Annotated in this window: 55 protein-coding genes; 25 read left to right on the forward strand and 30 right to left on the reverse strand. The window is 45.5% G+C overall.

Going from position 1 to position 57,671, the window contains the following annotated elements; genetic code table 11:
• On the forward strand, positions 1 to 369 hold a 369-nt coding region (locus VNN20_05580), incomplete at its 5' end, for a DUF6775 family putative metallopeptidase (GenBank protein HWP91648.1).
• 408 nt (positions 370 to 777) lie between these two features.
• On the opposite strand, the gene VNN20_05585 is transcribed toward VNN20_05580, so the two are convergent.
• Complete coding sequence (locus VNN20_05585) at positions 778 to 1,587, reverse strand: sulfide-dependent adenosine diphosphate thiazole synthase (GenBank protein HWP91649.1); 810 nt, start codon at positions 1,585 to 1,587, stop codon at positions 778 to 780.
• Between the two features lie 450 nt (positions 1,588 to 2,037).
• Here VNN20_05585 and VNN20_05590 point away from each other — a divergent pair, with 450 nt between their 5' ends.
• Positions 2,038 to 2,871 (forward strand): DUF4412 domain-containing protein, encoded by an 834-nt coding sequence (locus VNN20_05590; GenBank protein ID HWP91650.1) that lies wholly within the window; start codon positions 2,038 to 2,040, stop codon positions 2,869 to 2,871.
• A 53-nt stretch (positions 2,872 to 2,924) separates the two neighbouring features.
• Here the strand turns inward: VNN20_05590 and rplI are convergent, their stop codons facing one another.
• From rplI to VNN20_05630, 8 genes are all read right to left on the reverse strand, one after another.
• Positions 2,925 to 3,374, reverse strand: coding sequence for a 50S ribosomal protein L9 (rplI, locus tag VNN20_05595; GenBank protein ID HWP91651.1), 450 nt, complete (start codon positions 3,372 to 3,374; stop codon positions 2,925 to 2,927).
• A 69-nt stretch (positions 3,375 to 3,443) separates the two neighbouring features.
• Entirely contained in the window at positions 3,444 to 3,680 is a 237-nt protein-coding gene (gene rpsR, locus VNN20_05600) for a 30S ribosomal protein S18 (protein ID HWP91652.1), read from the reverse strand.
• A 16-nt stretch (positions 3,681 to 3,696) separates the two neighbouring features.
• Positions 3,697 to 4,041 carry a 30S ribosomal protein S6 gene (rpsF, locus tag VNN20_05605; GenBank protein HWP91653.1) on the reverse strand — a complete coding sequence of 115 codons (345 nt, stop codon included), beginning with the start codon at positions 4,039 to 4,041 and terminating at the stop codon, positions 3,697 to 3,699.
• Positions 4,042 to 4,094: 53 nt separating this feature from the next.
• Positions 4,095 to 5,183 carry a redox-regulated ATPase YchF gene (gene ychF / locus VNN20_05610; protein HWP91654.1) on the reverse strand — a complete coding sequence of 363 codons (1,089 nt, stop codon included), beginning with the start codon at positions 5,181 to 5,183 and terminating at the stop codon, positions 4,095 to 4,097.
• Between the two features lie 180 nt (positions 5,184 to 5,363).
• Positions 5,364 to 7,415, reverse strand: coding sequence for a sodium-translocating pyrophosphatase (locus VNN20_05615; GenBank protein ID HWP91655.1), 2,052 nt, complete (start codon positions 7,413 to 7,415; stop codon positions 5,364 to 5,366).
• Between the two features lie 25 nt (positions 7,416 to 7,440).
• The gene (gene pth, locus VNN20_05620; protein HWP91656.1) at positions 7,441 to 8,043 is read right to left on the reverse strand and encodes an aminoacyl-tRNA hydrolase; all 603 of its coding nucleotides are present in this window, start codon (positions 8,041 to 8,043) and stop codon (positions 7,441 to 7,443) included.
• Positions 8,044 to 8,049: 6 nt separating this feature from the next.
• Positions 8,050 to 8,703: a 50S ribosomal protein L25/general stress protein Ctc gene (locus tag VNN20_05625; protein HWP91657.1), complete on the reverse strand. Its 654-nt coding sequence runs from the start codon at positions 8,701 to 8,703 to the stop codon at positions 8,050 to 8,052.
• 37 nt (positions 8,704 to 8,740) lie between these two features.
• Positions 8,741 to 9,682: a ribose-phosphate pyrophosphokinase gene (locus tag VNN20_05630; protein ID HWP91658.1), complete on the reverse strand. Its 942-nt coding sequence runs from the start codon at positions 9,680 to 9,682 to the stop codon at positions 8,741 to 8,743.
• A gap of 214 nt (positions 9,683 to 9,896) precedes the next feature.
• Here VNN20_05630 and VNN20_05635 point away from each other — a divergent pair, with 214 nt between their 5' ends.
• The 4 genes from VNN20_05635 (at position 9,897) to VNN20_05650 (ending at position 13,794) form a co-directional block, all read left to right on the forward strand.
• The gene (locus VNN20_05635; GenBank protein ID HWP91659.1) at positions 9,897 to 10,328 is read left to right on the forward strand and encodes a TIGR03668 family PPOX class F420-dependent oxidoreductase; all 432 of its coding nucleotides are present in this window, start codon (positions 9,897 to 9,899) and stop codon (positions 10,326 to 10,328) included.
• A 165-nt stretch (positions 10,329 to 10,493) separates the two neighbouring features.
• Positions 10,494 to 11,807, forward strand: coding sequence for an NAD(P)/FAD-dependent oxidoreductase (locus VNN20_05640; GenBank protein HWP91660.1), 1,314 nt, complete (start codon positions 10,494 to 10,496; stop codon positions 11,805 to 11,807).
• 287 nt (positions 11,808 to 12,094) lie between these two features.
• On the forward strand, positions 12,095 to 13,276 hold the full coding sequence (locus VNN20_05645; protein ID HWP91661.1) for an FIST N-terminal domain-containing protein: 1,182 nt from the start codon (positions 12,095 to 12,097) through the stop codon (positions 13,274 to 13,276).
• A 20-nt stretch (positions 13,277 to 13,296) separates the two neighbouring features.
• Positions 13,297 to 13,794, forward strand: coding sequence for a hypothetical protein (locus tag VNN20_05650; GenBank protein ID HWP91662.1), 498 nt, complete (start codon positions 13,297 to 13,299; stop codon positions 13,792 to 13,794).
• 480 nt (positions 13,795 to 14,274) lie between these two features.
• Here VNN20_05650 and VNN20_05655 read toward each other — a convergent pair whose 3' ends face one another.
• Positions 14,275 to 14,901 carry a hypothetical protein gene (locus VNN20_05655; GenBank protein HWP91663.1) on the reverse strand — a complete coding sequence of 209 codons (627 nt, stop codon included), beginning with the start codon at positions 14,899 to 14,901 and terminating at the stop codon, positions 14,275 to 14,277.
• Between the two features lie 279 nt (positions 14,902 to 15,180).
• Here VNN20_05655 and VNN20_05660 point away from each other — a divergent pair, with 279 nt between their 5' ends.
• From VNN20_05660 to hisC, 5 genes are all read left to right on the forward strand, one after another.
• Positions 15,181 to 16,158, forward strand: coding sequence for a TerC family protein (locus VNN20_05660; GenBank protein HWP91664.1), 978 nt, complete (start codon positions 15,181 to 15,183; stop codon positions 16,156 to 16,158).
• 81 nt (positions 16,159 to 16,239) lie between these two features.
• Positions 16,240 to 17,535: a histidinol dehydrogenase gene (hisD, locus tag VNN20_05665; GenBank protein ID HWP91665.1), complete on the forward strand. Its 1,296-nt coding sequence runs from the start codon at positions 16,240 to 16,242 to the stop codon at positions 17,533 to 17,535.
• Between the two features lie 83 nt (positions 17,536 to 17,618).
• The gene (locus VNN20_05670; GenBank protein ID HWP91666.1) at positions 17,619 to 17,900 is read left to right on the forward strand and encodes a hypothetical protein; all 282 of its coding nucleotides are present in this window, start codon (positions 17,619 to 17,621) and stop codon (positions 17,898 to 17,900) included.
• Positions 17,879 to 18,268, forward strand: coding sequence for a type II toxin-antitoxin system VapC family toxin (locus tag VNN20_05675; GenBank protein HWP91667.1), 390 nt, complete (start codon positions 17,879 to 17,881; stop codon positions 18,266 to 18,268). The genes VNN20_05670 and VNN20_05675 overlap by 22 nt, the downstream gene beginning before the upstream one ends.
• A 51-nt stretch (positions 18,269 to 18,319) precedes the next feature.
• A complete protein-coding gene (gene hisC, locus VNN20_05680; GenBank protein HWP91668.1) occupies positions 18,320 to 19,696 on the forward strand; it encodes a histidinol-phosphate transaminase in 1,377 nt (458 codons plus the stop codon).
• Positions 19,697 to 19,827: 131 nt separating this feature from the next.
• Here the strand turns inward: hisC and lnt are convergent, their stop codons facing one another.
• The 3 genes from lnt to VNN20_05695 form a co-directional block, all read right to left on the reverse strand.
• The gene (gene lnt, locus VNN20_05685; protein ID HWP91669.1) at positions 19,828 to 21,417 is read right to left on the reverse strand and encodes an apolipoprotein N-acyltransferase; all 1,590 of its coding nucleotides are present in this window, start codon (positions 21,415 to 21,417) and stop codon (positions 19,828 to 19,830) included.
• Between the two features lie 700 nt (positions 21,418 to 22,117).
• Positions 22,118 to 22,912 carry a prolipoprotein diacylglyceryl transferase gene (gene lgt / locus VNN20_05690; GenBank protein ID HWP91670.1) on the reverse strand — a complete coding sequence of 265 codons (795 nt, stop codon included), beginning with the start codon at positions 22,910 to 22,912 and terminating at the stop codon, positions 22,118 to 22,120.
• Positions 22,912 to 23,064, reverse strand: a complete 153-nt coding sequence (locus VNN20_05695) for a hypothetical protein (protein ID HWP91671.1) — start codon at positions 23,062 to 23,064, stop codon at positions 22,912 to 22,914. The genes lgt and VNN20_05695 overlap by 1 nt, the downstream gene beginning before the upstream one ends.
• A gap of 223 nt (positions 23,065 to 23,287) precedes the next feature.
• On the opposite strand from VNN20_05695, the gene VNN20_05700 reads away from it, so the two are divergent.
• From VNN20_05700 to def, 8 genes are all read left to right on the forward strand, one after another.
• Positions 23,288 to 23,884 carry an HNH endonuclease gene (locus VNN20_05700; protein HWP91672.1) on the forward strand — a complete coding sequence of 199 codons (597 nt, stop codon included), beginning with the start codon at positions 23,288 to 23,290 and terminating at the stop codon, positions 23,882 to 23,884.
• A 91-nt stretch (positions 23,885 to 23,975) separates the two neighbouring features.
• A complete protein-coding gene (locus tag VNN20_05705) occupies positions 23,976 to 25,244 on the forward strand; it encodes a hypothetical protein (protein ID HWP91673.1) in 1,269 nt (422 codons plus the stop codon).
• A gap of 398 nt (positions 25,245 to 25,642) precedes the next feature.
• Positions 25,643 to 26,152, forward strand: a complete 510-nt coding sequence (locus VNN20_05710; protein HWP91674.1) for a Mov34/MPN/PAD-1 family protein — start codon at positions 25,643 to 25,645, stop codon at positions 26,150 to 26,152.
• Between the two features lie 286 nt (positions 26,153 to 26,438).
• Entirely contained in the window at positions 26,439 to 26,984 is a 546-nt protein-coding gene (thpR, locus tag VNN20_05715) for an RNA 2',3'-cyclic phosphodiesterase (protein ID HWP91675.1), read from the forward strand.
• A gap of 97 nt (positions 26,985 to 27,081) precedes the next feature.
• Positions 27,082 to 27,558 (forward strand): acyl-CoA thioesterase, encoded by a 477-nt coding sequence (locus VNN20_05720; protein HWP91676.1) that lies wholly within the window; start codon positions 27,082 to 27,084, stop codon positions 27,556 to 27,558.
• 86 nt (positions 27,559 to 27,644) lie between these two features.
• Positions 27,645 to 28,700: an alanine dehydrogenase gene (gene ald / locus VNN20_05725; protein HWP91677.1), complete on the forward strand. Its 1,056-nt coding sequence runs from the start codon at positions 27,645 to 27,647 to the stop codon at positions 28,698 to 28,700.
• A 220-nt stretch (positions 28,701 to 28,920) separates the two neighbouring features.
• Positions 28,921 to 29,469: an ACT domain-containing protein gene (locus tag VNN20_05730; GenBank protein HWP91678.1), complete on the forward strand. Its 549-nt coding sequence runs from the start codon at positions 28,921 to 28,923 to the stop codon at positions 29,467 to 29,469.
• Between the two features lie 37 nt (positions 29,470 to 29,506).
• Positions 29,507 to 30,022 carry a peptide deformylase gene (def, locus tag VNN20_05735; protein ID HWP91679.1) on the forward strand — a complete coding sequence of 172 codons (516 nt, stop codon included), beginning with the start codon at positions 29,507 to 29,509 and terminating at the stop codon, positions 30,020 to 30,022.
• Positions 30,023 to 30,153: 131 nt separating this feature from the next.
• Here def and VNN20_05740 read toward each other — a convergent pair whose 3' ends face one another.
• The 3 genes from VNN20_05740 to VNN20_05750 form a co-directional block, all read right to left on the reverse strand.
• Positions 30,154 to 33,582, reverse strand: a complete 3,429-nt coding sequence (locus tag VNN20_05740) for a DEAD/DEAH box helicase family protein (protein HWP91680.1) — start codon at positions 33,580 to 33,582, stop codon at positions 30,154 to 30,156.
• 299 nt (positions 33,583 to 33,881) lie between these two features.
• On the reverse strand, positions 33,882 to 35,855 hold the full coding sequence (locus VNN20_05745; GenBank protein ID HWP91681.1) for a site-specific DNA-methyltransferase: 1,974 nt from the start codon (positions 35,853 to 35,855) through the stop codon (positions 33,882 to 33,884).
• 61 nt (positions 35,856 to 35,916) lie between these two features.
• Complete coding sequence (locus tag VNN20_05750) at positions 35,917 to 37,614, reverse strand: AAA family ATPase (protein ID HWP91682.1); 1,698 nt, start codon at positions 37,612 to 37,614, stop codon at positions 35,917 to 35,919.
• 472 nt (positions 37,615 to 38,086) lie between these two features.
• Between VNN20_05750 and VNN20_05755 the strand changes: the two genes are divergently transcribed.
• Entirely contained in the window at positions 38,087 to 38,326 is a 240-nt protein-coding gene (locus VNN20_05755; GenBank protein HWP91683.1) for a DUF2188 domain-containing protein, read from the forward strand.
• 394 nt (positions 38,327 to 38,720) lie between these two features.
• Here the strand turns inward: VNN20_05755 and VNN20_05760 are convergent, their stop codons facing one another.
• Positions 38,721 to 39,416: a hypothetical protein gene (locus VNN20_05760; GenBank protein HWP91684.1), complete on the reverse strand. Its 696-nt coding sequence runs from the start codon at positions 39,414 to 39,416 to the stop codon at positions 38,721 to 38,723.
• Positions 39,376 to 39,663, reverse strand: a complete 288-nt coding sequence (locus VNN20_05765; protein HWP91685.1) for a DUF2188 domain-containing protein — start codon at positions 39,661 to 39,663, stop codon at positions 39,376 to 39,378. The genes VNN20_05760 and VNN20_05765 overlap by 41 nt, the downstream gene beginning before the upstream one ends.
• 421 nt (positions 39,664 to 40,084) lie before the next feature.
• On the opposite strand from VNN20_05765, the gene VNN20_05770 reads away from it, so the two are divergent.
• Complete coding sequence (locus VNN20_05770; GenBank protein HWP91686.1) at positions 40,085 to 40,888, forward strand: outer membrane protein assembly factor BamD; 804 nt, start codon at positions 40,085 to 40,087, stop codon at positions 40,886 to 40,888.
• 1 nt (position 40,889) lies between these two features.
• Entirely contained in the window at positions 40,890 to 41,366 is a 477-nt protein-coding gene (locus VNN20_05775) for a hypothetical protein (protein HWP91687.1), read from the forward strand.
• On the opposite strand, the gene dksA is transcribed toward VNN20_05775, so the two are convergent.
• Complete coding sequence (dksA, locus tag VNN20_05780) at positions 41,361 to 41,723, reverse strand: RNA polymerase-binding protein DksA (GenBank protein HWP91688.1); 363 nt, start codon at positions 41,721 to 41,723, stop codon at positions 41,361 to 41,363. The genes VNN20_05775 and dksA overlap by 6 nt on opposite strands.
• 206 nt (positions 41,724 to 41,929) lie before the next feature.
• Between dksA and prmA the strand changes: the two genes are divergently transcribed.
• Both prmA and mtnA read left to right on the forward strand, forming a co-directional pair.
• A complete protein-coding gene (gene prmA / locus VNN20_05785) occupies positions 41,930 to 42,799 on the forward strand; it encodes a 50S ribosomal protein L11 methyltransferase (protein ID HWP91689.1) in 870 nt (289 codons plus the stop codon).
• A gap of 43 nt (positions 42,800 to 42,842) precedes the next feature.
• Positions 42,843 to 43,880: an S-methyl-5-thioribose-1-phosphate isomerase gene (gene mtnA / locus VNN20_05790; protein ID HWP91690.1), complete on the forward strand. Its 1,038-nt coding sequence runs from the start codon at positions 42,843 to 42,845 to the stop codon at positions 43,878 to 43,880.
• Here the strand turns inward: mtnA and VNN20_05795 are convergent.
• The 10 genes from VNN20_05795 to VNN20_05840 form a co-directional block, all read right to left on the reverse strand.
• Entirely contained in the window at positions 43,877 to 44,446 is a 570-nt protein-coding gene (locus VNN20_05795; protein ID HWP91691.1) for a TraR/DksA family transcriptional regulator, read from the reverse strand. The genes mtnA and VNN20_05795 overlap by 4 nt on opposite strands.
• A gap of 211 nt (positions 44,447 to 44,657) precedes the next feature.
• Positions 44,658 to 45,410, reverse strand: a complete 753-nt coding sequence (locus VNN20_05800; GenBank protein ID HWP91692.1) for an aspartyl/asparaginyl beta-hydroxylase domain-containing protein — start codon at positions 45,408 to 45,410, stop codon at positions 44,658 to 44,660.
• Between the two features lie 66 nt (positions 45,411 to 45,476).
• Positions 45,477 to 46,799 (reverse strand): CDP-alcohol phosphatidyltransferase family protein, encoded by a 1,323-nt coding sequence (locus VNN20_05805; protein HWP91693.1) that lies wholly within the window; start codon positions 46,797 to 46,799, stop codon positions 45,477 to 45,479.
• A gap of 1 nt (position 46,800) precedes the next feature.
• Positions 46,801 to 47,580, reverse strand: coding sequence for a phosphocholine cytidylyltransferase family protein (locus VNN20_05810; GenBank protein ID HWP91694.1), 780 nt, complete (start codon positions 47,578 to 47,580; stop codon positions 46,801 to 46,803).
• A gap of 349 nt (positions 47,581 to 47,929) precedes the next feature.
• Positions 47,930 to 48,319: an aspartate 1-decarboxylase gene (gene panD, locus VNN20_05815; protein ID HWP91695.1), complete on the reverse strand. Its 390-nt coding sequence runs from the start codon at positions 48,317 to 48,319 to the stop codon at positions 47,930 to 47,932.
• Positions 48,320 to 48,338: 19 nt separating this feature from the next.
• Positions 48,339 to 49,178, reverse strand: coding sequence for a pantoate--beta-alanine ligase (panC, locus tag VNN20_05820; protein HWP91696.1), 840 nt, complete (start codon positions 49,176 to 49,178; stop codon positions 48,339 to 48,341).
• Between the two features lie 10 nt (positions 49,179 to 49,188).
• Entirely contained in the window at positions 49,189 to 49,989 is an 801-nt protein-coding gene (gene panB / locus VNN20_05825; protein ID HWP91697.1) for a 3-methyl-2-oxobutanoate hydroxymethyltransferase, read from the reverse strand.
• Positions 49,990 to 50,577: 588 nt separating this feature from the next.
• Positions 50,578 to 51,018 carry a molybdenum cofactor biosynthesis protein MoaE gene (locus VNN20_05830; GenBank protein HWP91698.1) on the reverse strand — a complete coding sequence of 147 codons (441 nt, stop codon included), beginning with the start codon at positions 51,016 to 51,018 and terminating at the stop codon, positions 50,578 to 50,580.
• 6 nt (positions 51,019 to 51,024) lie between these two features.
• Positions 51,025 to 51,648 carry a septal ring lytic transglycosylase RlpA family protein gene (locus VNN20_05835; GenBank protein ID HWP91699.1) on the reverse strand — a complete coding sequence of 208 codons (624 nt, stop codon included), beginning with the start codon at positions 51,646 to 51,648 and terminating at the stop codon, positions 51,025 to 51,027.
• Between the two features lie 91 nt (positions 51,649 to 51,739).
• On the reverse strand, positions 51,740 to 52,258 hold the full coding sequence (locus tag VNN20_05840; GenBank protein HWP91700.1) for a septal ring lytic transglycosylase RlpA family protein: 519 nt from the start codon (positions 52,256 to 52,258) through the stop codon (positions 51,740 to 51,742).
• Here VNN20_05840 and VNN20_05845 point away from each other — a divergent pair.
• A complete protein-coding gene (locus VNN20_05845) occupies positions 52,227 to 53,414 on the forward strand; it encodes an aminotransferase class I/II-fold pyridoxal phosphate-dependent enzyme (protein HWP91701.1) in 1,188 nt (395 codons plus the stop codon). The genes VNN20_05840 and VNN20_05845 overlap by 32 nt on opposite strands.
• Before the next feature lie 71 nt (positions 53,415 to 53,485).
• Here VNN20_05845 and VNN20_05850 read toward each other — a convergent pair whose 3' ends face one another.
• Entirely contained in the window at positions 53,486 to 57,580 is a 4,095-nt protein-coding gene (locus VNN20_05850; protein ID HWP91702.1) for a translocation/assembly module TamB domain-containing protein, read from the reverse strand.
• Positions 57,581 to 57,671: the final 91 nt, after the last annotated feature.

The following is a 57,671-nucleotide window of genomic DNA, read 5'->3' on the forward strand; positions in this document are numbered from 1 at the left end:
AGGTATCACGCCAGAGTAATACTTACCGGACTTCCATCTTTAATCTCAACTTCAGGAATAGTAGAAGCCCCGGCCAGGCCAAAGGACTATTACTGGCTGAAGGCCGGTTTCATACGAGCGGGGAAGGATGTAAGGGAGCTCGACCAGATTTATAAAGGAAGATTTATTGAGTACGACGACGAAAGAATCACGCCTGTTTTAAAATCTTATACCCTTCAGGCTATTTTCTACGAGCTTACCGGGAGTCCTTTCTGCGATAACCCGTCGTGTTGCCTTTTTAATTCCCACTGGCAGGAGGAGGTCTTAAAGACCCAGCTTGATGGAAAACTGTGTGCGGAGCATAGGAACCTTCTTTTGCGATCAGGATGAACTAGACAATACTATTTTCTTCATACAAACCGAGTCGGAGACCTTCGTGTTGAGTCTCGTATTTGTTTTTAAGATATAAGTATCTAGGATTAAGTCGTGAACGAACTAACTGGATTAAGGTCAGGAAACGGGTTTGTGATTCTCGCCCCCCGGTTAAACCGGAGGATCAATCTGGAATCCGCCCTTTCTGTCATCCCCGAATTCTTTTATCGGGGGTCCATAATTAAAGACTGGATTCCCGCTTACTCGGGAATGACAACCGGGGTGAACCCTCGCTTAAGCTTATCTGCCCACGTTTTCAGCGTGGGAGGTGAACTAACAGGGATTGCCATTTGCCCATACAGGAATAATGTAGGGAACGCATATCCTTCCTAAGGACAGGTATGCGTTTCTTATCAATTTGTTGTTTTAAGCCCGGGCTTGCTCCTGAAGTATGCTTACTGCCACCTCCGCCGCTTTCTTCCCGGAGAGAAGCATTCCGCCGAAGGTCGGCCCCATTCTGGGCAGTCCGTATGTGCTGTTTACGGCCATTCCGCAGGCAATCAAGCCGGGATGAACCTCACCGGTATATTCAACAAGCGCGTCCTCGGATTTTTCCACCCACATGGAACCATGCCCCGGTAATTTCTTGAAAAGGCCTTGCTTTGCCAGTCTAGATACCAGGTAGGCATCATGGCCGGTAGCGTCTATAACCAGTTTTGCCTCAAGCGCTATTGGGTCGAGGCAGGTAATCTCCTTTGGCATGTTGGAAATCGGGGTCCAGTTTACGACCACGCCGGCTACCCGGCCGTTTTCCCGGTAAACCAGGTCGTCAAACATGGTCATGTTGGCGACCTTCATCCCTGCTTCGCATGCCGTAGCGATTAACTTCGAGCAGGCATAGGGGCCGTCAGCCACGTAAAGGCCGTCGGAGACCTCTTTGTAGGGCACCTCTATCTCATCCAAAACCTTCTGTCCAGGGTCCCTTACCGTGATTTTATTCATCAGATATCCGCCTATCCAGAAACCGCCGCCGAGGTAATTCATTCTCTCTACCAGGAGGACTTTATATCTCTTTTTGGCGATGTCCTTAGCTGCAACCAAGCCGCTGGGGCCTCCGCCTACAATTATCACGTCGCTGGTTACGTAATCTGAGAACTCCTTTGAAAATTCATCTACAATGGCTCTGGTAATCTCTTTTTCCCCGACCGGAGCAAAAAGCCCTTGTTTCTCAGCCATATCTTAAACTACCTCCCTTTAAATTTATAATCCCCCGTAATTTGTCATGGGGTTGCACCGTACTGTCAATTGCTTCCTGCTGTCATTTCGACTCCTTCGCTATGCTCAGAGTCTGTCCCGAGCGAAGCGTAGGAATAAACTCCGGGAGAAATCTTATCATAGGGTCATTTCAAGATTCCTCGCCATTACTCAACCTCTAACCAGGATAAGGTTTAGTATGGCACCTTCTATCCGATTGTCCCGTCTATTTGTTTCTTGCAATGACAGTAGAAACGGTATAACTACAAGAGCGTTAACTCGCTCTATTGTGTTAATCTATCATAAATGGGGTGTCCGTCAATAGTTATGGTCATACCAAACAACCCACCTCAGTTCTAAGGACCCTAGTCAGTTTCCGATTTATAGGTTAACTTTATCGGACTTCAAAAAACAAGGTGCCAGGAGGTTGAGATGAAGGAGTATTGGAAAGTATTTTTAGTTTTTCTTTTAGTTATTACGTTAGGCCGGTTAGGGGAGGCGCACGCCGGGTTTATCATGGAGCAGGTGGCCTACAAAAAGGGTGATTCGGCCAGGAAAAAGGGCAAGATTTTTATTAATGACAATAAAATCAAGTTCGTCGAGGAGCAGAACGGACAAGCTGTGGCCATATTCGACTTGAACACCGGGGAGATGATTCAGATAGATAATCAAGGAAAAAGATACATAGTCACCACTCCCAAGGAATATTTTAATTTCATTCAAGAGATGACCAATCGGATGAAGAGCGAATTGGAGAAGCAGCTTTCCCAGCTTCCACCTGAGGATAGGGCCAGGGCCGAGGAGATGATGAAAGCCCAGGGGATGACTCTTCCCGGAGAAACAAACACGCCCAAGAAGATAACCTTGAAGAAAACGGATGCGACGGAGACGATAGCGGGCTATAAATCTAAGAAGTACGAAATTTACGAAGACGGCAAGCTTAGCGAAGAGATCTGGATAAGCAATGACATTAAGTTCGAAGAAGAGCTGGATATGAAGAAGATGGCCAGTTATATGAGTGAGATAAAAAAGATAAGCGAACGGGCTGGCCTACAATATTCCGGCTTGGATGAACGAGAAAGGATATTCAAAGAAATATATGAATCCGGTTTCCCCACCAGGTCGGTGGATTATTCCTCTGACAACACCCTCTATATAGAGGAGATAGTCAAGATCAACGAAGCGGAGCTGTCGGATAGCGAGTTCCAGCCCCCGGCCGGTTATAAAAAGATCACCCTTCAGGAGATGATACAAACGGGTAGATGAATAATGTAGGGGTTCAAATTTTTGAGCCCCTACCAGAAAGCAAATTTACGAATTTAATCTTCTTCTCTCACTACCTCAACCTTGATACTCGCGCCCACATTTGAATGAAGTTTTATACGGACATCATAGGTCCCGAGTGTTTTAATCGGTGCGTCGAGCTCTATGTCCTTCCTGGAGATTTCGAATCCTAGTTTAGCCAGGGCATCGGATATGTTCTGAGAAGTCACCGAGCCGAATAATCTATCTTCCTCTCCTACCTTAGCCGGGATTGTACAGGTGACACCCTGGAGCTTGGAAGCCAGGCTTTCCGCCTCAGCTTTGGCTTTCTCCTCTTTTTTCTTCAGAACCTGTCTCTGCTGTTCCCAGAGTTTTAGGTTTCCCGGTGTTGCTTCGACCGCTAGTTTTCTAGGAAGAAGGTAGTTTCTGGCCAGTCCCTTTTTAACCTCCTTTACTTCTCCCTTTTTACCAAAGGGCTCGACGTCGTCTATAAGGATTACTTTCATTGTTGCCTCCTGAACGTAGTAGGGGCGACTCGCCGGGTCACCCCTACAATTGTTGTTAATAACGGGAAATCAATGAAGAACCGTGAACGGAAGTAGAGCCATAACCCGGGCTCGCTTTATGGCCGACGCTAGCTCTCTTTGATGATATGCACAGAGTCCGGTGGTTCTTCTGGGTAATATCTTCTTTCTCTCGGTTATAAATTGGGAAAGCAGGTCGGTGTTCTTATAATCTATCTCCGCTGTCTCCGTGCAGAATTTGCATACCTTCTTTCGGGTGAAAAATTTTTTTTCTTTGGTAGTTTCCATGGTTTTGTAGGCCTCCTTAAACGGACTGTGTTTCCGAAACTGGTTTGTCTTTTAAAGCCGCTTCCTCTTTTATCCTCAGAGTGACGAACCTGAGCACATCGGTGTTAAGGAACTTGAAGTTCTTTTCAAGCTCGGCCACCACGCCCGGAAGCGCCTTGTAAACCAAGATGTAGTAGATGCCCTTGGAGTAATTATTGACCCTGTAAGCAAGGTTTCTTTCGGCCCATTTATCCGACTTGAAAACCTCTCCTTCATGGTTAGAGATTACATCATTTATCCTTGCCTGCACCTTAGCCAGTTCATCATCGGTAAGGTCAGGCCGGGTAAGATAGAGCGTTTCGTAATAATTTAGCTTTGACATTACTTGCCTCCGTTTTGGACTTCCGACCCGGAGCAAAGGCGCCGTGTAACGGATTAATTTTTGAACCTAAAATATACCATATCTTTATCCTGAATTTGATATTCTTTGCCCTCTATTCTTAAAAGCCCTAGTTCTCTTACTTTGGCGTCCGAGCCGCATCTTATAAAATCCTGGTAAGATACCACCTCCGCTTTGATAAACCCCTTTTCAAAATCGCTATGGATTTTACCGGCAGCCTGGGGGGCTTTGGTCCCGCGTTTTACGCTCCAGGCCCTGAGTTCCACCCCGTTTGTGGTGTAGAAAGTGACCAGGTCAAGCAGCTTGTAGGCCGCTTTAACCAGCCTTTTGAGCCCGGATTCGTCTAAACCCATCTCCCTCAGGAACTCTCGGGCCTCTTCCTCAGGAAGCTCGGCTATCTCAGCCTCTAATTTGCCGTAGATTGCAACCGGCTCTGTATTGTCTTCTTCTGCTATCTTCCTCAGGGCTTCTATGTGTGCTTCATTCCCGTCCTTTTCCTGAAGATTAGCCACATAAAGAACGGGCTTGGCTGTGAGCAGGTTAAGCTCGTTCAGCATCCTTTCCTCCGCCTCGTTTTGTGCCGGGAAGAGCCTCGCCGCTTTTCCCCTGGCGATTTGTTCCTTCATCCGTTCGAGAAAACCGTATTCCGCCTGCGCCTCCTTGCTTCCTGATTTAGCTACCTTTTCTACCTTCTCTATCCTTCTCTCCAGGGTTTCCAGGTCAGCCAGCAAAAGCTCGAGATTTATTACTTCCACATCACGTCTTGGGTCTATATTCTCGAAAACATGGGCTATGCCCGATTCAAAACACCTTACCACATGTACGATAGCATCTACTTCTCTGATCTGCCCTAGGAACCTATTTCCAAGCCCTTCTCCCTGACTCGCTCCTTTGACCAGCCCGGCGATATCGATGAACTTAAGGGTGCTGGGTACCAACTTCTCCGGCTTTATAATCTCGGAAAGACGGAGAAGCACCTCATCCGGAATATTTACTATGCCCACGTTTGGCTCTATGGTGGTAAATGGGTAATTTGCTACAAGAGCCTTGGCCGAGGTTAAGGCGTTAAATATGGTTGATTTCCCGGCGTTGGGGAGACCTACAATGCCACAGCTAAGACCCATTTCTATCCGACCTTGTGGCTAACCAGTTGGCCACGAATTTACACGGTAATAATGATGCACGATGCATGATTTATGGCACATGGAAGTTATACCCATCTTCTATCGTGTATCCTGCATCTTGTTTATTTTCACTGGCATCAATTTGCGTTGGCTTGGGGCCGGATAATTACGCCCTACTTGCTAGATCAAAAGAGGCGCGACTACCAGTGACACGATGGACATGAGCTTTATGAGAATATTCATCGCCGGTCCCGAAGTATCCTTAAACGGGTCTCCGACGGTGTCTCCGACTACCGCCGCCTTATGAGGGTCCGATCCTTTCCCCCCCAGATTCCCTTCTTCGATGTATTTCTTGGCATTATCCCACGCCCCGCCTGAATTTGCCATCATCAGCGCCAACATGACGCCGGTCACGACCGCTCCGGCCAGGAATCCACCCAAGGCTTCCCTCCCCAAGATAAAGCCGATTATGAGAGGGCTGATTATCGCGATAACCCCCGGGATTATCATTTCCCTGAGCGCCGCGTCTGTGCTAATTGCCACGCAGGATGCGTAGTCCGGTTTGGCATCCCCGGAGCCTTCGAGAAGACCGGTTATCTCTTTGAACTGCCTTCTTACCTCTGCCACCATCTTCTGCGCTGTCCTTCCCACTGCTCCCATGGTCAGCGCTCCGAGGAGGAAAGGAACCGTGCCGCCGAGCAGCATTCCGGCTACGACCTTGCTGTTCGTAAGGTCTATAACGTTCAGTCCGACTGCCTTTGTGTAAGCGGCGAATAGAGCCAGTGCGGCAAGGGCGGCAGAACCGATGGCAAAGCCCTTTCCGATGGCGGCTGTGGTGTTTCCAAGGGAGTCCAGTTTATCCGTGATTTTCCTGACATCATGCCCGAGCCCGGACATCTCTGAAATCCCTCCGGCGTTATCGGCCACCGGCCCGTATGCATCCACGGACATGGTAATTCCTATCGTTGCCAACATGCTCACCGAGGCGATGCCTATTCCGTAAAGACCGGCAAAGGCATAGGAGAGCCCGATAGCAATGGCTATGGTAATTACCGGAAGCGTTGTGCTAATCATTCCCACGGATAATCCTTCGATTATGTTGGTAGCCACACCGGTCTTGGATGCTTCGGCTATCTTCTTTATGGGAGAACCGGACGTGTAATACTCCGTGAAAAGGCCGATGGCGATCCCGGCGACCAGCCCGAGCACTGCTGCGCCATAGATTCCCAGAGCCTGTCCGAATGGAATTCCATCGACCAATGCCGCTATAAGTATGATTATGAGAGAGGCGGCAAGATAGATTCCGCCGGTATAAAAGGTGGCCCGCCTCAGGACGAGTTGAGGGTCCAGGTCCTTGAACCACTCGACGCTCTTTCCACCGATAGCCGAGGCGGCGGTTCCAATAACAATAAGGACTATGGGCAGAGACATGAGGGCTATTTGGTGGCTCTCCATCCCGGCGGCAATCACGATTGTGGCTATAACGCCGGCAACGTAGGATTCAAACAGGTCCGCCCCCATTCCGGCTACGTCGCCCACGTTGTCACCGACGTTATCGGCTATCGTGGCCGGGTTTCTGGGGTCGTCCTCCGGGATTCCAGCCTCTACCTTTCCGACAAGGTCTGCTCCTACATCCGCGCCCTTGGTATAGATTCCTCCTCCTACCCTGGCAAAAAGCGCAACCGAGCTAGCGCCCATTCCGAACCCTCCGATTATGCCGGCAAAGTTCTGGACAAAGGTCATGAGAGCAGTAGATTCGGTGGGGTTGTCCGGGAGTCCTATCCCAATGGCATAAGCTACAGCCAGGCCCAGAAGGCCGAGGCCGGCGACGGATAAACCCATGACGCTTCCGCCTTTGAATGCGACGGTGAGCGCTCTTCCCTGGCCCTCTGTTGCCGCGGCCTGAGAGGTTCTTACATTGGCTTTTGTAGCCGCTTTCATACCGAAAAAGCCCGCGGCCATGGAACAAACTGCCCCCCCTAGGTAGGCTACTCCAGCCCAAATACCTATGAAGATAGAAAGTAGAATAAACAAAACAAGCACGAAAATTGCTATTATTCTGTACTCCCTCCTCAGGAACACCATGGCTCCCTCGTGTATAGCTGAGGAAATCTCCCTCATCTTATCGGTGCCGTCCGGCAGCGACCTAATCTCCCTGTATGTGAGGTAGGCATATCCCAGTACTACCAAAGCGACAATGGGCCCAAGAAGGGCAGCAATTACCTCGTTCATGATTTATCTATCCTCCTTTTGATTTTTATTCGGAACTTGCCCGGTCGAGTAAATGCGGACTATCATTTTTTTTATTAAACTTATTCATGGCACTCTCCACTCCCCTGGTGATTATCTCCAAGACGGCGTCGGCCGCTCTATTGACCATAACTTCTAATATGCTGGTTTCCTCTTTCGTAAAGTGCGATAGAACATGGCTTACCGTTTTGGATTTCTCTTCGGGCTTGCCAATTCCCACTCTCACCCTCACAAAGTTATCATCTCCGAGATGAGCTATTATGGATTCAATTCCTTTATGCCCGGCGCTACCCCCGCCCAACCTGATCTTTAAATTCCCGAGCGGCAGATCCATCTCATCGTAGACCACTATAATGTCCTGTGCCGCTAATTTAAAAAACTCTGCTGCCTGGGAGACCGACTGACCGCTCCTGTTCATGTATGTCTGGGGCTTGAGAAGTAGGAGTTTTTTCTCTCCATGCACTACTTCACCGTAAAGGGCGGTAAAGCCCTTCTTGTTGAGGGTTGCCCCAATCCTGGCAGCAACCTCGTCAACCACCATAAAGCCAAGATTGTGTTTTGAGCGGGAATACGCTTTTCCGGGGTTGCCTAAGCCTACGACTAAAATCATCCTTATTTATTCCTCTTCCCCCTCCTTGGCCTCTGCTTCGGCTCCAGCCTGGGCGGCAGCCTCTTCGGTCGGGGCTGGTGCCACTACCTCTTCCACAGTAGGTGAGAGGATTGTCACTATGGTTTCATCCGGCTCGTGCAGCACGGTGACATTTTCGGATATGGTTAAATCGCCGATATGTATAGAGTCACCGATTCCCAGGTTTGATACGTCAACCTCTATATAGTTGGGGATGTCCGCCGGCAGACACTCAATTTCTATCTCCCTGAGTATTTCCTCAAGTATTCCTCCTGACTTAACCCCTTCTGCCTTGCCCATGATCCTCACCGGCACCTTCACCGTCAATTTTTCCTTCATGAGGACCTCTTGAAAATCGAAGTGGAGGGGACGGCTGGTAAGGTAGTCGAACTGGATATCGCGAAGAAGGGCTAGCTTGGTAATTTCTTCACCGTCGTCCTTTATATGAAGCTCAAGCAGGGTGTTCTCCCCGGCCTCTGTGGAGAGGGCTTTTTTAAACTCTGTCAGGTTAACTACTATGGGGATGGGTTCCGTTTCTCTTCCGTAAACTATGGCCGGAACGGCTCCTTCCTTTCTCACCTTTCTCGCCGCGCTCTTTCCCACTCCCTCCCTTTTTTTAACGACCAAGGTACTCTGTGCCATGTCTAAACTCCTGGATGTTTATAGTTTTTTGGTTGAACTAGCTAAATAAAGTGCTTATGGATTCTCCTACGGCTATTCTTCTTATCGCTTCGCCGAGCAGGTCGGCAATGCTCAGGATCTTTATTTTCTTGCTGTTCTTGGTATCTTCCCCGTGAGGAATCGTATCGGTTATAACCACTTCCTCGAGAAGCGACTCTTCAATCCTTTGGACTGCGTTGCTGGAGAGTACTCCATGGGTGCAACAGAGGGCAACGCGTCTTGCCCCCTCTTTTGCCAGGGCTTTAGCGGCCTGCGCCGCTGTGCCGGCGGTGTCGACCAGGTCATCTACTATAATCGCAGTCTTACCCCGGACATCACCGATAACGTAGGTTATCTCGGCGACGTTTGGGGCAGGGCGTCTTTTATCGGTCATGGCCAGCCCGGCGTCGAGTCGCTTTGCATATGCCCTAGCCCTTTCCATCCCCCCGGCGTCGGGTGAGACTATGACTATATCATCTTCGATGAACTTCTTTCTTAAATAGTTTATGAAGATCGGCGTGGCGTAAATATGGTCGACTGGGACGTCGAAGAAACCCTGTATCTGGCCGGCATGGAGGTCCACGGTAACCACCCTGCTTATACCCGATTTAACTATGATGTCTGCGACCAGTTTTGCCGATATCGGGGCCCTTGGCTGGACCTTGCGGTCCTGCCGGGCATAGCCGTAGTATGGAATGACCGCGGTGACGGCTCTGGCCGAAGCCCTCTTCAGGGCATCGGTAATAATCAATAGTTCCATGATATTTTCATTCACCGGGGGACAAGTGGATTGAATCACGAAGACATGGGCCCCGCGGACGCTTTCCGATATCTCGGCGAATATCTCGCCGTCGCTAAACCTCCTGATCTCGGATTTGCCCGGAGGAACTCCAAGGAATCTGCACACCGCTTCGGACAGGGGAACGTTTGAAGTTCCACTAAAAATTTTAATGGCTTCCATTTGGTTTCACTGAGAAGAAAAACGTTATCAGCCTTTATGTTAAAAACAAGTTATTATAAAATAAAGGGGCAATAATTCAAGTTTACCAATTGCCTTCCCCGGGTTATGAGGTTGAACGTAGGGAACTCATACATGCGTTCCTAAAACCTTTGCTAATCTGAAGGATGCTATTGTTGTCCAGGCTGGGTACGAATGGACAGGAAATCTTTTCACCATGATTATGCTTACGGACGGAGAAAATCAATTTATACTCTCTCATAGGGTGGCCCGGTTGGCCACCGTGGATAGATTTGGGAAGCCGCTGGTTGTTCCTATTTGCTATGCCTACGACGGCATGAACATTTATACTCCGATCGACAAAAAACCCAAACGGGTATCGGTTAGAGGGTTAAAGAGGATTAAAAATATCATGGAAAACCCGTATGTTTCCCTGGTTATCGACGAATATCATGAGGACTGGGATAAGCTCTCCTATATTATCATTCACGGTAAGGCGGAGCTAATTGAAAGCGGCCAGGAGTATCAGGAATCCCTTAGGCTTTTAACCCAAAAATATGTCCAATATGAGCGGATGAATCTCACCGGCCTGAACCTTCCGGTTATTAAAATCATTCCGGAGAGAATCATATCCTGGAGAGTTGTGTGATCTGCTACCGGATGGGTCAAATGATTATTATAAGGTAGAGACGACCCGCCGGGTCGTCTCTACAGCAGGCGTGGTTTTCAGGTCTCATCCCGGTATCCATATGTTATACTTTTTTTTTAAGAGGCTATTATCCTCTTTCAAGCTATTTTTCTATCAAACTGAAAAATGACGAAAATCGTGGTCTTAGGATCGGGTTTTGGGGGTATGGAAGCGGTACTCAACCTAGAGGAACATTTCCACAAGAATAGCGGTGTGGAGATTTTTCTCATAAGTAATCAGAACTACACACTATTTACCCCTCTCCTCCCTCAGATCGTCTCATCTTACATAGAGCCCAGGCATATCATCCAGACGACTAGAGACATCCGCAGGGATAGAAAATTCAGGTTCATACGCGATTCAGTGGTTGGGATTGACCTTCATGAAAAGCGGGTAAGTCTTTTAGAGAGTGAGGTACCTTATGATTATCTGGTAATGGCTCTAGGGAGCATCACCAATTATTTCAATATCCCTGGGGCGGAGAAAAATACATTTGCCCTTAAAACCCTGGAGGATTCCGCTGAATTAAGAGACCATATCATAGACATTCTTGAGCACGCCGACCACGAAGACGACCCGGATTTAAAGAGAGAAATGCTCACCTTCGTAATAGTGGGAGGGGGCTACACCGGGGTTGAGCTTACGGCAGAGTTAAGGGATTTCATACACAGGCAGGCAGTGGGACAGTACCGAGGGATCGATTTCAAGGACGTAAAGATAGTGCTCCTGGAAGCTGCGGATGAAATCATGGAGGGCGTTGACCAGTACTTAGCCAAGAGGTCTAAGAGAAAATTGGTCAGGGATGGAATCGAGGTAAGGACCAAGTCTAAGGTTACCAGGTGCTTTGAAGGGGGCGTTGAAATCAACAGTCAAGAGGTAATAAGGTCTCGGGTTGTAATTTGGACAGCAGGGGTTAAAGCAAATCCGGTCTTAGATTCGCTTCCGGTTAAAAAAGGAAAGTTCGGAAGGGTATTGGTCAATAATTATCTACAGATTCCCGGCTTCCCCGAGGTTTATGCGGTTGGGGATAACGCTATGGTAGAGGGGTCGAGTCCTAGAAAATCCTCACAGCCGGTAGCTCCTGTAGCCATCGAGCAAGCCCGGGTCGCGGCCCGGAACATCATAAATTCCATCGAGAATAAACCTTTAGAGGAATACTCTTTTACCCCGTCCGGAATGTTGGTCTCCCTGGGTATGAATGATGCGTTGATTAGCATAAAGGGAATTAGAATAGGTGGCTTCATCGCCTGGCTTTTCTGGAACGCCATACATCTCCTCAAGTTGGTAGGCCTTAAGAAACAAATCCAGGTCGCACTGGATTGGACCTTTGCCTGCATCTTCCCGCGGGATTCCGCCATAATAAGGTTTCCAAAGAGATGCAAAATATGCACAGATAAAGTGGAGTCTAAAATCAAAAAGTCGATGGGACAGGGTTTATGAATTTAGGTTTATAGACGGTCTTACACAGCTTGAAGAGTGAGTTAATCAATGCGGTCAGAATAAACCGTTCCTTATGAGCCTCTCGGTCTTACTCCGGGCGGGCTTATCGAGGAATATTTTATCAATTCTCACTCTTCGATAAATTCAGAGTCTGTCCTTGTGCAACGAAGGAATGTGCAGATATTAATCCGCTGGGCTTTCCAAGGGATTAAAAGGAAGTGAGCTGATTTTAATTTGAGTAAAGAAAATAATGTCTTTATTATGTTTAATGAAGAGGAAATAAGCCGGTGATAAAAGCAGGGGCAGGATGCTCGACTAACCAGGACAGCGTTCAAGCAGCAATAGAGGCTGCTTCTCAAGCAATGGAGCTGGGAGGGTTGAATAAGGCCGATTGGGCTCTGGTGTTCTCAACCTTTCCTCATCGCGCCAGGTACCGGGAGATTTTGACAAAGGTATCCGAGGTCGCCCAAACGGTAAGCATAGCTGGGTGCAGTGCCGTAGGTGTTCTCTCTAATTCTTCGGAGATAGAAGGAGACCCGGGGGTGGTGGTCCTGGCCGTGTCCTCGGATACGATGCAGGGTACTCCATTACTAGTGCGCCATTCCGGAGACGGTGGTCTTAAAACCGGAATAGAAATCGGAGAGCAATTGCTTTCTATCCAGGGCGGGAACAGACTTCTTACCCTTTTTCCCGACCCTTTTAACATACACCCGGAGCTTCTTCTTAGAGGGGTCGAGTCTAGATTGGGAGAGATACCGGTGGTAGGTGCTGCTGCTTCTGAGCATCCGGCTATGGGTGAGACCTATGAATTCTGCGGGGACCTAGTTTCACCGGGGGCGGTTTCCGGGCTTTTTCTCCGGGGGAACTTCGGGCATAGGATCGGAATCACCCAGGGCTGTCAACCGGTGGGATTGCCATGCACTATTACCAAGGCGGAGACAAACATTATTTTTGAGCTCGACGGTCGCCCTGCCTTCGAAGTCTTGAAAGAGTCTATTCCGGCAAGCATACGTGAGAATCCAAGAGAGATCATGCGTCTTGTTTTTGCCGCATTCCCTCTAGACCCGGAAGAAAAAGAGATAAAAGGCGGGGATTATCTGGTGAGAAACCTGCTCGGGTTTAATCCGGATACCGGGATTATCGGGGTTGCCGAGAATGTAAGGGAGGGACAGGTTATGAGCTTCACTCTCCGCCATCCTACCATGGCTCGCGAGGACTTGAAGCAGATGCTCGAGCGTTTGCTGTCTTCGAGCCAGCCCGATAAGCGATTTAAGTTTGGTTTCTACTTCAACTGCTGTGCTAGGGGCTCGTCCCTCTACGGCTATCAGGGGATCGACACCGCTTACATCACACAGGCATTAGGGGAGGTGCCGATAGTAGGCTTTTTCGGGAATTCCGAGTTGGCCCCGCTCAGGCAAACGAATTATCTGTTTACCTATACCGGCGTGCTGGTATTAATTTCGGAATAGAACTGGACAGGAGTTAGGAGATGAAAAAATCGAAACTGATAATTCTTTTACTTCTACCGATGACTATCTCCTGTGCCAACGTAGGCAGGGTGTCGACGGTAATTGACCCCAAGGAGGTGGAGAAAGAGGATTTAAAAAGCCTACCCAGCGAGACCACACCGGTGTACAAACTTAAAGTAACCGCGGTCAAGGGTCTCTCTGACAAAAGAGGAAAAATAATGGCCGAGGTGGACGAGCAGTTCAAAGAATTCAGCGGATGTATGGGCATTAAGGACAGAGGAGAAAAGGCCAGACGGTATCTGATATCCGTGGTAAACGGAACCTTTGAATGCAAGTACCACGGAGGAAGGTGTAACGGCGAGTACGATTCGAGGAATGAGCTTATAATAGTCAATTACAAAGCTTTTAACCGGGAAGGAATATTGCCTCTTCTCAAGCACGAGTGGGCGCATGCTTATGGATTTCTTGAATCGGATGATTCGAATTTAAACGAGGTAAAAAAGTGTACTAGGTATTGATGGAAAGAGTTTGGCTGGAAATACTGCTGGCTCGACCGATTTTAAGTTTTTTACTCCGAGAGGATGTGTAGAAGTATATGAATTGGCTCTATTCCCGAAAGTAGTTTCTCATCGGGTCCAAGCTTGATGTTGAGGTTTATTTGTTGCCTCACTGCCGTCCAAAAAATCAGAAATCAAATAATCCATCTCTTCGACTATCTGGACAGGGTTCGGAATAACAACATCAGCATCAGGCTCAGGATGAGCGTATTTTTCATCCGCTAAAAATGTTTTAAGAAATAAGAAAACCGTTCATTCTGAGCGGGGTCCCCTGGTTAAACCGGGGGAATAATGAACCCCTATTGTTTATGGAGTTTATTGCTTCACATTGGGTTATCCGGCACATTGGATACACTTAGTATAAACTTAACTAAAGGACTCAAAACAGGTGATGACACTTTCTTTCGGCTGCCAAGAAATGTCTTATTTGGGACAAGTTTGTTATTGCTTGTACTGACTGGGCACGCTGTAATTGCCGTCAAGAAACATCTCCTTGGCCGGCTCAGAAACTTTTCCTCTATGCCGCTCCAGGATTTCTTTTCTTACCCTGCTTTCATTAAGGGGTTCATGAATATACTGCACTTTTGCCGTGTAATTTTTAGGGTTAGTGCTCAATATCACTTTAAGGTCGGGAACGTGCCAGGTCCAGGCCTTTAAGCCCAGCACATCCTCTTTCTCCCCGGGCTCTCCGTATGTATCGGTGAGAAACTTGGAGAGTTCCGTCTCTAATTCCTGATATTCAGATGAGTCGGCGGGCTTAAATAGAAGCGAGGAAGCCATGAGTTTATCGTCGAAGAATTCTAGGCTTGTTTGAAAACTGTCACTATTTAACGGCAGTTCTACGATTGCACCGTCTATGACGATTGTTCTTATTTTTTTTGAGTCGGTTGTTTTATCCAGGATTTTTTTGCCACGCGATTCTATAATCTTAATTGCGTCTTTCCTGGAGATCCCAAACTCGAACCCTAAAGGAGCGGAGTTATCTTTACCATTTAATTCCTCTCCGTGAGCGGGGGCAATAAGAAGAATTAGAATTAAGAATGATGATAGAATACCCAGTATGTTCATTTCTAGACCCTCCGAAGGGGAATAAAAGGTTTTGATTAACAAGTTAGCAAATTATTGAAGGAAATCAAGTGATGATAAATCCTGCTAAAATAATCGGAATTATTACTATCGGAGAAAATCAAGGTAGAATACCTTACTTTGAAAATATAAATCGAATGAGCGAAGAGAGTGGTGGCAGTTAGCGGGTAAAGTTAATGGTCAAATTTGAGTGAGACCCTCAATACAAAGATTATTTCAGGATTATGAAAGGTGTTTTTCTTTTAAGAAGAGGAGCTCGTTATGTCGAATGAAGTCTTATTTTGGGTTGGTTTTAATGCATTCATAGCACTCATACTCATTTTAGATCTGGGTGTATTCCATCGAAAGGCCCATGTTATCAAGATCAAAGAGGCGCTTCTCTGGTGTGCCGTTTTGATCAGCCTGGCCCTTCTTTTCAACCTGGGAGTCTATTTCTGGAAGGGGCCTAAGGTGGCCCTGGAATTCCTCACCGGATATCTGATAGAACAGTCGCTGAGCGTCGATAACCTGTTCGTTTTTTTGCTGATCTTTTCCTACTTTAACGTGCCCTCCACCTACCAGCATAGGGTGCTCTTTTGGGGCATTCTGGGAGCGGTCGTCATGCGCATCATATTTATTCTTGCCGGTATAACCCTGATCGAGAGGTTTCACTGGATTATATACATATTTGGCGGCTTTCTCGTCCTGAGCGGGGTTAAGCTGGCTTTTCAAAAAGACAAGGAGATTCACCCAGAGAAAAACCCGGTACTCCGGGTTTTCCGCAGGTTCGTGCCGGTCACCCGGGATTACCATAACGGGCATTTTTTCGTGTACATAAACAAGAAATACTTAGCCACCCCTCTATTCGTCGTCCTCCTGGTGGTAGAGACAACGGACGTTATGTTTGCACTGGATTCAATACCGGCGGTACTAGCCATAACCACCGACCCGTTCATAGTATACACCTCCAATGTATTTGCCATACTGGGATTAAGGGCAATTTATTTTGCGTTAGCTGGGGTTATGAGGCTATTTCACTATCTTCATTACGGACTTTCTTTTATCCTGGTATTTGTTGGGGTTAAGATGCTCATATCCGGCTTTTATAAAATGCCGGTGGAATTGGCTCTCGGGGTGATTGCCGGGGTGCTGTCCTTTTCCGTCATTGCCTCTGTGGTTAAACCGCGCGAAGTGGAAGAAAGCGGTGTTGGAGAAAACCGGGCAGAGCACGAATCGAAGGGACAACAGGCGGCAAAGTAGCAATAGCTCAATATCGATGAACAAGTACATCTAATGTTATTTTTGATTCTTCTCCCCTCCTGTGTATAATCCTTCTCCATATTGAGAATAATCCGATTAAAAAAAAATAACCTGGCCCAGAAATTAAAAGGGCTGAGAGGAGAGTCAAAGCTCTTTGATCCCGGTGTTGAGTCAGCGGTAAAAAAAATAGTCGAAGCTGTCAGGAAGGACGGCGATAGAGCCCTATTTAAATTCACTAAAAAGTTTGACAAGGTCGAGCTATCCACCAAAACGGTCAAGGTTTCCACTAGGGAAGTTGAAGAGGCGAAAGCAAAGGTCTCCCCGGAGATAAAATCCTCTCTTACTGTTGCCGCTAGCAGAATACATTTCTACCAGCAGATGAAACTCCCGCAGGAAAAAACGTTTACCGATTCCCTGGGGAACGAACTGGGATGGCTGCTAAGGCCTCTGGAAAGGGTAGGTGTTTATATTCCTGGGGGTAAGGCTGCTTATCCTTCCACCGTTCTCATGACGGCCATTCCGGCAAAGGTAGCCGGCGTAGAAGAGGTAGTATTGGTTTCCCCTTGTCCCCGTGGGGAGGTTAATCCGGTGGTTCTGGTCGCTGCGTCCATGGCTGGGGTGGATGTGATTTATAAGGTCGGCGGAGCACAGGCGATTTCCGCCCTGGCTTACGGAACAGAATCCATTCCGAAGGTGGACAAGATAGTGGGCCCGGGAAACATCTATGTCACCATTGCCAAGAAATTGGTCTTTGGAGAGGTGGACATCGACATGATTGCCGGACCCAGCGAGGTCTTGATAGTCTCCGATGGAAGCACTCCGCCCGGGTGGATAGCGGCCGATCTTCTGGCTCAGGCAGAGCACGATGAGATGGCTGTTCCCATCCTGGTCACCGATTCGTCCGAATTTGCAGACGAGGTGAAGAAAGAGATATCAAAGAGATTAAAGACCTTGGAAAGAAGGGAGATCGCCAAAGAAGCGGTGAGGAATCAAGGGAAGATTTTCGTGGTTGATAGCATGGAGGATGCCGTTTCTGCTGTTAACGCTATAGCTCCCGAACACCTGGAGTTATGTGTAGAGAATCCTAAGTCTATTCTTCCCGGGATAAAACATGCCGGGGCGATTTTCCTGGGAGGGATGTCCACAGAGGCTTTCGGCGACTATGTTGCCGGCCCTAGTCACGTGCTTCCGACCGGCGGGGCGGCCCGGTTCTCCTCGCCCTTGAGCGTTTATGATTTTCTCAGGATGCCCAGCGTCATTTCGGTCTCAGAGAGCGGATTCAAGGAACTAGAGCAATCTGTCACCAGGCTTGCATATAGCGAGGGGCTTGAGGCTCATGCCTTATCGGTTAAAGCAAGGTTTGAGAATCGCTCATGAATCGATTTAACCTTATAATTCTCTTTGGTTTATCGTGACATAGCTAACTTGACATATATATGTCAGTATGTCATATTTGCAATATGGAGAAAACCACTATATATCTCAGCGAAGAGATAAAAGAACACCTACTGGATTTGGCTGCTAAGATGAGCAAAAGGGAGAGAAAACGAGTTACCATGACCGATATAATAAGGGAAGCTCTCAAAGAATACTTGAGAAAAAGAGGGGTAAAGATAGATAGCAAGAAGGAAATCACTAGGAGAATGCTTTCCACCAGGGGAGCGCTGGACAGCGAAGATTTTGAAAAAAGGGTTCGTGAGGTGAAGGAATCATTCTCGGGATGGAAAATCCGGTCTGCATAGATACCGACATAATAATAGACCACCTGAGGGGACGATTACCCGGGGCTCAGCTCTTCGCCGATATCGTTACGCGACAGGTCCCATACACCACCTGCATTTCCCAGTTTGAGCTTTTCTGCGGTGCAAACACACCTAAGGAAAGAGAAATAATAACCGAATGTCTCCTGGGGTTTAAAGTTCTTCCTTTTGACCAGTCAAGTAGCGATGAGGCGGCAAGAATTTATGTAGAGCTGAAAAGGAAGGGGCAATTGATCGGAGTAAGGGATATCTTGATTGCCGGGATAGCTAAGGTGAATAATCTAAGAATCGCTACCGGGAACCGGAAAGACTTTGGCAGGATAAAGGGACTCTCAATGTGGAGCGAATGATTTTCCTAGGGGCTGGGTTTATAAAATTAAATACATCAAGGATAAATAACTGTGGAATTAAGATGTTCATTCTGCAATATTCTATCTGAAGAAACGGAAGCAATTGTCCAGAAAGAAGAATCTTCAATCTGTGCGGATTGTCTTAACCTGGTCAAGGAGATAGTGGATGAATTCAGCATGGGCCAGGTATTTGAGGGGAGAGGAAGGTGCTCTTTTTGTAAAAAGGAGCACGGCGGAGAAAGGATGGTTTTCCAGGGAGAGAAAGCGCGGATTTGTAATCAGTGCATAGTGGAGATCGAGCAGGAAATGAAGAATGTAAAAAGGGATATTGCCAAGATCCCGGCGAAAACAAAAAATCAGGGTCCAGTTTCCGCGAAATCTAGGGTTAGGGAGGGTGTAAGGGAGCTTTCGCCGTATTCAGTGCCTCTTTTTCATTGCCGGGTCAAGCTTGACGGAAACGAGAGCCCTTTCCGGCTGCCTGACGTGGTATTGAAGAGGGTCCTAAGAGAGATAGGTGAAATACCGGTCAACAGATATCCGGACCCGGATGCCACCGTCCTCCGGGAAAGGATTTCCAGCATGGCTGGTTTTCCCTCCGATGGTATTCTCGTGGGGAATGGCTCGGATGAGCTTATAGAAATGCTCATGAGGACTTTTTCCGGCCACACCGGGAGGGTGCTCTATCCGGTCCCCACCTTTTCCATGTTCAGGATAATCGGTATTTCTCTTGGTCTAGATCAAATTCCGGTCGACCTGGACAGCCGGTTTGACATAGATATCAAGGCAACGCTCCGGGAGATAAGGAGGAAAAATCCGGATTTGATTTTTCTGGCCACGCCTAATAATCCCACCGGAAACTCATTTTCCGATGACCGGATTCTGGAGATTCTAAAGAACTCCGCGGGCATAGTGGTCGTGGACGAGGCTTATAGCGATTTCTCCGGGAAAACCTTTCTTCCGTTTATAAGGGAATACGAGAACCTCATGATCCTGAGGACGATGTCCAAAGTCGGTTTTGCCGGAATAAGGGTGGGAATACTGTTCGGTAGGAGCGACCTGGTAGGCGAGGTCAATAAAGTGCGTCTTCCCTATAACGTGAACTCTCTCAGCCAAAGAATAGCAGAGGTGGTATTGGAGAACTCTGCTTTTGTGAAGGAGAATGTCCAGTTGATAATAAGGGAAAGAGAGAGGGTGTATAGAGGACTAAAAGTCATACCTGGAATAGAGGCTTTCCCCAGCGATGCTAATTTCATTCTATTCCGGGTGAAGGATGCGGATAAGGTTTTTGGCGAATTGATAAAAAGGGGAGTGCTCATTAGGAATTTCAATTCTCCGGGGAGGCTGGAGAATTGCCTTCGGGTTACCATCGGAACGCCCGAAGAGAATGACGAGTTTCTAGAGGCATTAGCTAAAGTCGTTTCTTCTTAATTCTAACCACAAAGACACTAAGGCACGAATGGAGTTGTTAACGGGTTTGCAACTTAATGTGTTCACTCGTTTATTTTTCAACCCGCTAACCCGTAAACACACTAACATAGTAATAGGTTTGCGCGAACCCGTTAACCTGTAAACATTTTTTCTTTGTGTCTTCGTGTCTTGGTGGCAGAAAATTTTGTTATCACAGCAAAACCTACCCAAAAAACCAAGCATCCCCAGGAAAAGATATCCCCGGTTCTTGTGTAGAGCGTTTTTTCTCCATCCATAATTCCAACCTCCTCTTCGAGTGTGGCCTGCTCGAATATCCCCGTATCTGCGACGATTCTCCCCACCGGGTCGATTACCGCGCTTATACCGGTGTTCGTCGACCGGATAAGGTATCGCCTTGTTTCCACGGCTCGGGGTATGGAAAGAAGAAGATGCTGGTATGGAGCGGTTGACCGGCCGAACCAGGCATCGTTGGTAAGGTTTACGATTAGATTGGCTCCCTGGTTGACGAACCTTCTGCTGAAAGAGGGGATGATGTCCTCGTAGCAGATTAGCGGGGCAATTTTTACGTCCTTTTCTTTAATCTCGAATAGATTGAGTTCACTTCCGGGAATGAAATCCCCGGTGGCCGGGCTTAGTTTTTTGAGAGAAGGAATATATTTGGAAAACGGTAAGTACTCGCCGAATAGAAGGAGTTTTATCTTGTGGTATCTTCCCAGAATCTTTCCCTGGGGGTCGGTGAGGAAGGCGGTATTGAATTGGTTTATGTCTTCATCGGATATAGTGCCGTCGGGACTGACTTTATTGATGCTGTAGGATAACCCTCCCACCATAAAATAGGTGCCATCAACCTGGGGAACGATACTTTTGCCGTCGTCTGACAGAGAGTCCGAGGACAGAGGAATCCAGGCCTGAACGGCGGTTTCCGGCCAGATAACCAGGTCGGGCGAATCAAGCGATTGTGACATTGACCTATGTCTCTCCGATATGGCGTCTTCGTTATCCTCGTTCTTCTCGAAGAAGTCAAAGTTGGCCTGGACTATTCCCACCTTGATTCTTGGAGCATCCGCTATTTTCTTATCTTCGATGCCTATTTTCCAGAACCCGTATGCTATGGTAAGGGCGAGAAGCGCTAAGCATGTTACTATTTCTAAACTCGGTTTTGGACTGGCTTCTCTAAAACTCTTTATTAGCCTGGTCAAGGTTACATTTACCAGGACGATTAGGAAGCTGAGAGAGTACATTCCGAATAAATCGTATATTTGAATTATGGGAATGAAGCTAGCCTGGGAATTGGTGATTCCGTAAGGGAAAAGGTAGGGAAAGAGAAACTCTATCGAGGTCCAGACGGAGGCGATGAGAAGTGCCGAGAGTAATCCCGGTTTTTGGAAGAGGCGGAGCTTGGCTGATATATAGGCAAATAGTGCAAACGAAAGACCCGAATACATACTAAGGATGATATGAAATAAAGCGCTGATTACATAAGGAAATCCGCCAAACCGGACCAGCGTTCCGATAATCCAGTAGGTGCCGAGGACATTGGTGACGGTTCCGACCAAGAGTCCCAGTCGAAAGGCGTTCACCGGGGATTTATTTTCCAATGAAATAAAAAGAGGAACCAGCAGAAACCAGGCAAGGATCCATCCGTATGGGACGATGAATGCGATGGGAAAGAGAACTCCGGAGATGGCGGAAAGGAGTAAGTCAATCTTGGTGATTTTCATTATTTTGATTAAATAAGATACCTGAGTTTTGACCTGTTGAGATTAAGATGTTTCTGTGATACTAGCAACTTAATAGACTCTGATTGTTTATCATTTGGCAGGGATAATGAATACAAATTTATTTGCAAGTTTATTCGGGTATAGACCTAGACCTGATAAAAAACCACTGGAAAATTTTGTCACAGAGTGTATAGGCTACTTTATTCGGAATGACAAAGCATTTCTTGAAAAATATTTAGGGCTTTTACTGAATGAAGACAATTTTCAAATTAGCAATTATAAAATAGAAACACAATTTCCTATTGATACGGGGCTAAGACACAGTGCTGTCCAAAATAATTAAAAACCAAAGGTTCATACTAGTAAAACAAGGTCTTTAGATAGATAAAAACGTCTATTTAAAATCGGATTACCCTCTTTTATGTTTGCTATGCGAGCGCCATCCTAATCCTATTTGTTGAAATGGATTTTTAGTCCTGCTCACCCTTCGTCTCCGCTCAGGGTGAAGGGCATAGTATTGCTACGAGTTTTATATCTGCCTTCATGGTGAGCCTTTCGACTGTGCTCAAGATAAACTCGGTCGAAACATGGACCCTTAGACAAGATCAGGACAGGTTTTCCCCAAGGAGCGGAGGGATAATTGCTGTCATTGGAGCCGTTTTGTTTTGGCGATGAAGTAATCTCTTATTTTGGACAAGTTTTACCTCAGACTTTTCTTGCTTCTTTTGACTTCACTTGTTGTAGTAGGTTTCAAAGTACGAATCTGAATCAATTTAACGACTCCCACAACAATCACTCCCAGCGCCATTAACTGAGCCAGGGAGAGGCCGGGGATGGGGCTCGGCGTCGTCGCCCTTATGAATTCTATAAGAAACCTTTCGGTTCCGGCAAGTATTAGAAATAGGGAAAACAACCATCCATCCGGTTTCTCTTTCTTTCTGACTCTCCACAGGATAACGAAAATAATTGTTAATAGGACGGTTTCATAAATTTGGGTGGGATGCACCTTTTCTCTCGTCGGAGGAAGTCCCTCTGGGAAAGCCATACCCCAGGGCAGGTTTGTGGGAACGCCATAATCATCCCCTACTAGAAGGCATCCTATGCGTCCGATGGCGTGACCAATGGCAATAGAGGGGGCTATCGCATCCAAGATCTTCCAAGTGTTTATATTGTTCAGGCGACAGATGACCCATATCAGAAATGCTGCCAAGAAAAATCCCCCATAGAAGGTAAGACCTCCCCGGGAGAATATATATTCGACCGGGTTTCTGGCTATTTCGGAGGGAGAAACGTTCTCGATAAGGAAAAGGATCTTCGCCCCGACAATTCCCCCGACCATGGAGGCTATGAAGAGATTGCTCAGTAGCTTTTCATCCAGTTCTTTCCTCTTAAATTCGAGTGATGAAACCCAATAGGCGGCCAGGAAAGCGATTGCCACCATGACGCCGAAGGATGAAATTGTAAAATCTCCGACCCTGATGATCTCCGGGTACATTAACTTCCGCTCCTCTTTTTCTCCCAGGCGTCCTTCAACGTTTCTAGCTCTTTTTTGGTCTCGTTACTTTTTTTTCTGAGGTAATAAATAAAGAAAAACAGAATAACCCAAAGAATCACTTGGATAATAAGCATGGTGTGAAGATTGTCCATAGTTTTTCTCCGTGACGTTGAGTATAATAATCTAACTGAAGCTTACACATAATAAAAATTTGGCTGAGACCAAAAACTCCGCTAACAAAGATTTAACAGATTCTTAATGTGTTTGTAATAGAATGGGCAATAAATCGAGGGGGAATTCGTGCATAACTCTATGAACATAGTAGGAATTTTAGCTTGAACCGTAGATTAAAAATAGGTAGATTTTTAACTTAACATGCTGACATCACCCGTTTTGGTCCTGAATCGTTATTTTGTACCGGTCACGGTAACAAATGTGAAGAGGGCCTTTATTATGCTCTATGGAGGAGTGGCCAAGGCGGTCGGAGGGGATTATAAAACCTTTGACTTTGAATCGTGGGCAGACATTTCATCGGTGAGAGATGAGGACGCAATTAAGACGGTCAGCCGGGTGATCAGAATTCCAAGGGTCATAATGCTCATAAGATATGACCGTATGCCCAGGAAAGAGGCGAAATTCAACCGCATCAACATCTTCAGGAGGGATGGGGGGATATGCCAGTATTGCGGTGAAAGGTTCCCCCGCTCAGAGCTGACTATAGACCATGTAATCCCCCGGTCTATCGGCGGCAAGAGCATATGGGAAAATGTAGTTTGTTGCTGTGTTGATTGTAACCGGCGTAAGGGCGGGAGGACTCCCGACGAAGCCCGGATGAAGCTCATAACCAGGCCCAAAAAGCCCAATTGGGACCCGTTCTCTAATATTTACATAAAAGCGGTAAGGTATAAGGAGTGGGAGCCGTTTCTCAGTTTTGTCGACGTTTCTTACTGGAACGTCGAGCTTGAGGAGTAGTAACCCTAGAAAGTTCTCGGTGCACTATAAACCATCAAAAGTATATCAGTCCATTGCCTAAAATAAATTCATCACCTATCTGGAGAAGATTATGAGATATAAAGGAATAATTCTTTCCCTTGTCATTGTCTTTATTTGTTCTAATACCCTTTTTGCCAGGATTATCGTCCCTCCAATTCAAGGTCCGATTATAGAAAAGATTTCTATATTTGTCCCGGATTTGACCGGCCCGACCGCGTTTAGCGTGGACCGAAACGCCCGGGAATTTATTCAGGTAGTTAGGAACGACCTCAAAAACGCCGGGCTTTTTGACGTGAGTGAAGCCGGAATGCCGCCAGACCCGTTCGGGGGCATAAACTTTCAGGCCTACTTTGATGCCGGCGGCGATGCGCTTGTAAAAGGGGAATACGAGTCAGCGAGTAACAGAATAGATATAGCGGTCAGGCTCTTCGATGTAGCCCGAGAGAATGCACTTTTGGGCAGGACTTATGAAGCAACTTCCGGAAAGGTAAGAGAGGCCGCCCATCGGTTTGCCGACCTAGTCATGAAGGAGCTCACCGGCATAGATGGATTTTTTACCTCTAGAATCGCATACGTTTCCGGCTCCGGACAGAATCGAGACCTCTACATCATGGACTATGATGGCGAGAACGTGAGGAAGCTCACCAATCACCGCGCCCTCCTTCTCTCTCCGCATTGTTCCCGCGATGGGGGAAAGATAGTTTTTAACTCGGATAAGGTATGGGACCAGGATTTGTACGTGATCGATTTAATCCCCAATGTGACGGAAAAAAGGCTCACCCGCGGCTTTCGGCTAGACCAGAGCGCCGAATGGTCTCCCGACGGTAGCAAATTAGCCTTTAGCGCCAATGGAGATATTTACATATCGAGCGCCAGCGGAGCCGGGCTCAAGAACATTACCGGCACGCGCTCGATCGAGGTTTCTCCAACCTGGTCTCCCGACGGCAGCCAAATTGCTTTCGTCTCGGATAGAACCGGGTCTCCCCAGGTCTATGTGATGAATTCAGATGGCACCAACTTAAGGAAAATATCGTCGGGAAGCTACAACACCGACCCGGCGTGGTCTCCCAATCCCAGTGTGAATAGGATAGCTTACGTCAGGGTAGAGGGCAGTGAGGCCAATATCTTTACCGTGAACCCGGACGGGTCGAACGAGCAGAGGCTCACCTGGGCTTCGAGGAGAAATGAAAACCCGGCCTGGTCTCCGGATGGCCACTACATCGCTTTTTCTTCCTCCAGAGGCGGGTCAAACGATATTTATATAATGTATCTTAACGGACAGAATCAAATCCAGCTTACCAAGGGAGGGGGCAAAACATTCCCTACCTGGTGTAAGTGAGTTGGATTCCGTTTAAATCAACAATCAATCAAGCTCCAACTCAAATTCCGATTAAAGGTAATTTAATCTGACCGCTCTCGCATCTTATATAACAAAGTTAATTTAAATCCAAATTTGAAACTAGCAAAAACTTAGGTTAAAAAGACTATCGAGCTAAGATAAAATTAGCCCTCAGAAACTGGTTATTCCTAGCTACTTTTTGTCTTTTAATCATTAAAATAGTTAATGATATATGATAGTTATATTTATTGCCGCTATTGCGTTCTCCATTTTTACCTATTTTCTTGATAATCCCGGAAAAAGCCTTTAAAATTTTGTCAGATTTTTTCTTCGGGTAGTGGTACTAACAGACAGACTTCAACCTATTCCTGGTTATATTTGATTATAGGAGCTTTATCATGAAGGTATTTCTCTCCGAATCTGCGTTCATGGGGCTTGTTTTAAGTTCTATAGAAGTCTATAAAAAGGAATGCCTCGGTCTTTTACTTGGATATAAATTGGAAGATAGGTTCATAGTTGAGCACAGTCTTGCTTATCAAAGCGCAAAGAGGACGAGAAACGGTGTGTCCTCAAACAACCACCGACATAGCCGGATTGAGGATGTTCTCCCCAAATTTGATAAGATGGAAATTGTGGGTGATTTTCATTCCCATCCGCAGTACGGAAACCTTAAAGGGATCCCCAAACCAAGCCGCCTGGACATACATGATATGGAGAATGGAAAGCTCTATATGATTATAGCGATCAACGACAACGAGCGATCGGTGCGTTGGGGAGAGAACCTGGACGGTACGATATCGGGGACGCTCAACAGGTTCCATTTCAAAATCTCCGCCTATCATTTTGACGGGAAAAAGATAAAAAGAAGCATTATCAAATGTCCATTCTGCCTGGCACTGGAGAACTGAAGAAGCCGAAAGGGGATTTCGGTCTATCTCCCTTTGCACTTGATTTGAGTTCGGTATGCATGGGCGTTCGATAATTATCGAGGAAACCTTAGGTTCCAATTAACCATTTCGTTCTACAAGGTTTAAGTTGGGAACGCGTAGAGACGCGAAATTTGCGTCTCTACAAACAATAGATACCCGATTCTCAAACATAGGTGCTGGAAGAGATTTTGAGAAAATATTATTCGTGCTTTGAATCGATTATAGCTCAAATTACTTTTCTAGTTTTATACGCAGGGAGACAAAATTGAGGGTTTTTATCGCCGCACTTATTCCGCAAGAGATAAAGTATGAGATAAAAAAGTATGTGGATGAGATAAAACCCTACTGGGAAGGAGTAAAGTGGGAAAACCAGGAAAAATTGCATGTCACGCTCAAGTTCTTGGGGGAGATTGAAGAGTCCAAGGTGGAAGAAGTAGGGACTGCCCTCAGAGTCCTGATTGGAAATTATTCTCCGTTTGAGATGGAGATTTCTAGTTTTGGCGGCTTTCCCAATCTCAGAAATCCGCGAGTGCTTTTTATCGCCTTGTCCGAGAACAAGGAGCTTTCCAGGCTTTATAATGAGATAGAAGAGGGCCTTGAACGGGTCGGTTTTAGCGCGGAAACACGCCCCTTTGTACCCCACATAACTGTGGGTAGGATCAAATCAAGGGCGCGTATTAAGGGGACCCTGCCATTTCCCAAGCCTCATTCTTTTCTAATATCCGAGGTTGCCGTTATGAGAAGCGTTTTGGGGCCGGAGGGCTCTAAGTATAGCACCATCTCGCTTTTTCGATTGGATAAGAAAATGTAAGATAGTTGCCATATTCCTTGAATTAACATATTGAATCTTTTTATTTTGCCTCCGGATTGAAACTTAACTTCTAAAAGTCCAAGGGGGGTGTAAACTAATGCAGCGTTTAGAGAAGGAATCAGTCGAGGTGATAAATACCGAGCTTGTTTTTCCCTCTCACACCAATCACTACGGGACGATTTTTGGCGGAAGACTCCTTGAGCTTATGGACATGACCGGAGGGCTTGCAGCGATGCGCTTCGCCTGTGAGGAGGTGGTGACGGCATCGGTTGAAGCACTCGATTTTAAAATGCCGGTTAAGCTTGGTGATATCGTGGAGTTGAGGGCAAACGTCATTTACACGGCCAGAACGTCGATGGTAGTGAAAGTAGATGTATTTAGAATAGGGAAATTCAACAGCAAAAGGGACTTTTGTTGCCGGGGATTCTTCATATTTGTGGCCGTGGATGCAAACGGATACCCTAAGGCTATACCGTCACTTAAGCTCGTCTCGGATGAGGATAGAAGGTTTTGGAATATAGGGGAGGCAATAAGGAATAGGGCAATAGAAAGGCAGAAGTCTAAAGAGGATTAGTTTTATTGGATAAATTTTGAAATTCTTTCATTCAGGTAAAGTAACCGGTTTGCCTGTTGTAAAGTCAGGTGCTATTCTAACTTCCGATGATCATTGGCGTTCCGAAAGAGAGAAAGGTTCATGAATACAGGGTCGCCCTTACTCCACAGGCGGTAAAGATTTTGGTCCAAAAAGGACATAGGGTTATAGTGGAGAGGGGGGCCGGGCTTGGAGTAGGAATTGGCGATGAGGAATTTGGTCAAGCGGGAGCGGAGATTGCCTCGAACGAGGAAGAGATATTCAAAAAATGCGAGCTAGTCGTAAAAGTTAAAGAGCTGCTGCCACACGAGTTTACCCTGGTCAGAAAAGACCAAATCCTTTTCTCCTATCTTCATCTAGCTGCAAATATGGAACTGATAGAAGCGCTCAAAAAGAGTGGAGTAACTGCTGTAGCATTCGAGACGGTGGAACTTCCAGATGGCTCTCTTCCCCTTCTTTCGCCGATGAGCAGAATTGCCGGGAGGCTTTCCATACAGGTCGGTATTCATTTTCTTGAAAAAACGGTAGGGGGTAAGGGGGTTCTGATGAGCGGTGCTCCCGGTGTTAGGCCGGGTAGGGTCACAGTCATCGGAGGGGGAACTGTGGGATATAACGCTGTCCTTTCAGCGTTGGGGCTTGGCGCGGATGTTGTTTTGATAGATATCAATCCAAAGAAGCTAGAATACTTTCACGAAAAGTTTGGTGGACGAGTAAGAACCCGGCCATCGTACCCGGAATTGATAAAAGATGAGCTTAAAGAATCAGACCTAGTGATAGGTGCTGTTCTCGTTACCGGGGCTAAAGCTCCCAAAGTGGTTAATCGGGAGATGATTGCGGAAATGCAGAGAGGGAGCGTTTTTGTGGACGTGGCAATCGACCAGGGCGGATGCTCGGAAACCAGCCGTCCTACCAGCCTGGATTCTCCGGTTTTTGAGGTTAATGGGGTTATTCACTACTGTGTGACCAATATTCCTTCCCTTGTTTCTCTGACCGCCAGTTATTCACTCTCGAACAGCATATTGCCCTATGTTCTGAAGATAGCCGATGGCAAGATGGAGGAGGATGGTGCTCTCAAGAAAGGTATAAATGTGCATGGAGGCAGGTTGCTTTTGAAGTTGGATTAGGGGAGATTGATATAAGATTAACAATCATGTGAAATTCCATGTTCTTAAAATTGGATGGACAAAGTTGATTAACTTTCTAAACCATTTGAGAAGCAGCATGTTACTATTAATAAGAGAAACTTCATCATACAGCATGAATGTAAGGAACGCATATATGCGTTCCTTACAATTGTGGTCGGACTGATTTTGAGAAGATAGCCTACATTTAAGGGAAAAGTAGATGAGAAAATTTTTCGCAATAACCTCAATCGGCAAAGACCGTCCCGGTATCGTAGCCGGCGTCTCGAAGGTTCTATTTGACCTGGGAATAAATATAGAGGATTCAAGCATGACTATTCTAAGGAGCGAATTCTCCATGATTCTAATAGTTTCGACCGGCGAAGAGCTCGAAGCTTCCGACTTGGAAATCCATTTTAAAGAGTTAGCCGCCAAACTCGGGCTTTCCATATCGGTGAAGGAGATCGACGAGGATGAAGTATATTCGAAAAAACCTTACTCCGGCACCCCTTATATCATCTCGGTAATCGGCACAGACAAACCGGGAATTGTTCATCGGGTATCGGAACTTCTCTTCTCCAAAGGTATAAACATCACCGACCTCAATACAAAGGTCGTGCCCGGCGAAGAAACCCCGGTTTATACCATGATACTGGAGGTGGACGTCCCTCATAGCGTAGATGTGGATGCACTGGAGGAGGAATTCTCTCTTCTCCAGAGAGAGATGGCAATCGATGTTGATATAAAGGAAATAGAGGTCCTCGAACTTTAAGCTCCGCTTCTCCAAGCTGAAAAGGGATCGCATGTAGATGGCCATTCTCCATACACTTAAATATCCCCACCCGATACTCAGGGAAAAATCTAAGCCGGTGTCAGAGATAACCGAGGAAATAAGGACCATGATATCGGACATGGTTGAGACGATGTATGCCTCTCCTAACTGTGTGGGGGTTGCCGCTCCGCAGGTGGGGTATCCACTCAGGATGTTTGTCATGGACGTGTCCAGAAAGATCGGGCCAAAAAAGAATCACGGACTCCTCAGTCTGATAAACCCGGTGCTTGTTTATAGTGAGGGGGAGAAGGTCACTCGGGAAGGATGCCTGAGCATCCCCGACTTTTTGGGTAATGTGAAAAGGGCAAGAGGGGTTATCGTGAGGGGATTTAATCCGGATGGGCGAGAGGTAGAGGTGGTATCCAAGGGACTCGAGGCAATTGCCCTGCAACATGAAATAGACCATCTGGACGGAATTCTCTTCATCCACCGGGTCAGTTCGCTCAGCACCGACCTGATTAGACGGAAAAAACCACTAAAGGATCTACCATAGTTTTGTAGATAAGCCGTTATATGCTGTGAATTGTCCCCCTGGAATTATGAGTAAATTTAATAAATTTCAGTTGAGCAATGTAGGTCTTTTACAAAGACCAACATTTCAGGAAACGCCTAACTACCTTTCATTTAAGCGGCGAAGCCATGTATTACGCTCAATCCTTTAATCCACTTTTTAAGCTCTAACTCGGCAAGATTCTTATCAGTTAGTTCTTTCTCATGGTGGGCTATATAGGTATTGCGGAAATCATTAATCGAACTAACCCGAGCGTGTAAATCACGCGCACCGGCAACTTTAAACTCAGCTCGAATCGCTTTAAAGACACCACTTAAATTCTCTCTTTCATTCAAGGCATAATCCAGACAAGAACGAAGGAGTCCTACCGGCGAAAGCCCGTTTTTGAATACTAGAGTGCGTTTCAGGTTCTGAGCCATGCTTTGGTAATGTTTCACCATCCTACGGTCAACATCATCCAAGTATGGGTCAAACCAGGCCTTCTGCTCCGGCAAAGTTTGAGGCACATGAGCAAGCAACCGGCGTGTGATAAGACCCCTCGCTGCTTCATCTAAAGACCCAAGCAAAGCTGTAAAAACGGGCGCATAGTTCATATCCTTTTTGTTCTCGAAGAACTTGAATAACATTACCGCTTGCTTGACCGCATCCTGATAACGAGGCGGCAACTTTTGTAATAATTTTTCATCTACAAACTCCGTGGCTGCTGTCGCCTGCTCCTCTCCCTTTTCCATAACAGCCAGCAAGGGCAACTGTTGTTCCGTCTCTTCCGTTCTGATTAGGTTCTGTAAAGCTGGGGCACAGGCTCTGGCAAGCTCTTCTATGGTATCCCCCCTATGACGTTCAAAGATACCTTCAGGGACATAAAGATATTCCCACATGCAATCCTTAGTCGAAGCGGCTTCACACCAGGCCATTGCCACGCGCGCTTTCTTCGGAACATCTACATCCTCACGCCCCTTTGTTTCCATCAGGTAATAGTTTCCCGCTTTTGTGCGGACGAAGAAATCGGGCGTGTAAAAAGCCAATCTTCCACCGCTTGCCAAGTAGTCAATCCTCAAGCACTGTGGTCCCCCGTTCTTGGCAAATGCGGCTACATCCCTTGCTTTCTCAGCAAAATTAGTGAGAGCAACCTCAAGGCTGCGATTGCAGGGAACCAGGTTGAAGAGCGTCCTTTGTGCTTCCAAGGCAGGACGTCTTTCGCTGTGAGTCACCTGATAGGGTTTCCACCCCGACATATATTGCGGTTTCTCACCGGCTATCCTTTCCTCAACTTTGGTAATCCTTTGTCTTATGAGAGGCACGAAAACCGCACGAATATGCTCGGCTACATCGGAATCGCCTAACCGGCTAACCAACGAAGGATCGAACAGATTAGACTTTTCGGTGAATAGTACCTCTTCGATAAACGTCTGTAAGAGCGGGGCTAACACCGGGTGTAGGCCACGTATCTTGCAAATTTGTTCCAACTGTTTAACGTAATAGGAAACGGCACCTATACCGAACTCTAAAAGCGGGAGATGTATTTTCATCTGCTCTACAACTTCGCCCGTAAAAAGGTGGCGTCCCTCGTACTCTATGTCTTCAATTCCCCTACTTCCCAATGGAAGCGGTTTATACTTCCCGAATTCCTTTTTTACATCCTCGATAGTCAAGCCTTCCAGTTTTGGCAAAGTTTTATAACCTGCCGTAAGAACGGGAATCTCGATTTCTAGGGCTTTAACGTCCTTTCTAGCATGGTCTGGGTAGATGGAAATCGTGGTTGACGGAATACGCTCGACATCTATAATCTCAATCGGAAGCCCTTCCTGAGCCAGCTCCTGACGATAGAGGCTGGCAAAAGCTGGGTGTTCAATTACAGCAACGATTTCGTTAGCCCCTTGTGTTCCCGGCGGAGTCATCCGTCTAAGCCCCCTGCCTAATGTTTGCTCCGGAAGAATGTTTGCTTTGGAAGTGTAAGGGCGGAGCGGGACGATGGAAGTGACGTTACGGATGTCCCATCCTTCTCGCAGCATCAGAACGGAAACAATGCAATAATACTGACTCGTATTTCCGTCTAATTCTCGGCTTAACTTACGCAATTCTTTCAGGTCTTCATCGCTTATTTCGCTTTCACTCTCCACAAATTCAACCCTGGCATTAGCTCCGCGACCCACCTTTTTGAGTTTTCCCTTTAAATTTGTATGCAGGTTTATAGTTCTTTCATTGAGCTCCTTGAACGTGTCGTCTGTATTCAATCGATTAGCTATCTCGTCGGCGGCTTTGGTATCTTCGCACATCACAAAAAGAAGGGCTTTTTTCCCGCTTTTCTCCCACTCCTCCTTGCTCCTGAGCCATCTTAAATATCCCATGCGAAGGTGACGGTCATAGCGATATGCTGCATTATCGCTTGGTTCTTCCGATAGTGATTTATCGCCTTTTCCAATGACCGGAGTCTTGACAATACCCCCATCTACAGCCTCGCCGAGTGGTGTATCGCAAATAATATGCTTAAAAAGCCGTCCGCTATTGTCTTTGGGAGTCGCCGTGAAATCGAGTTGGGCAATAACCTCGCCTCCAGTACGGGATTTAATAGTGTCATGCAAATAGCGTATGGCTTCGTTCCAGGCTGAGTCAGGGTCCCAGAGATGATGAGCCTCGTCATTGAGCACCATGATTCTTTTGTGACTTGTGATTCGGTCCCTTAGCGCTGCTCCCGTGTCAAGCGCCCTTGCTTTTGAGACCGGAGGTCCCATGAATGGGTAAGTTTCCTCCTCTTTTTTGCTTTTGCGCTTGGACATATCGTAAAGCCTGTGGATATTAGTCAGATATAGAACACCACCCGTGGCAGCGCCGCTTGCCTCATCTTGGAGAATCACACTCATGTTCCAATCGCCGCTCCACTCAGGAGGAATCAATGGATCAGTACGAAAGATTTTTTCGTCTGCAAAATCCTCTTTAAGTCGTTCATAAACGGTGAGATTTGGTGCTATGACCACGAAGTGACGGGCCATCGGAGAATCCGATTCTCTGAGTGCATGGAAATAGCTCCATACGATTGCAAGGCTCATAACCTTTGTCTTACCTGTTCCGGTTGCAAGCTTGAAAGCGTAACGGCTCCATGCGTCTTCTTCTTCGGTGATACCCAAAGCGGCAATCTCTGCTCCCTCCCCACCAAAGTCATTGACTATTTGAGAAAGGCAATCTATACGTCGGACTTCTTTCAGATAAATCAAAGTTTCAATTGCTTCTCGCTGACAAAAGTAATACCTGAATTCGAACTCTTCTCCCTCGGAGGTTTTTGAACGATGGGGTCTTTCAAACCAATGTGTCAGAAGTACTCTTGTAGTATCACTCGCACCAACGTAATATGCCTCTCGCCAATCACGAACAGCGCTGCGCAGGTTGTTGGCGATAATGATGGGAGAGGGTCTTCTCCCTTTGACTACCTTTGCTACTTCTCCGGGGTGGTCTGCCCTCACCCGATGTGCGTTCGGCTCCTCCCATGGAGCAAAAAGAGGTTCAAGAGCCTGTAGGTTTATTACTGGACTTTCTTCAGCACTCATGCTAAACCCAGTTAATCAGTGTTACCACATTATATCAAGAAGAAGGCGTTAAAAATAGCCGTGCTAAAACTATTAAGAAATAAAAAACCCGTTCGTCCTGAGCCAGGTCCCCCGGTTAAACCGGGGGAAGGACGAACACCTTATGTTTTAAATTCATCCTTCGATCGAACTCAGGATGATCGGATGTGCATCCGCTGGAAAAAATTTATGAAATATAATTAGCCGTTCATTCTGAGCACAGTCGAAGAATGAACGGCTTAAAAAACCACTCCTCAGAACGCATTAACCCGAATTTCATATCACACCTCCACCTCTACCGTAATGCTCGTATCACACCCGAAGGTATCAACAACCTTAACACAAACGGTATGTTTACCTGGCTTGTTATACTGATAACCAGCATCGCTTATGGTTTTAAGGCTGCGGTCTTTCCGAGTTCTGTAGTCCTGCCAATAGTGGTTAAATGGTTTTCCCGGTTCCCAGTCAAAATCAATTGCCCAAAAATCAATGAAGTCAAAACCGCTTCTAATAGCACGTTCTTTAAGAGCGTCGAGTTCCTTGGTTGGAACCTCAGCAAGAGATGGCATAAACTTGGTGAGTTTAACATCCACTGTACGATCCTTGCCGTTCTTGCGATAAACAGGCTCCACCTCAAGAACCGCCATTTCCAAGAATGGCGGCGGACTCTTTCGGTTCTTTTCCATGATTTCACGCGGTATCTGAATCAGCATTAGTTTGACCCCAAACTCCTTCTCCAAAGCGGCAGTTGTAAGACGCAAATCCATTTCAAATTCCCATGCTAAGCAGTAACACTCTCTTCCTCCAGCCTGTGCTACAGCTTTGGCAACCGCTGTCGCCTCATCCCTGGTAAAAATTGAGTCAATACCATCTACATGACAAAATGCACCCGCTTTTCGTCCATGTATCAAAGGAGAAGGTGCACCATTTAAAACTTCTGCTCTAAAGAACTCCAGCACTACTCGGCGATGTTCTTCATCAGCTCCTTTAAGGCTTTCCTTCTGCCACCATTGCCTTTCATAACGACCAAGGTTATAAACGTCAAATGCTCGATACGGCTTGCCCTCACTATGAAGTCTGCGCTGAAGCTCAATTAAACGCTTTCGACTGGTATGTATAGCAAACCTCCCCAAATCCGCCATAATCCACCTCCGACCAAGCTGTTCAGCCACAGCACCTGTTGTGCCAGAACCACAGAAGAAATCCGCAACCAATTCACCCTCGTTAGATGAGGCTTTGATGATACGTTCGAGTAGTGCTTCGGGTTTTTGGGTGTCATAACCAGTATCCTCTAAAGCTTGTGAGTTGATTTGAATAATGTCATTCCAAACATTATCGGGCTGAACACCTTTCCCTTCATGCAAATAATGCTTAATTCTTGGATGCGCCTTGGGGTCATCTGGAAATCGAACACGACCTTCAGCCTTTAGCCTTTCAAGTCGTTCCTCTGAATAAGTCCCTATATCTATCCAATAGTAGTAGCCGTGCTCATCTTTTTGGTTGAATCGTTTTTTGTATTCTTCCGAGTAAGGAATGTAGATTGTATTGAAAGTATAGTTTGGGGATTTAGTAGCTACAAGAATTATGTCATCTACAGACAACCATTTTTTTGAGGTCGCTTTGCGGATGCTGGAACGTTTCCAAATAATCTGACACATAAAGTTCTCTCTACCAAATATATCGTCAAGAACTGCCCGAAGATATGAACTTACTCGCCAGTCTACGTGAACATAAATACTCCCCCTCTCACTCAGCAACTCTTTCATCAGAGCGAGTCGTTCGTACATCATCTGCAGGTAAGAGTCAGACCCTTTTCCCCACATATCACGATAGGCAACCATTTCGAGGGTAGACTGGTCCTTTCCAACACTTTCTTTTTCGTCACCAATAGGAACATCCATCGTGAAATCTGCTCCGACATCAAATGGTGGGTCTATGTAGATAAGATCAATCTTGCCTTTGAAATCCTTTAGCAGACTTGCCATTACAAGTTTGTTATCACCCCAAATCAGCATGTTGCGGAAATCATCAAGCCGTTTGCTAGTCTTCTCGAATAATGCAATTTGTCCTTTTGCCGTCGCCTCGCTACGAGGCTGGTCAATTGTTTCTATCTTCTGCATAGGCATGGTACATCCGGCAATATCCACCTCACGCCGATTGCCGAACTCATCGTATTTCCCTTCCCATACCAGTTCCGTTTTCATCTGTGAAAGAGGATGCGGATTCTGCGGACTCCATTTTGGTGTTTGGGACATTGGCCATCCTTCCTTGTAAATAATTTCAAATATAAGGTATAACCTTTCTTCTCGTCACTAATTAGAATGGAGGCTCATCGTCTTCATCTGCTCGAACGTCAGTTTGAGGGTTTAGAATATTAATAAGGAAGTTTTTCAATTCTCCTATCTTTGTCCAGCCCACAGAATCATCAATTTGCAGTTTCTCGGCTACATATCGAGCAACCAAGGGTTTTGAATCTCCGATTTGGTCTTTGGCTTGTCTTTCAAGCTGCCGGTAACCTTGAAAAGAACACCTTAAAGTAGTTTCGAAATCTTTCCCAAAAACGCAAAACTTGTCATTTACATTCCAATCCTCAACTTGGATAATACTCTCTATTTCGTCCTCATCTATTTCAATAGAATTCAAAGCATCTTTTCGTTTGTTTTCATCTTGATCGTCTTCGTTATCATTATCAAAAGTTAGATAAGTTGGTATCTCATATGCCTGGAAGAATCGCCACCATTTTGCAAGATTCCCTTTTCCCATCACGGGGATGATTGCTATACCCTCTTTAGATACATCTAACTCAACCCTTGAAAAGTAAATTGGCAAAGATAAAGCCTCGGTAGGTCCCTCAACCAGAACAACCATCTTAGAAAACAAACCAGCTAATATCTCTTTAGTAGCGCTACCCGCATAAAAAGGCAAGATTGTTTGTTGATTGGTGCGACTACTCAAAGCACCATGCTCAAGACAAAATTCAGTTAAGTCCTCAGCAGTTAATTGCTTTATGAAGGTGGTATTATTCCGTTTTCGCACAAGCACCAATCCTGGAATCCCCAAAACATCTACAAATGATGGGCTGTGAGTTGTGAGAAGGATCTGTAGACCGTCATTAGCCATCTGTCTAATTTTTTTAGCTAACCACTCTTGAGCTAGAGGATGCAGATGCGCCTCTGGCTCTTCAATGACAAGTATGATTCCACCAAAAAAAGCCTTTGCATAAGCATGTGCAAAAGCTAGTGCTAAAATCTGCTCCTGACCAGTCCCTAACTCTTCAAATGTACGAGTGATGTTATTTTCATGGGGAAAAACTCTAAGGGAACGAAAATAATTGCTTGGATCATAAGCTGAAAAATCAACTTGCAGACCATAGCTCATAGTTTTCAAAAGAGTACTAAATTCTTCTTTCAGACTAATCTGAAAATTTGAAAATTCATCTACTCCTTGGAAAATATTGATAAGCTCTTCAAATTTCTCCTTTAAATACTCAACTCGGGTATCATCACTTACTAGTCTATTATGGAATTTACGCATAAGCTTTGAAAGTAGTGTGTTTTTCGATGTATAGCTTAGTTGGTAGTTCAAACGCCGATCAGCACCGATTACAACACATATGCAACGGTCCCTCATTTCATTAGAAACATATCTATGTCCTGAGCTAGTAATGGCTCTAAATAGAGGTTTTCCGTCTTCACTAGCTGGTTCACATTTCCAGTAAAAGGACTCTAGATTTATTTCATTTCCATAATTGTCTCTAATCGTAAAGTCACTCATTTCAGCTTTGATTTCGATACATCCATTATTACAATCTCTATTCCAAAAATCATGATCTTCGGGCTCACGTGAGCCAGGCCATAGTTCGCCAAGAACTAGGTCCAAGGCTCTCACGATATTGGATTTACCAGAGTTATTTTCGCCTACAAGAACAACCGGGGAATTCTCAGGAAAAGTTATCTCAATTTCATCTTTAATGGATCGGTATCCAGAAATCGTTAGTTTATTTATACGAGCCATTATCTTGATCTTATGACAATATTTTTTAAAAGTTGTATGCTCGTATTATATTTCAGAGTTAATTTAAGCTCAATGGTAACTCTTCAACGGACGGTCAGCTTGCATCGATAGATAGTTGATATTTCTAGATGAAACCCGCTCGGGAAAATCTATACTGCAACCCATTGTAGTTGTTTATCCAGCACGTTGACGAAAATATTCATCAACCCTAAGTACTAGATAGGCTAGTATACATAGGGAAGTACAACTTATTTACAAGGAAACATATCATAATACTTAAAGTATTAGTTTAATACTTTAAGCTAATCTCCCTTAAAAAATAAATGTTCGATCTCTTTACAATTATTGGCTCTTCTAACCTATCGTATTTATTTGATTTTCTCCAACCCTATTGACAACCACTATATATTGTGTTTTAATGAAGCCTTAATACAATATATATACGAAATTCTTGACTAAAGAGGTGATTAAAATGGCAAAAAGAAATTATCACGTTGTTCCTCGTAAGGACGAGGGTAAATGGGCGGTTATAGGCGAGAATAAAGGGAAAGCTGAATCGCTTCATGATACTCAAAGAGAGGCAATTGAGAGGGGGAGAAAATTAGCGATAGACAATCAAAGCGAACTCGTCATACATGGTAGGAATGGGAAAATAAGGGACAAGGACAGTTACGGAAATGATCCATTTCCACCTAAGGACAAAAAACATTGAGTGGTCATTACCACTTAAGGGGAAAGAGTAATGAGTATAAATATTGGGAATTATAGATTTGAAGGGCCATATACAGATACCAACAAACTTCAAGACAAATCTGGTATATACGCGATTCTCTGCCACAGAGATCAAAAATATCTTCTAATTGATGTCGGTGAATCTGCTAACATTAAAACGAGAATTGAAAACCATGACAGGGAAAATTGCTGGTCAAAAAACTGCTTAGGAACTTTGACCGTTTCAGTTCTATATACACCAAATCTTCATCGGACCGCAAGGCTAGAGATAGAGCAAGAAATCCGTAACAAATTCAACACACCCTGTGGTTATAGGTAGGACTTCGCAATCCAACAAAACCATCTCAAGGTCATCATCATATTTAGATACATGATTAAGCTTTAGAAGACTTCTTCCATTCTTTTATGAAATCTATGAATTCAACTACAGGCATTTCCTCTATATCTTTTTCGGCGTAGTCCGATTTCTTTAAAGCAGCTACAAAATCCTTATAGAAAACATTAAAACGATGCCATATATGGGTGCCGCTCGAAGCGTTGCTCCTAGCAGTTTCGACTATCCAATCTCTCACTCTTCTTATCAATGTTTCTGGATCCGAATTGTGTGCTTTTATATCATTTCCGGATATGTCGGATAGACTTTTACGATATCTATACTGTTCTTTCTCTAAAATCAAACATTTTTTCTTTGATAGTCGGCCAGGCCCGAAGTCTCTACAGCCCAGATCTAAACCCAGCTCAAAGGGCATATTAAATCTCGGAATTTCACCTTTCCTTGATGCTTCCATCCTGGAAATGTCATGAATACTATATCGTGATTTCTTTATAAAATTTTTTATTTTTTCTACCCTTATTTCCCCAGAATCTGAACTTTCAGAAGCTATCCGTGGCACAAAACCACATTCCACTACCGTAAAAAGTAAAGCACGTAACATTGGCTTGTATTCCTCGTCAAATGGACAATTTATAAATATATTTTTATTGAAATTTGTCTTGTTTGGCTGGGGACTTAAAGCTGAAGTACGGTTTTTATTTTGCAGCTTTATTTGACGCTTCTTCCCATTTCTCAATTGTACCATCTCTCCTATGGACTATTACGGCTTTTCTATCTCCCCTTCGGGCAATGTCTCTTGCATGAGTTATTGCATCTTGTTTACTGCTAAAAATTCCATAGGCTTTAAGAGTTTCCCCTTCCTTTACAACCCCCCAACGGCCTTTCTGTGGGATCACATGAACACTTCTTCTTTCTGACGCAACGGATTTCATCTCTTCTTTAATTTTAGAAATAGCATTTTTGTTAAAGTTCTTCTTGGTCATTTGGAAACACCCCTTAATTAAAACTTATAAGTAATATTAGCATGATCTTATTTATAATACCAAATAGGCTATTCTATCGTGTCTATGTAAGATTTCCTTAATAATTTCTCCTCGTAGCTCCTCTATAAACTGATCTGTGCTCTTTTGAATTTCCCGGATAGCCTATACATTTTTTTATTTTATTCTCTTCAACTTCCTTTTCCAAACACAGTTTTCCTCAAGCCAGATGAAATAAAACCCAAGGGGTCTTGGATCGTGAATTCAAGCTCAAAGAAGAAAAGGTGCAGCATGCAATTTTCGTTACAGAATGCTTTCCAAGGGTAGCTTCACACATGAGGCAATAATTTTCTTTACTTGGGCTACTTTTCCCATTTCCTCTTCACCTTGACATCTACTCTATTATCCAAATAAAATAATGCCCATGTTAAAAACCGGCTTCATAATCTTGTTTTTTCTGGTTATTGGGTGTTATGCCTGTGGCGGGAAAAAAATCGAAGGAACTGAAAGTGCTGAGGATCTCTACCAGGATGCTATGGAGGAGCTGGCCAAGGAGGGGGGGTTCCCTTATATCTTCAGGGGTACGGATTATGAGCAGGTTTTCAAACTCTTGAAGGAGATTCAGCTCAGATATACATACAGTCCCTACGCTACCCTCGCTCAACTAAGGACCGCAGACACCTATTTTAAGAGAGGGGAATACGAGCAGGCGGCGGTCGATTACGAGGAGTTTATAAAAAACCATCCTAGTCACCCGGAGACACCTTATGCTACGTTTCGATTGGCACTCTCTCATTACAAGCAAAGACGAAGCCCGGACAGGGACCCTACTAATACCAGGGAAGCCCTCCGTTGGTTCAACCTGTTTGTCGATAATTACCCAAGCTCTCCGTTAGTCCCCGAAGCCCAAAAAAAGATAGCCAAGTGCCACAAAATACTCGCGGAAAGGGAAATATATATAGGAAAGTTCTACGCCAAGCGTAAAAACTATAAGGCCGCTGCAGAGAGATACAAGCATGTGGTAGTTCAGTATAGCGGCACTAAAAAACTGGAAGAGGCCCTTTTTCTCATGGGAGAATCGTACTTTAAGGCTGGTGATACAGAGCAGGCTAAAGAAGCCCTAAGACGGGTCGTGGAGGAGTTCCCAGATGCAAAATACCACCACAAGGCCTCAGAGCTTCTTTCCGAGATTGATAGAAAGGAAAAGAAACAGGCTAAGAAAATATGATATGAAGAAAAGGCTCACATTCCCCTCTTTTGCCGCTTTTTTTCTCTTGATACTTCTTTTCTCCTGCGGTAGCTCCGATAAGAAGCAGATCGAAGAGTTGCTTTCCAAGAGAAAGGAAGCTTTTGAGACAAAAAACACCGAGCTTTATCTCTCCTGTATATCTCCAAGCTACAGCGAGGAAAAAAACAGCCAGTATATCGGTATCGAGGAGATAACGAATAGATTTATGCAGAACGTCACCCCTTTTGACCGGATTGAAATCTCTTATTCTGACAGGAGCATATACCAAAAGGGTAATAAAGCGGAAGTGGCACAGAAAGCGGCAGTAGAGGTTAGTATAGAGAAGGATAAAAGTCGCTTTCGAGTAGACGAGCGGTTGGGGCTGGAAAAGGTGGGGGGCAAATGGTTAATAGTTAAAGAGTCCGAGGCCGATTTTCTTACCGGTTTTGTGTTTGGTGGAAAGGTAAAGAGCTTATAACCCGAACTGTTTTTCGATTTTCTCTTCTTCTTCTTTGCAGTTTATGCAAAGGGTGGCTTCAGGTCTTACCGTTAACCGGCTGTCGGAGATTTCATCCCCGCATTCTTCACATATACCGTAGGTTCCATCATTAATTTTCTGGATGGCTTTTAAAATCTTTTGCAGAAGCTTTCTCTCCCGGTCCCGTGTTCGGAGCTCTATGCTCCTATTAGATTCAGACATGGCCCGGTCTATAGGGTCGGGAAAGGTTCCGTCACCCTGGCTCATCTGGCTCATTGTTTGCTCCGCGGTGCCCAGGAGCTTGTTCTTCTTTTCCTCTAAAATTTCCCGGAAGTACTCAAGTCTCTGGGGGTCCATAATCCTGAAATTATATCATTGAGCATCCTAACTGTAAACGAAAAGTTAGCTTATAAAGCATGGGAAATATCCGGGAAATGGCACCTTGCTTACAATTTTAAATGTGTTTCTCTATTGGTTAGGGTAAACTAGAACCACTCCATCAGGTTCAGGTCCTTTATGTCATGTATTTCATGAGGGAATAGGCGATGTTTATTTGTAGGAAATTGACCTTTAAAATTTCGGAAGACGCAAAATCCCTCGTCTCCGATTTTCTCCTGGGGTTTGATTCTATGGGTGTGGCTGAAGATATTGTGGAGGATAAAGGCATGGTGGAGATTTCTGCCTATTTCCCGGTGGAGGCCGACTTGAACATGGTCAAAGAAAGCTTGAGAAATTATTGCAGCTTCTTGGGGAAGTATTTGCCTGCTTTTAGCCTGGGTGATATCGACGAAGAGGAGATAGACCGTTCCGGTTGGGAAGGATGGAGGCAGTTCTTAAAAACGGTGAGGGTTAGTGAAAGGGTTATCGTAAGACCTCCTTGGGAGGAGTACCTGCCTCACCGGGATGAAATAATTATTGAAATCAATCCATCCATGGCCTTCGGGACGGGGCATCATGAAACCACCAGACTCTGTATACGGGCTATGGAAAAAATAATTCATGATAAAAAGGTGAGGAGTGTTCTTGATGTGGGTTGCGGTAGCGGAATTCTGGCTGTTTCCGCCGTAAAACTGGGGGCGGACTGGGCACTTGGTTTGGATGATGATCCTATAGCGGTGAAAGAAGCAAAGGAAAACCTAAGAAGAAACTCCGTTTCGGACAGGGTTAGGCTTTTCTGTGGACAAATAGAAAACGTAAATGGTAAATTTGACTTAATAGTGATGAATATTTCAGCGGAGGCGGCACTTCACTATGGGGGGTTCATAAGATCTAGACTGGATAGTAAGGGCATACTCATAGTATCCGGAATTACTAACGCGAGAAGTGATGAAGTAGTTTCCACACTGGAGGGCATGGGGTTTAATCTCGACGCTAAGATGGCTGGTGGCGAGTGGGTGGCCCTGGTATTCGGTGTTGATAAAAGCGACGTGTAAAGTACACTTTAGATGAATTTCAGGCATGCAAGGGGGGAAAGAAATGTCATCTTTTAAAACTATAGAATGGAAAGATGATAGGGTTTTAATGATAGACCAAAGAAAGCTACCGAATGAAGAGGTCTATTTTGAGTGTTTTTCTTTCGAGGATGTGGCCTGGGCGATAAAAAATATGGTTATTCGTGGGGCACCGGCGATCGGCGTGGCCGCGGCTATGGGTATAGCCCTTGGAGCGGTTAAAAGCAAAAGAAAGGAAAGGGTGGAGTTTCTGGCCGAGCTAAAAGAGGTCTCCACGATAATCTATAAAGCCAGGCCTACGGCGGTGAACCTTTTTTGGGCGGCAAGAAGGATGATGGAAGTAGTGGACCGGAATAAGGATATGGACATTGACTGGATCAGAGACAGGCTGGTTGACGAAGCAAAGAAAATTTACCAGCAGGATATTGAGACCTGTCGGCGAATTGGAAAGGTGGGAGCCCAATTGATAAGGGATGGGGCTTCGATCCTCACCCACTGTAATGCCGGTGCGCTGGCCACAGCCGGTTTCGGCACTGCGCTTGGAGTAATCCGGGCCGCATTCCAGGAAGGAAAGAGCATAAGCGTTATTGCCACTGAAACCAGGCCGTTCTTACAAGGGGCCAGGCTTACCGCCTGGGAGTTGGATAAAGATGGAATTCCGGTCACGCTTATAACCGACAACATGGCCGGGTATGTGATGAGTAGGGGAATGGTTGACCTGGTGATCGTCGGTGCGGATAGGATTGCTTCGAACGGAGATGTGGCCAATAAGATTGGAACCTATTCGTTATCCGTCCTGGCAAAGCATCATAACATCCCCTTTTATGTTGCCGCTCCTGTTTCCACTATCGACTATGAATGCCCATCCGGAGAATTAATACCCATAGAAGAAAGGGATGCCAGCGAGGTAACTCATATGCTAGGAATGAGGATAGCACCGGCGGTTAAGGTTTTAAATCCGGCATTTGATATAACGCCAAACTCCCACGTAACTTCTATCATTACCGAGAATGGAATCGCCAGAGAACCCTTTACGGAGGGTTTGAAGGCATTCCTCGATTAGAGGTTTCCTTGTCTTTCCAGGTCAATCTTGCAGGAAAGGCAAAGCTTGGCAAAAGGCATGGCTTTTAACCGGTCTTGGTCTATCTCATCCCCGCAACTCTCACATATCCCGTAGGAGCCGTCTTCGATATTCCTGAGAGCCTCGTCTATTTGTACCAGTTTATCCCTTTCCCTATCGGTTATCATCAGAGCCAGCTCTCTGTCTCTATCGCTTGAAGCATGGTCATAGAAGTCACCTACATCAAACTTGAGATGGTCTGACTCGGTTTTGAAAGTCCTGGAGACATCTCTCAGGAGTTCCTTTCTCATCTGGGTCAACATCCCACGTATCTCGTCTTTCCAGTCCGTTTTATGGGCCGTGGGTTTTTTTGCGGCTTTCTCCGTCACATCTCTTTTTTTACCCTGTGTTTTCAACGAGCTTTCTCCTTTTTTCTTCTTCTTGTCTGAAGCCTTCTTAGGATAAGTTTTGGGCGCTTTAGTCTTGGCCTGTTTAACCCGTTTCAGTTTTTCCTTCTTCTGAACCTTTTTGTTCTTTTTCTCGGGCTTTTTGACTTTTGCTTTTGCCAACTAGGTTGTCCTCAGTCTTAATGTTGGAGGATATTTAAGATAAGGATATTGAATAGTTTGTCAAGAGTGGATTTCCTCTGTTTATTTTTTACACATTCGCTCCATAAAGTGTATTGGATTTTGAGGCAGTATGATATCAAAAAGAAGGAGGGGGCCGGCCAGAGAGAAATAAGGTGGCAAAATTAGGTCTTCTTTTAGCTATGCCCCCTCATTATCCTCTCTTGTAGAACTTTTTTTCCCATTTCTCGTGTCTTTCCTGGGCCTCTCGAATAGCCGGTGTGAAGATAGCAGCGTTGAGTATGAATTGATTCAATAGATTAAACGGAAACTTGACCGGCCTCACAAAATCTACGAATAGGACAGCCCTGAACCCGGAGGTATCATTCCAAACCTCGTGCTCATAGGTATCGTCGAAGATGAGGCTTTCGCCCTCATCCCAGTGCTTTATCTCATTGCCAACCCGAATACGGCATTTTTCCCTCGGTTCGGGCACGATCAAGCCTAGATGATAGCGAAGTACTCCGTTATAAGGGCCGCGGTGAGGGGGGATGTACTTCCCCGGTGATAGAATGGAAAAGAAGGCGGTTTTCATGCCGGGGATCTTTCTCAATATCCGTGTGGTCTCAGGACATCTTCTGGAGTTTTCCTCGGCTTCTACCCCGTAACCGGCCAGGAAAAAGGTTTTCCAATTTTCATCCTTGGTGATTGTCTTTACTTCGCTCATTATCTCATGAAAGCTCGGCAGCTCCTCTCTTCTTTCCATGACCTGTTCCAGTTCAGCCCGAATGGTGGTCCACTCTTTTTCCACCTCTCTGACCCAGGGAAAAAGCCCGTTATCATAGACCGGCGGGTTACCTACAGCAGAGTGCCTGGCAATTTGTGTTTCCGCCCAGTTGATGAAAGCGGAGATGGGTTTGGCTACATATTCCTTTGGCGGAATCTGGTGATTTACTTCGTCTGGCATCTTAGTTCAACCTTCCCCTTTAACTTCGAATGATGTTTGCTTCCACGCTTACTTTGGGTCAAAGATTTAACTAAGCTGGCTTATCGGTGGCCTAAGTTTTCTTAATTTTATTATATCCTCAATCTGGTGTATTAGAAAAAGGACCAAGGCTAGACTGGTAATTCCTAATACCCAAGGATATCCGCCGATTATGGCTAAGATTAGAAAGCCCAGAGAATAAAAATTCCTCCTGGACATCGGACGAACTATACCTATTAGCTTGTGCACGAATGACCTATTCTTATCCCCTATCATTTTATCGACGTTAAAATACGATACCAAACTCCCGGAATCAGTGTATCTAAGCAGGAAATAAAAGGACCAGACCAAAAAGAATAAAAAGATTCCTATGTTTAGGCCTCCCAGTGCTATGGCCATGGGGTTTTTAGTAATTGAATAATAGCCCAGGGGAACACCGATTAGGAAAGATAGGACGGTTACCTGGTCGGAAATCGTGTCCACCCATTGCCCCCGCTTGGTTTCCATAAGCTTGACCCGGGCCACTTCTCCATCGCAACGGTCAAGCACTGTGGCAATCTGAAGAAAGAGAGCGCCTAGGACCGGATGCCCCGCAGCATAGAAGGGGCCCGAAAGCATGCCGATGATGTTTATCATAACGCTTATCATGTTGGGAGTAAGGGGGGTACGTACAAGAAGCCTGCTGGTGGGTAGAGATATCTTGCTGTTGATGTTCCTGGAGATCCATCCGGTTTGCGTTTTCCCCACATGGGAGAAGAGTAGATCCTCCGCTTTCTTGACCGAATCTTCACTCGATGATAGGCGGGTCCAATATCCATCAGAAAATTTAACGAATTTTACGCTCTCTCTTCCCACTAGTTCTTTAGTCCAGCTCTTTAGGGACATGGAGTTCATGATTGATTTTTCCAGTAGGCTGCCATAGGCCACGAATGCTCCTACTGCTTTTCCGCCCTCGGAGAATAGGTCCTCGATAATTTCCCCGTCTATTTTTACCCAGGCGTCCTTACTTCCATCCACCAGGATGGCTATTTCATCCTCGGTGACGTCACAATTCATCAAGCAGGAAAGACCAGTTGGATTTATTACCAGATTGGATTGAAGAATAAGGGAGGGACTGGGCTCGAAGTTTATGGGAGAGCCAATAGTGTGCCAGGTGATCTGGCTCTTTATGCGCTTGTCACTCTTTAACAGGTTTTTTAGAGGGGAATCGTCTTTTTCTATGATGACGGTGAATTTCTTTATTCCCGCCCTTTCCGCCGTTATTATCAGCCGATTAAGCTGTGGAATTCCACCAAAGACGGCGTTTCCATGAGAATCCAGCCTTTCTCCCTCTATTCCAGTGCCAGCTGCTACCAGTATTGCATGATCCATTTTAACGGCTTGTTTCTACTACACGCAGGATCCTTTCTTCTTCATACGGTCTCTTGACAAGCTTGTCGGCGTTAATCCTGGCTCGAAAAAGGTCGCTCGGATAGTCCACGTCCATCCAGAACAGGTCCTTTATGTCTAGGGACTTTACCTTGTATCCCTTTTTTATAAGCCGGTGGATTGCGGAAACGTACCATTTTTTCTCCGCCCCTTCTGTCCTCATTTCCTCTTCAATCGCCCTCTTTATCAGTTCAACCCCAGTGTCCCTGAACACCCTTATCCCGACTGATTCGGCAAAAGGGCGGTTGGTCAGGGTTTTTCCAATCTCTACGATCTTGCCGTATTGAGTAACTACCTTCATATCCTCTTCTTCATAACTGGATTTCCTCTTTATAGGAAGGCATATCTTTTCATCGCGATTACGTAGTATCAGCTCGAGCACGTCATTCTCGAATACGTCATCCCCGTTCATGACCACTATATCGCTATCCATCTCACCCCGGGCTATCCATAGAGAAATCAGACTGTTGGTCGTCTGATAAAATGGATTATAAAGGGTTTTTATCTTCATTCCTAACCCGTCGTAGTTTCGCAGGAAATTCTCTACTTTCTCAAAACCAAATCCCACTACTATTACCACTTCGTCAATTCCACAGTCCCGGATGTGGTTGATTTGGTGTTCGAGTATTGTTTCTCCGCCTATGTCCAAGAGACACTTGGGGATGTATTTAGTGTATGGATAAAGTCTTTTCCCTCTACCCGCTGCGAGTATCACTGCTTTCATATCGTTTTCTACTCCATTTTTGAAGGGTTATAATAAACCCCTTTGTGATAATACAAGATCTTGGTGGCTATTAAGAAGGCAATAAACCTAGGCCTACCTTCTCATCCTGCCTCCTCCTTAGCAATAGCTAACATTTATAACCTCCCAGAATGATTCTGTCAATATTTTTGACGTATTTTGTTGCAATTAGGATGCAAATAAAGTAGTCACGAAATAATGTTTCCTCTTCCGGAGGGAAATATTGTATAAAATCATCCAAGGCATAATGGCTCTGGTTAAATTTTTGCAGTATACAGATAGGCTTCAATTCATCCACGAACGCAACTTTTTCTAATTCCTGTTCTCAGGCCTATGTCTTTGCGATGCCTAGTTTCTTCCGCTCTGGTTTAATTTTGGTTATTTTATTGTCTTCATCGACGTAAACCAGCCGGGGCTCGTGCCCGCTGACCTCGCTCTGGTCATAGCTAGAGAAGCTGGCGATTATCAGGGTGTCTCCTTCTCTTGCCAGATGGGCGGCGGCGCCGTTTATGCAAATTACCCCGGAGCCGCGTTTGCCCTCGATCGCATAGGTATAGAACCTATGGCCATTAGTCACGTTGAATATATGTACCTGCTCGTAGGGGATTAAGTCGGCGGCCTCCATCAATTCTTTGTCTATGGTGATGCTACCCTCGTAATCTACATTGGCTCGTGTAACAGTGGCCCGGTGTATTTTAGACTTAAGAAGCGTTCTCTCCATAGTTCTCTCCTTTGGTGCCTTAAAGTCTGGCATTATCGATAAGCCTTGTCCCTCCCAGTCTTACCGCTACCGCCACTAGGTCTCCAACCTCTGCGGACGCTTTGGGTTCAAGGGTTTCTGGGTCGCAAATTTCCAAGTAGTCAATATCAGTTATACCTACTTCTTTCAATATCTTCTCGCCGGTTTCGGTTATTTTCTTTGAGTCTCTGACGCCCATTTGGAATTCCCTTCTTATTTCAAGGAGGGCTCTGTGGAGGGAAAGCGCTCTTCTTCTTTCCCCGGGTGAAAGATACGAATTTCTAGAACTCAGTGCCAGCCCGTCCTTATCCCTCACCGTCGGAAATCCCACTATTTTAACCTCCAGGTTTAAGTCCTCTACCATTTTCCTAATGATTTTTAGCTGTTGATAGTCCTTCTCGCCGAAAAGAGCGAAATCAGGTTTTACTATGTTGAACAGTTTTAGGACGACCGTGGCCACACCCCTGAAGTGTCCGGGACGAAATCGCCCGCAGAGCTGTCCTTCCAACTCTTCGACTTCTACATAGGTCTGAAAACCGGCGGGATAAATTTCCTCTACTCTTGGATTGAATACTATGTCCACTCCTATAGGTGTCATCTTTTCTAAATCACGTTCCAGGTTTCTCGGGTACTTATTAAAATCTTCGTTAGGCCCAAACTGCACGGGATTAACGAAAATACTGACAACTAGGAAGTCGGCCATTTTTCTGCCCTCGGAAATTAACCTAAGGTGTCCATCGTGAAGCGCTCCCATGGTGGGGACAAAAGAGATTGTCCTTCCTCGTTCTCGAACCTCGTTGGCCAGTGTCTGCATTTCTTTTACCGTATTTATAACCTTCAATTGTTCTCCCTCAGTTGAATGAATGCTCGGTGTCCGGAAATTCACCTTCTTTCACCTCGACTATAAAATCTCTGACTGCTTTTGTCATTATCTCTCTTATTCTTGCGTATCTTTTTACAAATCTGGGGATTGGCTCAGGTGATAGTCCAACCAGGTCATTTATGACCAGCACCTGGCCGTCGCAAAACGGCCCGGCGCCGATGCCTATGGTGGGTATATTTATGGATTCTGTAATTTTGTTTGCCAGGTCTTGAGGAATACTCTCCAAGACCAAAGAAAAGGCACCGGCTTCCTCGGTAGCCTTGGCCAACTGTAAAAGCCTCTCGGCTCCGTCGAAGTCCCGGCCCTGGATTTTGTATCCACCTAGTAAGTGGATTGACTGAGGACATAGGCCAATATGACCCATGACCGGTATGCCCGCTCTAGAAATAGCGTATATTGTATCTAGATAGCATTCACTCGTTTCCAGTTTCACCGATTCCGCTCCCGCCTCCTTGATGAATCTTCCGGCATTTCTTAAGGCTTCATCTTTAGATGCCTGGTAAGACATGAAGGGCATGTCCCCGCATAGGTGTGCATTTTTGACACCTCGGGAGACGATCCTGGTATGGTAAATCATCTCATCCATAGTTACTGGAAGCGTATTGGGGAGACCTTGAACCACGTTTCCCAGTGAATCGCCTACGAGCACGATATCCACGCCGGCTTCGTCGATTATGTTGGCTATTGCGGCATCATAGGCAGTTACCATGGCGATTTTCTCGCCCTGCCTTTTCATTCCTCTTAGCTTTGGAACTGTGATTTTTTTCATAACTATTGCCCATAAAATAAAAAAACCAGCCAAGAGGCAAACCCTCTTGCTGGGCTTTTATTACACTCAAGCTTGCAGGTACGGCTCTGGTTCCGTCCCCATGTTATGCTCAAATCAACCTCCGTCTCGGTCTCATTATAGAGATCCAAGCGGTATAATCGCCCTCAAGAATCTTAGGTGCTCAAAAAACGTTTATTAAAATAAAGAAAGCTATCCCAAATGTCAAATTGAATTGATTAGAGAGGGTTTTTATACAAGGGACAATCAATTTCTTATCTTCGGCTAATGACTAAAATCGCGTGTAATAATCAAGACTTAATTTGTCCGAAGGCGTTGGGAGAGGCTACACTTTTTTGATAAATTGCTACTACCGTAATCATTCATGGAACAGCGAAGCGGCGAAGAATCTAGAGCCTTCGCTGCTGCTCCAGGAAGACGGAGAAACGTAAACAGACTACTTGCGGAGTATACGTCGAGTTTATCGAACGTGCTTGAAGGGTGACACCTGAACAATTTGGGTCGTTCTGTTGGATGCGACTCGCTAAGACAGCGTCTCTTTGGTTAGATATTGACTATTATAGACTTATGCTAAGATCCTTGTATCCATTCTTCTCCGCCTTCCCAAACCTCTTTCTTCCATATAGGAACCGTCTTTTTCAGTTCCTCGATGATGTACCTGGAGGCTTGGTAGGCATCCTCCCGGTGTGGGGCGGAAACGGCAATGACTAGAGTCACCTCTCCTGGTTCTAATTTGCCGATGCGGTGGGCTATGCCCACTCTGGTAATACTCCACTTTTCTTTTACTTCATCTGCTATCTTGCTAAATTCTCGAAGAGCCATCTCTTCATAGGCTTCGTATTCCAGGTTTTCTATTTCTCTTCCCCTGGACAGTTTTCTAACCGTACCTATAAACACTACCGATGCCCCGCTTTCGATACTTAAGACCTTTCGAATTATGGGTTGAACCTTTATTTTTTTGGCGGTTATTTTGAAGAAGGTGTTTTCGGATTTATACCTATTTTTGGTCATGGGGGTTTATTCCAATATGACATTTCCTCTATAGCCGAATCTTTTACGGAGTTTTGAGGCAACTTTTTCCGCTTCGCCTCTATTGGGAAAGCGGCCGACCCTCACCCGGTAGTAAGTCCCATAGTCCAGCTCGATGGGTTCAACCCTCACATCATCTAAATTTCTGCTGAGCTCATCTTTCAAGCTGAATGCATTTTGCCGATCGTTGAATGAGGCGACCTGAACGGTGTAAACGGCATCGAAATAATTGTTCTTTCTTCCCGGAACAGAAATTACCTCCACCTTTACCCTCGCCGTGCCCTTGGCTATCATATCGATTGATTTAGCCGCGGTGTAAGAAAGGTCTATAATGCGTCCTCCTACGAACGGTCCCCGGTCATTTATTCTGACTATTACGTCCTTACCGTTTTCCAGGTTGGTAACTCTGGCCATGGTGCCTAGGGGGAGGCTTTTATGAGCAGCCGTATAACCGTACATGCTGAAACGCTCACCGCTTGCCGCTTTTTTGCCGTGTTCCTCGACGCCGTACCATGAGGCAATCCCGGTTTGGGTATAACCCTCGGCCGGGTAGATTATAGCCTCAGTACCTCTTTTTGAAGTGTAAGAACAGGAGAATATGAATGGCATCATAAGTAAGCTTATTAATGTTCCAGTTCTCATATGGTGTCGCGTCTTATTTATTATGAATGATTCTAATTTTAGTAAAGGTGTTAGTCTTTGCTCAATGTTCCGAGATCACTTCCAGCTTGACTTTAGCTACCCCGCTTGTGATCAAACCTATGGCTTTGGCTGCCGCACGGGAAAGGTCGATAATCCTCCTCCGGTTAAAGGGTCCCCGGTCATTTATCCTGACTATGACGTGCTTACCGTTTTTTAAGTTTATGATCCTGACCATTGCTCCAATGGGCAGGCTCCTGTGGGCGGCTGTGTAGCCATTCATATCGAAACGCTCGCCACTTGCTGTTTTTCCACCATGGAGTTTAGAGCCGTACCAAGAGGCGAGACCAACTTGAGAGTGCGCATTGGAAGCGTGGCTTTTAACACTGAAAAAAAGGAATGGGATAAACCAGATAAACAAAACCAGCTTTATTCTCATAATCCATCCGCATTTTACCATAAAATGCCCACTTCTTTCCAGGACTGACTTGAGATTGCCGATGTTTGGAATAAAATTATAAAACGCTTTGGTTGCCTGGAGATAAAGGAAAATGCAAAATTTTTTAGAAGAGTTCTCGCTCATAAAAAGGCTCCCTCCATACATCTTTGCCATAGTGAACGACCTCAAGACAAAGGCCCGGGCGAGGGGAGAGGACATCATAGATTTGGGAATGGGTAACCCGGACCTGCCCACTCCAAAACATATCGTGGATAAACTGGTGGAAGCGGCGAGGAACCCTAGGAATCACCGGTACTCCGCTTCAGCGGGGATTCCCAAGCTGAGGCTGGCGGTTTGTGATTGGTATAAGAGAAATTATGGGGTAGAACTAGACCCGGATACCGAAGCTATAGTTACGATCGGTTCTAAAGAGGGAATTTCCCATCTCATGCTATCCATTCTCGCTCCGGGCGATGTAGTTATAGTCCCGAATCCGACTTATCCCATACATAGCTACTCGGTGATTATTGCTCGGGCAGACGTGAAAAGCGTGCCCCTTACCAAAGATATAAATTTCATAGAGGCTGTGGAAAAGGCGGTGAAAGAGATATGGCCTAGGCCGAAGGTGTTGATAATTTCTTTCCCCCACAACCCTACCACCAGCGTCGTGGACCTGAATTTCTTCAACGAGATTTACGAGTTGGCCAGGAATTACGGACTGATCGTAGTGCACGATTTTGCTTATGCCGACCTCTGCTTTGATGGATACAAAGCCCCCAGCTTTCTGGAGGTTCCGGGGGCTAAGGAATTGGGGGTGGAGTTTTTCACCCTCTCCAAAAGTTACAATATGCCCGGATGGCGTGTCGGTTTCATGGTCGGAAACGCCAAGATTATAAATGCGCTAAAAAGAATTAAGAGCTATCTTGATTATGGGATATTCCAACCGGTACAAATAGCGGCCATATTGGCCCTAAACGGCCCTCAGGATTGCCTCACGGATATAAGGGACAAGTATTGTTTGCGAAGGGACAAGCTCGTAGACGGGCTTTCCCGTGCTGGCTGGAAGATTACCAAGCCGAAGGGGACCATGTTTGTGTGGGCGGAAATACCGGAGGGTTTAAGGGAAATGGGTTCTCTGGAATTTTCGAAGATGCTGATCGAGAAAGCAAAAGTGGCGGTATCTCCGGGGGTAGGGTTTGGAAACCACGGCGAAGGCTATGTAAGGTTTGCGCTCGTCGAGAACGAGAAGAGAATAATGCAGGCGGTAAGAGGCATCAGAAGGGCTTTGAACAATTACTAGAAGGGGAGTTAAGAATTAAGAGTGGTGAACAGTTATTTCTCTAGTTTCTTCAACTCTTAACTTTTCACTTTTCACTCTTCACTCTTCACTCTTTGAAACAAGGGGCAGGAGTAATCGAATTGAAAGAATACATCACCTCCTGCCTCTTCTCCACCAACCTCGCTGCTCAGGGTTAAAAAATCAAAAACTCTATATTCGACAAGAACACTATTTGTGGGAACCGGGGCGGCAGTGGAAGCTTGTGAAGTACCTCGCTCGTAGGCCACATAAAGGTTATCGGTAAGGTATTTCCCGACTTCGAGCTCGGGCCCGCTTTCTCCCCCCCTCACGCTAATAACATCCAATGCGAACTTATCTCCCACTATCCCTTTAAGTTCACCTGCGGCTATTCCCCCTAGTACCTCCCCAGCTTGCTGCTGAAGCGATATTCTTTGTCCAGCCCCCAGCCTATCCGAAGACGTTCCGAATACCAGATAAGAAATGATATCCGTTTCCTCCATAGTTGGATTGCTGGATAGCTTTATTTCCGGCTTCTTAGCCGTACCTCCTATGTTCACGAATATGTCTACGTCGGAGACTCTATAGTGTGCCTTAATGTTAAGGAACGGGTTAATTTCCGGCGTGCCCTGGAAGCTCACCAGGCCTTCATCGATCCTGAAGAGTTTACCTAGGACTTCATAAGTTCCCCTTACCGTGTTTATATTCCCGGTGAGTATGAGCGGGTCGCCGTATCTCTTGATGATTCCGACATTCCCCCTAAGCTCCACGTTTGCACCTCTACCCCGTACCCAGACATTACCGCGCATCGATGCTTTTATATCCATTGCCACGTTATCCCGGAAATAGTCAGTCGGTTTGGAGGTTTCTATGGTAAATTCCTCCTCCTCTTCGTCCACGAATTTTATATCCTCTACCTCTTTATCCGGTAGATCGGGTATGCGGATACGGGCCCTCCGGACCCTGGCGTTTCCAGTAATGTTGAGCCTTCCTTCGTTGCCTTCGACGTTAACGTTGCCGTCCAATCTGGCGCTGATACCCTGGGGCTCTATACGGAAGTTATCCATCTTGCCGTTCAGACTATAAGACAATTCCCGGAAATCGAAATCTCCTTGCAATGTTGCTTTTCCCTCACCGGTTTTAATCTCCAGGGTTCTGAGGAATCCTCTCTGTCCCTGCATCTCGATAATACCGGCTGTTATTCTTAGTTCGTTCCTCAGTAGTCCGAGCTTCAAGGAAACCTCTTGTAGCCTCAACTGACCGTTTATAATCGGACTCCTCAGGTTTCCGGAAGCCCTCAAGTCGATGACGCCTATCCCGTTTATCTCTTTTATCTCATTGCTGACCATAGAGATCGGACTCAAATCTACGCCGCTTGATTTTAGTGTTAAGTCGAATTCTGCAGTCTTCAGGCCTTCTTTCATCTCCTTGAGATTAAGGCTTATATCGGCATATCCGTCTGCCTGAAAGATTTGTTTTGCGTCCTTAGTAATAAAGAGCTCGAAGTCTAATCTATTGTTCGAATAATTAAGGTTAATGTTGGTTCGGTCGCTTTTGAATTCTCTAAACTCTAAATTTGTGGCGTCAATGTTGGCATTTATCTCGGGAGCTTCCAGCGTGCCCCTCAAGCTTAAATATCCTGAGCTTGTTCCTCTAAGCGGATACTCAAAATCGAATACCTCCGAAATATCCGAAAAATTAATCGTGCTTAGCCTCAGGTCCGCGTTTACAGCCCCGGTAAAGTTAATATCGGCGTCGCCCAGCATCGAGTTTTGTTTATGGTATAGGTTGAAGGCTTTTACGGTCAATCGATTAGGGGAGATGGTCACATTCATAGGGTCACGGTTCTCAATTACACTGTCTTGGAGACTTAGTTTGATTTTTTCTATCAGAAGATTCTTTTCTTCACCTTTGAAATCGGTCAGTTTTAATCGTGCTTCGTAGATTTTTTTGGGGTCTTCTAGAATGGAAATATTTCCGGTTATCTCCTTGCCTGTGCTTCTGGCCTGTAGTTGAGCACTCTTTATTTCTCTATCCTTGAATCTTATTTCCTCCAGGATTCCGTCTAGCTGGACTCGGGGATTCTCTGGGTCTAAAGTGGCTTCTCCGCTTATCTTGATTGATTCGATGTCCATATCCTTCTTATATCCGAAATCGGATGCTGTCGCCGAAGTGGTAATTCGGGGGTTTCTAATCTTTCCCTGGACTATTCCTTCCGCCTTCAGCTTGCCTTCCAATTGAAGCTCCGGCTTGAATTTGGATATGAAATTTAAATCGTCAACCAGAACATTGTAGTTGAAATTTATACTGGTTAGCTTTGTTCCCTTTCCCTTGGCTTCAAGCCTGAAGGCATCGGAAGTTAACGAGAGGGTGCTTACGTTTAATATCCGCCTATCGTAAGAAGTATCGATTCGACCCCGGCTTATTTTTAAATCGGAAAAGGTTGACGGAAGAACCTCCGCCCGCACGTTTGCATTCAAGCTTTCTGCCAGGTCCCCATTAAGGGGTAACGAGCCCTTGAGGCTTAGGTTGGAATTTATATCACTTTTGTATCTCTGGTTATTCAGAATCAAGGCCAGGTTAACCTTGTTTAATCTTGAGACCAGGTCGAATTTTAGGTTAGACCTGGCCATTTCCAGGGTTCCCTGGAGGTCGATGTCGCCGAGTTCATGTCCTTTTTGTCGAAATTCCATTATGCTTAGCCGGGCTTCTAATTTATCCCTTATATCCCCACTCAGGGGTAAGGCTCCCTTCAGTTCGAGATTAGAGTTTAGGTTGGTGGAGTACCTTTCACCGTTAAGCACCGAAGCCAGGTTAAAGTCAATTAGCTTTGAGGCCAGGTCGAAGCTTAGGTCAGATTTTGAGGCCTGTATCCGCCCGGTTAAATCGACCTCTCCAAGCTCCTTTCCCTGTAGCCCGAGTTTATCTATAATTATCTTTGTTCTCAGGTCTTTTAACTCTTGCCATTTTCCATCGGCTTCAAAATTCGCATTTATCCTTCCATCTATATTCTTGTTCATAATTTCGGGCAACTTGTCTTCTGGTATAAATTTATAAATTTCGGAGGCTTGTAAATCTTCGAGTGAAACTTTAAGGTCAAATTGGTTTGTTTCCTTCTTTGTGAGAATCCGCTCCAGGTCTAAATGGCCGCTGAATGATGTTTGTCCGAAATCCGTTTTTACCACCCCATCATTTATTTCTACCCTGGTTCCGTCCATTTTGATTTTCTCAACCAGGGCTGACACTTTTCTCCCTTTTATTTGTGATTCGGGCATCCTTACTCTTATATCGGCCTCGATGTCGCCCCGGCTAATATACTTACCGGAACCCTCAATCTCTGCGTTAATAGTGCCTAATTCCTTTACTTGATATCCGTAAGCGGAGGCTTTGAGCTTGAATTCCGGTTGTTTGAAATCATTGACTTCCCCATCCAGTTTGATCTCCGCTCCATTCAAGCTTAATTTTAGATTTTTAACCTCTGCCCTATTTGTCGTATATAAGGCTGCCGTAGATAGTTCCGCTATGTTGATGTCGTGGGGTGATATCTTTAGTGACGCACTATTCAGGTAGAGTTCGATTTTTTTGCTGATGTTGTATAAGGAAAGTGAGAAGTCTAATTTGTCTATATCAATCTCAGATGTTTTACTCTTCCCCTTCTCTATCACTTTGATCTGGGCATTATGGACAAGGACTTTTTTTAGGATGACGCTCCAAGGAGGAAATGATTTAATTCGTTCGGGTTCCTTCTTGTCTTTTTCTTTTTTTTCTCCGCCGATCTTATCAAAGTTCCAGTTCCCGTCACTGTCCTGGATAAGATTTAATCTCAATCCGGCAACTGAGACATTTTCTATGGGTATAGTTTTACTGTAAAGAGTCGAGCTATTTAGCAGGAGGGAAAGGGAATAGCGCAGGGAAGCCTGTTCGATATAGGCAAAGGGTTCTTCGTCTATTCTAAGTAAAACTTCTTTTAGCTTGATTCCGCGGATGAAGTCAATATCGATTTCTCCGATGGAAAAGGTTTGTTTCGTGGCGCCGCTTATTGCTTTTTCTAGAAGATTCTTTATCGCTTTCCTTGAGTACTCCGTCTGTAAAAAGACCGAGACAGCCGTGATCAGGACTGCAATTATAGCGAAAAGAAGCACAATTGTTTTCAGGAACTTAGAATTCATAGTTTATTATGAATTCATATTATAACACGAAGACGCTCGGTTATATGATTCTTGAAGTAAAGTAGGTCGTATGATGGGTTACTCTGATTGA

Source organism: Thermodesulfobacteriota bacterium (assembly GCA_035559815.1).
Taxonomy (GTDB): domain Bacteria; phylum Desulfobacterota_D; class UBA1144; order Nemesobacterales; family CSP1-2; genus DATMAT01.

What these genes read in the sequence shown, in the direction of transcription:
- VNN20_05635 (HWP91659.1), top strand. Translation starts at nt 9,897, where the DNA reads ATGATTATGCTTACGGACGGAGAAAATCAATTTATACTCTCTCATAGG.
- VNN20_05695 (HWP91671.1), bottom strand. Translation starts at nt 23,064, where the DNA reads ATGGACAATCTTCACACCATGCTTATTATCCAAGTGATTCTTTGGGTT.
- mtnA (HWP91690.1), top strand. Translation starts at nt 42,843, where the DNA reads ATGTCATCTTTTAAAACTATAGAATGGAAAGATGATAGGGTTTTAATG.
- VNN20_05770 (HWP91686.1), top strand. Translation starts at nt 40,085, where the DNA reads ATGTTAAAAACCGGCTTCATAATCTTGTTTTTTCTGGTTATTGGGTGT.
- VNN20_05750 (HWP91682.1), bottom strand. Translation starts at nt 37,614, where the DNA reads ATGGCTCGTATAAATAAACTAACGATTTCTGGATACCGATCCATTAAA.
- VNN20_05650 (HWP91662.1), top strand. Translation starts at nt 13,297, where the DNA reads ATGAAAAAATCGAAACTGATAATTCTTTTACTTCTACCGATGACTATC.
- VNN20_05585 (HWP91649.1), bottom strand. Translation starts at nt 1,587, where the DNA reads ATGGCTGAGAAACAAGGGCTTTTTGCTCCGGTCGGGGAAAAAGAGATT.
- pth (HWP91656.1), bottom strand. Translation starts at nt 8,043, where the DNA reads ATGATTTTAGTCGTAGGCTTAGGCAACCCCGGAAAAGCGTATTCCCGC.
- rpsR (HWP91652.1), bottom strand. Translation starts at nt 3,680, where the DNA reads ATGGAAACTACCAAAGAAAAAAAATTTTTCACCCGAAAGAAGGTATGC.
- VNN20_05660 (HWP91664.1), top strand. Translation starts at nt 15,181, where the DNA reads ATGTCGAATGAAGTCTTATTTTGGGTTGGTTTTAATGCATTCATAGCA.
- VNN20_05730 (HWP91678.1), top strand. Translation starts at nt 28,921, where the DNA reads ATGAGAAAATTTTTCGCAATAACCTCAATCGGCAAAGACCGTCCCGGT.
- VNN20_05800 (HWP91692.1), bottom strand. Translation starts at nt 45,410, where the DNA reads ATGCCAGACGAAGTAAATCACCAGATTCCGCCAAAGGAATATGTAGCC.
- VNN20_05705 (HWP91673.1), top strand. Translation starts at nt 23,976, where the DNA reads ATGAGATATAAAGGAATAATTCTTTCCCTTGTCATTGTCTTTATTTGT.
- ald (HWP91677.1), top strand. Translation starts at nt 27,645, where the DNA reads ATGATCATTGGCGTTCCGAAAGAGAGAAAGGTTCATGAATACAGGGTC.
- VNN20_05640 (HWP91660.1), top strand. Translation starts at nt 10,494, where the DNA reads ATGACGAAAATCGTGGTCTTAGGATCGGGTTTTGGGGGTATGGAAGCG.
- rpsF (HWP91653.1), bottom strand. Translation starts at nt 4,041, where the DNA reads ATGTCAAAGCTAAATTATTACGAAACGCTCTATCTTACCCGGCCTGAC.
- ychF (HWP91654.1), bottom strand. Translation starts at nt 5,183, where the DNA reads ATGGGTCTTAGCTGTGGCATTGTAGGTCTCCCCAACGCCGGGAAATCA.
- VNN20_05630 (HWP91658.1), bottom strand. Translation starts at nt 9,682, where the DNA reads ATGGAAGCCATTAAAATTTTTAGTGGAACTTCAAACGTTCCCCTGTCC.
- VNN20_05775 (HWP91687.1), top strand. Translation starts at nt 40,890, where the DNA reads ATGAAGAAAAGGCTCACATTCCCCTCTTTTGCCGCTTTTTTTCTCTTG.
- rplI (HWP91651.1), bottom strand. Translation starts at nt 3,374, where the DNA reads ATGAAAGTAATCCTTATAGACGACGTCGAGCCCTTTGGTAAAAAGGGA.
- VNN20_05740 (HWP91680.1), bottom strand. Translation starts at nt 33,582, where the DNA reads ATGAGTGCTGAAGAAAGTCCAGTAATAAACCTACAGGCTCTTGAACCT.
- panB (HWP91697.1), bottom strand. Translation starts at nt 49,989, where the DNA reads ATGAAAAAAATCACAGTTCCAAAGCTAAGAGGAATGAAAAGGCAGGGC.
- VNN20_05850 (HWP91702.1), bottom strand. Translation starts at nt 57,580, where the DNA reads ATGAATTCTAAGTTCCTGAAAACAATTGTGCTTCTTTTCGCTATAATT.
- lgt (HWP91670.1), bottom strand. Translation starts at nt 22,912, where the DNA reads ATGTACCCGGAGATCATCAGGGTCGGAGATTTTACAATTTCATCCTTC.
- VNN20_05830 (HWP91698.1), bottom strand. Translation starts at nt 51,018, where the DNA reads ATGACCAAAAATAGGTATAAATCCGAAAACACCTTCTTCAAAATAACC.
- VNN20_05655 (HWP91663.1), bottom strand. Translation starts at nt 14,901, where the DNA reads ATGAACATACTGGGTATTCTATCATCATTCTTAATTCTAATTCTTCTT.
- VNN20_05720 (HWP91676.1), top strand. Translation starts at nt 27,082, where the DNA reads ATGCAGCGTTTAGAGAAGGAATCAGTCGAGGTGATAAATACCGAGCTT.
- VNN20_05700 (HWP91672.1), top strand. Translation starts at nt 23,288, where the DNA reads ATGCTGACATCACCCGTTTTGGTCCTGAATCGTTATTTTGTACCGGTC.
- VNN20_05805 (HWP91693.1), bottom strand. Translation starts at nt 46,799, where the DNA reads ATGGATCATGCAATACTGGTAGCAGCTGGCACTGGAATAGAGGGAGAA.
- def (HWP91679.1), top strand. Translation starts at nt 29,507, where the DNA reads ATGGCCATTCTCCATACACTTAAATATCCCCACCCGATACTCAGGGAA.
- VNN20_05710 (HWP91674.1), top strand. Translation starts at nt 25,643, where the DNA reads ATGAAGGTATTTCTCTCCGAATCTGCGTTCATGGGGCTTGTTTTAAGT.
- VNN20_05845 (HWP91701.1), top strand. Translation starts at nt 52,227, where the DNA reads ATGCAAAATTTTTTAGAAGAGTTCTCGCTCATAAAAAGGCTCCCTCCA.
- VNN20_05810 (HWP91694.1), bottom strand. Translation starts at nt 47,580, where the DNA reads ATGAAAGCAGTGATACTCGCAGCGGGTAGAGGGAAAAGACTTTATCCA.
- dksA (HWP91688.1), bottom strand. Translation starts at nt 41,723, where the DNA reads ATGGACCCCCAGAGACTTGAGTACTTCCGGGAAATTTTAGAGGAAAAG.
- VNN20_05755 (HWP91683.1), top strand. Translation starts at nt 38,087, where the DNA reads ATGGCAAAAAGAAATTATCACGTTGTTCCTCGTAAGGACGAGGGTAAA.
- VNN20_05615 (HWP91655.1), bottom strand. Translation starts at nt 7,415, where the DNA reads ATGAACGAGGTAATTGCTGCCCTTCTTGGGCCCATTGTCGCTTTGGTA.
- VNN20_05840 (HWP91700.1), bottom strand. Translation starts at nt 52,258, where the DNA reads ATGAGCGAGAACTCTTCTAAAAAATTTTGCATTTTCCTTTATCTCCAG.
- VNN20_05625 (HWP91657.1), bottom strand. Translation starts at nt 8,703, where the DNA reads ATGGCACAGAGTACCTTGGTCGTTAAAAAAAGGGAGGGAGTGGGAAAG.
- VNN20_05590 (HWP91650.1), top strand. Translation starts at nt 2,038, where the DNA reads ATGAAGGAGTATTGGAAAGTATTTTTAGTTTTTCTTTTAGTTATTACG.
- VNN20_05745 (HWP91681.1), bottom strand. Translation starts at nt 35,855, where the DNA reads ATGTCCCAAACACCAAAATGGAGTCCGCAGAATCCGCATCCTCTTTCA.
- panD (HWP91695.1), bottom strand. Translation starts at nt 48,319, where the DNA reads ATGGAGAGAACGCTTCTTAAGTCTAAAATACACCGGGCCACTGTTACA.
- lnt (HWP91669.1), bottom strand. Translation starts at nt 21,417, where the DNA reads ATGAAAATCACCAAGATTGACTTACTCCTTTCCGCCATCTCCGGAGTT.
- VNN20_05670 (HWP91666.1), top strand. Translation starts at nt 17,619, where the DNA reads ATGGAGAAAACCACTATATATCTCAGCGAAGAGATAAAAGAACACCTA.
- VNN20_05675 (HWP91667.1), top strand. Translation starts at nt 17,879, where the DNA reads ATGGAAAATCCGGTCTGCATAGATACCGACATAATAATAGACCACCTG.
- VNN20_05765 (HWP91685.1), bottom strand. Translation starts at nt 39,663, where the DNA reads ATGACCAAGAAGAACTTTAACAAAAATGCTATTTCTAAAATTAAAGAA.
- VNN20_05835 (HWP91699.1), bottom strand. Translation starts at nt 51,648, where the DNA reads ATGATGCCATTCATATTCTCCTGTTCTTACACTTCAAAAAGAGGTACT.